This window comes from Brevundimonas diminuta 3F5N (genome assembly GCF_900163625.1).
Lineage (GTDB): Bacteria > Pseudomonadota > Alphaproteobacteria > Caulobacterales > Caulobacteraceae > Brevundimonas > Brevundimonas diminuta_A.
In genome coordinates, this window is record NZ_FUIE01000051.1 from 1 (window position 1) to 51,885 (window position 51,885).

47 protein-coding genes are annotated in these 51,885 nt (G+C 67.3%); 12 read left to right on the forward strand and 35 right to left on the reverse strand.

Annotated features, from left to right (window positions below):
- Positions 1 to 165: 165 nt before the first annotated feature.
- The 3 genes from fusA to rpsL all read right to left on the reverse strand — a co-directional run bounded on the left by fusA (position 166) and on the right by rpsL (position 3,291).
- Positions 166 to 2,244 (reverse strand): elongation factor G, encoded by a 2,079-nt coding sequence (fusA, locus tag FM111_RS09880; RefSeq protein ID WP_087140772.1) that lies wholly within the window; start codon positions 2,242 to 2,244, stop codon positions 166 to 168.
- Between the two features lie 135 nt (positions 2,245 to 2,379).
- Positions 2,380 to 2,853, reverse strand: coding sequence for a 30S ribosomal protein S7 (gene rpsG / locus FM111_RS09885; RefSeq protein WP_087140773.1), 474 nt, complete (start codon positions 2,851 to 2,853; stop codon positions 2,380 to 2,382).
- A gap of 63 nt (positions 2,854 to 2,916) precedes the next feature.
- The gene (gene rpsL, locus FM111_RS09890; RefSeq protein ID WP_003165508.1) at positions 2,917 to 3,291 is read right to left on the reverse strand and encodes a 30S ribosomal protein S12; all 375 of its coding nucleotides are present in this window, start codon (positions 3,289 to 3,291) and stop codon (positions 2,917 to 2,919) included.
- Between the two features lie 385 nt (positions 3,292 to 3,676).
- Between rpsL and FM111_RS09895 the strand changes: the two genes are divergently transcribed.
- Positions 3,677 to 4,717 (forward strand): hypothetical protein, encoded by a 1,041-nt coding sequence (locus FM111_RS09895; protein ID WP_087140774.1) that lies wholly within the window; start codon positions 3,677 to 3,679, stop codon positions 4,715 to 4,717.
- Positions 4,718 to 4,876: 159 nt separating this feature from the next.
- On the opposite strand, the gene rpoC is transcribed toward FM111_RS09895, so the two are convergent.
- Both rpoC and rpoB read right to left on the reverse strand, forming a co-directional pair.
- Complete coding sequence (rpoC, locus tag FM111_RS09900) at positions 4,877 to 9,070, reverse strand: DNA-directed RNA polymerase subunit beta' (RefSeq protein WP_087140775.1); 4,194 nt, start codon at positions 9,068 to 9,070, stop codon at positions 4,877 to 4,879.
- A 98-nt stretch (positions 9,071 to 9,168) separates the two neighbouring features.
- Entirely contained in the window at positions 9,169 to 13,284 is a 4,116-nt protein-coding gene (gene rpoB / locus FM111_RS09905) for a DNA-directed RNA polymerase subunit beta (protein WP_087140776.1), read from the reverse strand.
- Between the two features lie 321 nt (positions 13,285 to 13,605).
- Between rpoB and FM111_RS09910 the strand changes: the two genes are divergently transcribed.
- A complete protein-coding gene (locus FM111_RS09910) occupies positions 13,606 to 14,133 on the forward strand; it encodes an FKBP-type peptidyl-prolyl cis-trans isomerase (protein WP_087140777.1) in 528 nt (175 codons plus the stop codon).
- Here the strand turns inward: FM111_RS09910 and FM111_RS09915 are convergent.
- Positions 14,130 to 15,071 (reverse strand): DUF2268 domain-containing putative Zn-dependent protease, encoded by a 942-nt coding sequence (locus tag FM111_RS09915; RefSeq protein WP_087140778.1) that lies wholly within the window; start codon positions 15,069 to 15,071, stop codon positions 14,130 to 14,132. The genes FM111_RS09910 and FM111_RS09915 overlap by 4 nt on opposite strands.
- A gap of 185 nt (positions 15,072 to 15,256) precedes the next feature.
- On the opposite strand from FM111_RS09915, the gene FM111_RS09920 reads away from it, so the two are divergent.
- From FM111_RS09920 to FM111_RS09930, 3 genes are all read left to right on the forward strand, one after another.
- Positions 15,257 to 17,206, forward strand: coding sequence for a M61 family metallopeptidase (locus FM111_RS09920; RefSeq protein WP_373407972.1), 1,950 nt, complete (start codon positions 15,257 to 15,259; stop codon positions 17,204 to 17,206).
- A 182-nt stretch (positions 17,207 to 17,388) separates the two neighbouring features.
- The gene (locus tag FM111_RS09925) at positions 17,389 to 19,386 is read left to right on the forward strand and encodes a M61 family metallopeptidase (protein ID WP_087140780.1); all 1,998 of its coding nucleotides are present in this window, start codon (positions 17,389 to 17,391) and stop codon (positions 19,384 to 19,386) included.
- Positions 19,387 to 19,494: 108 nt separating this feature from the next.
- A complete protein-coding gene (locus tag FM111_RS09930; protein ID WP_087140781.1) occupies positions 19,495 to 20,607 on the forward strand; it encodes a Ppx/GppA phosphatase family protein in 1,113 nt (370 codons plus the stop codon).
- Between the two features lie 6 nt (positions 20,608 to 20,613).
- Here the strand turns inward: FM111_RS09930 and FM111_RS09935 are convergent, their stop codons facing one another.
- Genes FM111_RS09935 through gyrA form a run of 5 tightly spaced genes read right to left on the reverse strand, consistent with a single transcriptional unit; the run spans position 20,614 to position 26,524 of the window.
- Positions 20,614 to 21,507, reverse strand: coding sequence for a peptidylprolyl isomerase (locus FM111_RS09935; RefSeq protein ID WP_087140782.1), 894 nt, complete (start codon positions 21,505 to 21,507; stop codon positions 20,614 to 20,616).
- A gap of 35 nt (positions 21,508 to 21,542) precedes the next feature.
- Positions 21,543 to 22,376 carry a peptidylprolyl isomerase gene (locus FM111_RS09940; RefSeq protein WP_179205075.1) on the reverse strand — a complete coding sequence of 278 codons (834 nt, stop codon included), beginning with the start codon at positions 22,374 to 22,376 and terminating at the stop codon, positions 21,543 to 21,545.
- A gap of 26 nt (positions 22,377 to 22,402) precedes the next feature.
- Positions 22,403 to 22,888 carry a pantetheine-phosphate adenylyltransferase gene (gene coaD, locus FM111_RS09945; protein WP_087140784.1) on the reverse strand — a complete coding sequence of 162 codons (486 nt, stop codon included), beginning with the start codon at positions 22,886 to 22,888 and terminating at the stop codon, positions 22,403 to 22,405.
- A gap of 54 nt (positions 22,889 to 22,942) precedes the next feature.
- Positions 22,943 to 23,746, reverse strand: a complete 804-nt coding sequence (locus FM111_RS09950) for an aminotransferase class IV (protein WP_087140785.1) — start codon at positions 23,744 to 23,746, stop codon at positions 22,943 to 22,945.
- 6 nt (positions 23,747 to 23,752) lie between these two features.
- Complete coding sequence (gene gyrA, locus FM111_RS09955; protein ID WP_087140786.1) at positions 23,753 to 26,524, reverse strand: DNA gyrase subunit A; 2,772 nt, start codon at positions 26,522 to 26,524, stop codon at positions 23,753 to 23,755.
- Positions 26,525 to 26,773: 249 nt separating this feature from the next.
- On the opposite strand from gyrA, the gene FM111_RS09960 reads away from it, so the two are divergent.
- Positions 26,774 to 27,259, forward strand: coding sequence for a superoxide dismutase family protein (locus tag FM111_RS09960; protein WP_256968190.1), 486 nt, complete (start codon positions 26,774 to 26,776; stop codon positions 27,257 to 27,259).
- A 5-nt stretch (positions 27,260 to 27,264) separates the two neighbouring features.
- On the opposite strand, the gene FM111_RS09965 is transcribed toward FM111_RS09960, so the two are convergent.
- Positions 27,265 to 28,179 (reverse strand): DMT family transporter, encoded by a 915-nt coding sequence (locus tag FM111_RS09965; protein ID WP_373407971.1) that lies wholly within the window; start codon positions 28,177 to 28,179, stop codon positions 27,265 to 27,267.
- Positions 28,180 to 28,291: 112 nt separating this feature from the next.
- Here FM111_RS09965 and FM111_RS09970 point away from each other — a divergent pair, with 112 nt between their 5' ends.
- On the forward strand, positions 28,292 to 28,858 hold the full coding sequence (locus FM111_RS09970; protein ID WP_087140789.1) for a nucleoside 2-deoxyribosyltransferase domain-containing protein: 567 nt from the start codon (positions 28,292 to 28,294) through the stop codon (positions 28,856 to 28,858).
- Here the strand turns inward: FM111_RS09970 and FM111_RS09975 are convergent.
- From FM111_RS09975 to FM111_RS10055, 17 genes are all read right to left on the reverse strand, one after another.
- Entirely contained in the window at positions 28,855 to 29,358 is a 504-nt protein-coding gene (locus tag FM111_RS09975) for a DUF2269 family protein (protein WP_256968184.1), read from the reverse strand. The two genes, FM111_RS09970 and FM111_RS09975, sit on opposite strands and share 4 nt — an antisense overlap.
- The gene (locus FM111_RS09980) at positions 29,322 to 30,623 is read right to left on the reverse strand and encodes an SDR family oxidoreductase (RefSeq protein WP_087140790.1); all 1,302 of its coding nucleotides are present in this window, start codon (positions 30,621 to 30,623) and stop codon (positions 29,322 to 29,324) included. The genes FM111_RS09975 and FM111_RS09980 overlap by 37 nt, the downstream gene beginning before the upstream one ends.
- Before the next feature lie 7 nt (positions 30,624 to 30,630).
- Positions 30,631 to 31,080: a thiol-disulfide oxidoreductase DCC family protein gene (locus FM111_RS09985; RefSeq protein ID WP_087140791.1), complete on the reverse strand. Its 450-nt coding sequence runs from the start codon at positions 31,078 to 31,080 to the stop codon at positions 30,631 to 30,633.
- 22 nt (positions 31,081 to 31,102) lie between these two features.
- Positions 31,103 to 31,600, reverse strand: coding sequence for a single-stranded DNA-binding protein (ssb, locus tag FM111_RS09990; RefSeq protein WP_087140792.1), 498 nt, complete (start codon positions 31,598 to 31,600; stop codon positions 31,103 to 31,105).
- An 87-nt stretch (positions 31,601 to 31,687) separates the two neighbouring features.
- Complete coding sequence (locus FM111_RS09995) at positions 31,688 to 32,116, reverse strand: hypothetical protein (RefSeq protein WP_087140793.1); 429 nt, start codon at positions 32,114 to 32,116, stop codon at positions 31,688 to 31,690.
- Positions 32,113 to 32,781: a hypothetical protein gene (locus tag FM111_RS10000; RefSeq protein WP_087140794.1), complete on the reverse strand. Its 669-nt coding sequence runs from the start codon at positions 32,779 to 32,781 to the stop codon at positions 32,113 to 32,115. The genes FM111_RS09995 and FM111_RS10000 overlap by 4 nt, the downstream gene beginning before the upstream one ends.
- A 79-nt stretch (positions 32,782 to 32,860) precedes the next feature.
- Positions 32,861 to 35,578 carry a transcriptional regulator gene (locus FM111_RS10005; RefSeq protein ID WP_087140795.1) on the reverse strand — a complete coding sequence of 906 codons (2,718 nt, stop codon included), beginning with the start codon at positions 35,576 to 35,578 and terminating at the stop codon, positions 32,861 to 32,863.
- Positions 35,579 to 35,824: 246 nt separating this feature from the next.
- A complete protein-coding gene (locus tag FM111_RS10010; RefSeq protein ID WP_087140796.1) occupies positions 35,825 to 36,763 on the reverse strand; it encodes a flagellin in 939 nt (312 codons plus the stop codon).
- Between the two features lie 133 nt (positions 36,764 to 36,896).
- Entirely contained in the window at positions 36,897 to 37,178 is a 282-nt protein-coding gene (locus FM111_RS10015) for a flagellar protein FlaG (RefSeq protein ID WP_087140797.1), read from the reverse strand.
- 91 nt (positions 37,179 to 37,269) lie between these two features.
- Positions 37,270 to 38,073, reverse strand: coding sequence for a flagellin (locus FM111_RS10020; protein WP_087140798.1), 804 nt, complete (start codon positions 38,071 to 38,073; stop codon positions 37,270 to 37,272).
- A 111-nt stretch (positions 38,074 to 38,184) separates the two neighbouring features.
- On the reverse strand, positions 38,185 to 38,991 hold the full coding sequence (locus tag FM111_RS10025) for a flagellin (RefSeq protein WP_087140799.1): 807 nt from the start codon (positions 38,989 to 38,991) through the stop codon (positions 38,185 to 38,187).
- Positions 38,992 to 39,201: 210 nt separating this feature from the next.
- Complete coding sequence (locus tag FM111_RS10030; RefSeq protein ID WP_256968185.1) at positions 39,202 to 39,426, reverse strand: hypothetical protein; 225 nt, start codon at positions 39,424 to 39,426, stop codon at positions 39,202 to 39,204.
- Positions 39,413 to 39,835, reverse strand: a complete 423-nt coding sequence (locus FM111_RS10035) for a hypothetical protein (RefSeq protein WP_087140801.1) — start codon at positions 39,833 to 39,835, stop codon at positions 39,413 to 39,415. Before FM111_RS10035 ends, FM111_RS10030 begins: the two co-directional genes overlap by 14 nt.
- Positions 39,832 to 40,215 carry a M15 family metallopeptidase gene (locus tag FM111_RS10040; protein ID WP_087140802.1) on the reverse strand — a complete coding sequence of 128 codons (384 nt, stop codon included), beginning with the start codon at positions 40,213 to 40,215 and terminating at the stop codon, positions 39,832 to 39,834. The genes FM111_RS10035 and FM111_RS10040 overlap by 4 nt, the downstream gene beginning before the upstream one ends.
- The gene (locus FM111_RS10045; RefSeq protein WP_087140803.1) at positions 40,212 to 40,484 is read right to left on the reverse strand and encodes a hypothetical protein; all 273 of its coding nucleotides are present in this window, start codon (positions 40,482 to 40,484) and stop codon (positions 40,212 to 40,214) included. The genes FM111_RS10040 and FM111_RS10045 overlap by 4 nt, the downstream gene beginning before the upstream one ends.
- Positions 40,481 to 40,666 (reverse strand): hypothetical protein, encoded by a 186-nt coding sequence (locus tag FM111_RS10050; RefSeq protein ID WP_087140816.1) that lies wholly within the window; start codon positions 40,664 to 40,666, stop codon positions 40,481 to 40,483. The genes FM111_RS10045 and FM111_RS10050 overlap by 4 nt, the downstream gene beginning before the upstream one ends.
- 5 nt (positions 40,667 to 40,671) lie before the next feature.
- Complete coding sequence (locus FM111_RS10055; protein ID WP_087140804.1) at positions 40,672 to 42,150, reverse strand: DUF2793 domain-containing protein; 1,479 nt, start codon at positions 42,148 to 42,150, stop codon at positions 40,672 to 40,674.
- Between the two features lie 226 nt (positions 42,151 to 42,376).
- Here FM111_RS10055 and FM111_RS10060 point away from each other — a divergent pair, with 226 nt between their 5' ends.
- On the forward strand, positions 42,377 to 43,324 hold the full coding sequence (locus FM111_RS10060; RefSeq protein ID WP_087140805.1) for an endonuclease/exonuclease/phosphatase family protein: 948 nt from the start codon (positions 42,377 to 42,379) through the stop codon (positions 43,322 to 43,324).
- Here the strand turns inward: FM111_RS10060 and FM111_RS10065 are convergent.
- The 6 genes from FM111_RS10065 to FM111_RS10090 form a co-directional block, all read right to left on the reverse strand.
- Positions 43,305 to 44,513, reverse strand: coding sequence for a CCA tRNA nucleotidyltransferase (locus FM111_RS10065; RefSeq protein ID WP_087140806.1), 1,209 nt, complete (start codon positions 44,511 to 44,513; stop codon positions 43,305 to 43,307). The genes FM111_RS10060 and FM111_RS10065 overlap by 20 nt on opposite strands.
- A complete protein-coding gene (locus FM111_RS10070; RefSeq protein ID WP_087140807.1) occupies positions 44,510 to 45,184 on the reverse strand; it encodes an NUDIX hydrolase in 675 nt (224 codons plus the stop codon). The genes FM111_RS10065 and FM111_RS10070 overlap by 4 nt, the downstream gene beginning before the upstream one ends.
- A complete protein-coding gene (locus tag FM111_RS10075; protein WP_179205074.1) occupies positions 45,181 to 45,747 on the reverse strand; it encodes a DUF1285 domain-containing protein in 567 nt (188 codons plus the stop codon). The genes FM111_RS10070 and FM111_RS10075 overlap by 4 nt, the downstream gene beginning before the upstream one ends.
- Before the next feature lie 48 nt (positions 45,748 to 45,795).
- Positions 45,796 to 46,308 carry a GNAT family N-acetyltransferase gene (locus FM111_RS10080; protein WP_087140809.1) on the reverse strand — a complete coding sequence of 171 codons (513 nt, stop codon included), beginning with the start codon at positions 46,306 to 46,308 and terminating at the stop codon, positions 45,796 to 45,798.
- A gap of 63 nt (positions 46,309 to 46,371) precedes the next feature.
- Positions 46,372 to 47,145 carry an enoyl-CoA hydratase gene (locus FM111_RS10085; protein ID WP_087140810.1) on the reverse strand — a complete coding sequence of 258 codons (774 nt, stop codon included), beginning with the start codon at positions 47,143 to 47,145 and terminating at the stop codon, positions 46,372 to 46,374.
- Positions 47,142 to 48,128, reverse strand: a complete 987-nt coding sequence (locus FM111_RS10090) for an MBL fold metallo-hydrolase (RefSeq protein WP_256968187.1) — start codon at positions 48,126 to 48,128, stop codon at positions 47,142 to 47,144. Before FM111_RS10090 ends, FM111_RS10085 begins: the two co-directional genes overlap by 4 nt.
- Before the next feature lie 224 nt (positions 48,129 to 48,352).
- Here FM111_RS10090 and FM111_RS10095 point away from each other — a divergent pair, with 224 nt between their 5' ends.
- From FM111_RS10095 to FM111_RS10110, 4 genes are all read left to right on the forward strand, one after another.
- A complete protein-coding gene (locus FM111_RS10095; RefSeq protein WP_256968188.1) occupies positions 48,353 to 49,348 on the forward strand; it encodes a hypothetical protein in 996 nt (331 codons plus the stop codon).
- A gap of 109 nt (positions 49,349 to 49,457) precedes the next feature.
- Positions 49,458 to 50,243 (forward strand): exodeoxyribonuclease III, encoded by a 786-nt coding sequence (xth, locus tag FM111_RS10100; protein WP_087140812.1) that lies wholly within the window; start codon positions 49,458 to 49,460, stop codon positions 50,241 to 50,243.
- A gap of 3 nt (positions 50,244 to 50,246) precedes the next feature.
- The gene (locus FM111_RS10105) at positions 50,247 to 50,789 is read left to right on the forward strand and encodes a hypothetical protein (protein ID WP_087140813.1); all 543 of its coding nucleotides are present in this window, start codon (positions 50,247 to 50,249) and stop codon (positions 50,787 to 50,789) included.
- Between the two features lie 75 nt (positions 50,790 to 50,864).
- The gene (locus FM111_RS10110; RefSeq protein WP_087140814.1) at positions 50,865 to 51,785 is read left to right on the forward strand and encodes a cobalamin biosynthesis protein CbiG; all 921 of its coding nucleotides are present in this window, start codon (positions 50,865 to 50,867) and stop codon (positions 51,783 to 51,785) included.
- Positions 51,786 to 51,885 lie beyond the last annotated feature (100 nt).

The window sequence follows — 51,885 nt, forward strand, 5'->3', positions numbered from 1 at the left end:
CGATCGTGCCGATGTTCACGTGCGGCTTCGTGCGTTCGAACTTTTCCTTGGCCATTCTCTAGCTCCTGGTGTCCCCAAACTGGGGTCCAAATGGGTTTGGGGATAGGTGGGGCGATTTGTGGTCAAACCGCCCCGTTTTCAAGTGCGTCCGTCAGAAAGACGGATTTAGGCGTACTTCTTGATCACTTCGTCGGCGACGTGTTGCGGCACCGATTCATAGTGGTCGTACTGCATGGTGAACTGGGCGCGGCCCTGCGACATGCCGCGCAGCGTGTTCACGTAGCCGAACATGTTGGCCAGCGGCACGAAGGCGTTCACGACGACGGCGTTGCCGCGCATGTCCTGCCCCTGGATCATGCCGCGACGGCCGTTCAGGTCGCCGATGATCGAACCCAGGTACTCTTCCGGGGTCACGACCTCGACCGCCATGATCGGCTCGAGCAGCTTCGGTCCACCCTTTTCCTTCAGCTCGCGGAACGCAGCGCGCGACGCGATTTCGAAGGCCAGAACCGAGGAGTCGACGTCGTGGAAGGCGCCGTCGATCAGCGTCGCCTTGACGTCGATCACCGGGAAGCCGGCCAGCAGGCCGTTGTCCTTGGCCGACTTCAGGCCCTTTTCGACGCCCGGAATGTATTCCTTGGGCACCGCACCGCCGACGATGGCCGACTCGAAGACGAAGTCCGAACCCGGCTCGCCCGGCTCGAACACCAGCTTGACGCGGGCGAACTGGCCCGTACCGCCGGTCTGCTTCTTGTGCGTGTAGTCGATCTCGACCTTGCGGCTGATCGATTCACGATAGGCCACCTGCGGCGCGCCGATGGTCGCTTCGACCTTGTAGGTGCGCTTCAGGATGTCGATCTTGATGTCCAGGTGCAGCTCGCCCATGCCCTTCAGGATCGTCTGGCCCGACTCGTGGTCGGTCGAGACGGTGAAGGACGGATCTTCCGAAGCCAGCTTGGCCAGGGCGACGCCCAGCTTCTCCTGGTCGGCCTTGGTCTTGGGCTCGACGGCGATCTCGATGACCGGCGCCGGGAATTCCATCTTCTCGAGGATGACCGGCGACTTCAGCGGGTCGCACAGGGTGTCGCCCGTGCGGGTTTCCTTCAGGCCGGCCAGGGCGACGATGTCGCCTGCGTAGGCTTCCTTGATGTCCTCACGGTTGTTGGAGTGCATCAGCAGCATGCGGCCGACGCGCTCGCGCTTGTCGCGCGACGAGTTCAGCAGCGACTGACCGGTCTCCATCTTGCCCGAGTACAGGCGGCAGAAGGTGATCGAACCGACGAAGGGGTCGTCCATGATCTTGAACGCCAGAACCGACAGGGGCTCTTCGTCCGAAGCCTTACGGACGATCGGCTCTTCGGTCTTGAAGTCGATGCCCGGCGTCGGCGGGATGTCCACCGGCGACGGCAAGTAGTCGACGACGGCGTCCAGCAGGGGCTGCACGCCCTTGTTCTTAAAAGCCGAGCCAGCGAGGATCGGGTAGAAGTGACCTTCGATCACGGCCTTGCGGATGCAGCGCTTCAGCACTTCAACCGAGGGCTCGTTGCCTTCCAGGTAGGCTTCCATGGCCTCGTCGTCGATCTCGACGGCGTTGTCGACCAGGTACTGGCGAGCGGCGGCCACAGCGTCAGCCATGTCAGCCGGGATGTCGCGCACGTCGGCCGAGGCGCCGACTTGGTCGGTTTCCCAGACCAGGGCCTTCATCTCGACCAGGTCGACCACGCCCTTCAGGTTCGATTCCGAACCGATCGGCAGTTGGATCGGCACAGCCTTGGCGCCCAGACGATCGCGGATCGACTCGACGGACTTCTCGAAGTCGGCGCCGATCTTGTCCATCTTGTTGACGAAGACGATACGCGGAACGTTGTACTTGTCAGCCTGGCGCCAGACGGTTTCCGTCTGCGGCTCAACGCCGGCGTTGCCGTCCAGCACCGTCACGGCGCCGTCGAGCACGCGCAGCGAACGCTCGACTTCAATGGTGAAGTCCACGTGGCCGGGGGTGTCGATGATGTTCAGGCGCTTTTCGCGCCAGAAAGCGGTCGTCGCGGCCGACGTGATGGTGATGCCGCGTTCCTGCTCCTGGTCCATCCAGTCCATGGTGGACGCGCCATCGTGCGTCTCGCCCATTTTGTGGTTCTTGCCGGTGTAGAACAGGATCCGCTCGGTCGTCGTCGTCTTGCCCGCGTCGATGTGGGCCATGATGCCGAAGTTGCGGTAGTCTTCGATGTTGTGTGTGCGGGGCATTGAAGTTGCCTTCCGGGAGCTTCGCGGACGCGGCGAGCGCCCTGGGGTGTCGGATATGACGGCGCGGGCGATTCCGAAAAAACGCCCGCGCCAGATCGTCTTAAATAGTCGCCGCCATTGGCGGTTTTAAGACGCTTACCAGCGGTAGTGGCTGAAGGCGCGGTTGGCTTCGGCCATCTTGTGGGTGTCTTCGCGCTTCTTGACTGCGGTGCCGCGGTTGTTCGAGGCGTCCAGCAGCTCAGCGGCCAGCTTTTCCGTCATGGTGTTTTCGCCGCGGTTGCGGGCGGCGTTGACCAGCCAACGGATGGCCAGGGCGCGACGACGGTCCGGACGGACTTCGACCGGCACCTGATAGGTGGCGCCGCCGACGCGACGCGAACGGACTTCGACCGACGGGGCGACGTTTTCCAGGGCGGCGTGGAAGGTCTCGACCGCAGTCTGCTCCTTCTTCTTGTCCGCCAGGATGTCGAAGGCGCCGTAAACGATGTTTTCGGCGACGGCCTTCTTACCTTCGTACATGACGTAGTTCATGAACTTGGTGACGATCAGATCGCCGAACTTGGGATCCGGCAGAACTTCACGCTTCTGGGCGCGGTGACGACGCGACATGGGTTATTCCTTCTCGGGCCCGACTGACGTCGGGAAAATCTCTGAAACGTAGGCCGGGGCCGATTACTTCGGACGCTTGGCGCCGTAGTGCGAACGACGCTGCTTGCGGTCCTTGACGCCTTGCGTATCGAGCACGCCGCGCAGGATGTGGTAACGCACGCCGGGCAAGTCCTTCACGCGGCCGCCGCGGATCAGCACAACCGAGTGCTCCTGCAGGTTGTGGCCTTCGCCGGGGATGTAGCACACGGCTTCGACGCCGTTCTTGGCCAGACGGACCTTGGCGACCTTACGCAGAGCCGAGTTCGGCTTCTTCGGGGTCGTCGTGTACACGCGGGTGCAGACGCCGCGACGCTGGGGCGAACCCTCCAGGGCCGGGACCTTGTTGCGAACCGGCTTCGGCTTGCGGGGCTTGCGGATCAGTTGGTTGATCGTGGGCATTCGAATTCGTCTCTTTTCGATGTGGAGGCGTGTGTCTTTCGACCGGAGCGCCTCATGAGCCTTCTTTTGAACGGGACCGAAGCCCCGTCCGGGTGCTATCGAGCCGAGGTCACGACGCCCAAACAGAAAAACCGGAACGCGCGCTTCGGGCGTTCCGGCGGGACACAGCCCGTCCGTTCAATTGTCACGATCTCAACGGACGGCGAACCGCCCACGTCTCGAAAGTGCGCGGCTTCTACGCTCGATCCGTTAACAGGTCAAGGGATTCGCACAGGCCGACGCCCGAGGCCCCGCATTCGCACCCTGTTCAGGGATCGATGATATTGCGCCTATACATCGCCATGCTTGACTAGGCATCATTCGTTCGGACGATGGGGGAGCCTTCATGAGCATCGCCGTTCTGCCCGACGGCGCCGCAAAACGGGCGCGGCCGGGTCTCAAGCGAACCCTGACGGCAGGAGCCTCCCTGCTGCTGCATGCGGTCGTCCTGGGCAGCATGGCCCATTACGCCGCGAGCGACCGGCGCGAAGCCCTCCCCTCGCCGCCGGCCCCGCCGATCATCCAGCTTGAACTCGAGCGTCCGTTCGTTCCGCCGCAACCGCTGCCGCCCCTGCCCGCACCGACACGCGTCCCGACGCCCCCGCCGACACCCGTAGAATCGCAGCCGCCTCAGAGCGCCGCAGCCCAACCTTCGCCCGCGCCGGTCGCCGTTCAGGCGACGCCGGCCCCTCGGACTGCGCCGCAAGCCGCGCCCCTGCCGACTCCTGCGCCCAAGACGGCGCCCACGCGCCCCGCCGCAGCGCTGGAGCAGGCGCCCGCAGCCCCCGCCGTGATCGCGCCCATACGCCCACGCAAGAAGGACGAAGAGGATGGCCGCGACGGCCTGCCCGCCCCGCCAGCGCCGCGGCTGGCCAATCCGGCGCCGGGCGCGCCTTCCGCCGCCGCCTCAGGCGTGGACGGCGTGTCCGACGCCTGGCGGGTGACGTCGGAAGGTCAGACCGGGCGCAACGCACGCGCCTTGCGCACCTCGCCCGCCGGATGCCCCGCCGGCCAGTTGTTGCGGCGAGGCGAAGAGATCATCTGCGAGGAAAGGTTCAACGCCCGCGCGGCGCAGGGCGCAGAGAACGGCCGCATCACAGGCTCCGGCAACGCCGGACGCGACGCCCGCTTCGCCCGCGAAGGCGCGCGCGAGATGCAGCGCTACGAGGCCCAGCGACGCCCGCTCAGCGGCGGCGTCGGCGTTCTGGCGCCCCAGGACTGCCCCGGCTCCAACTTCGGCACGGGCTGCGCCGGCGCGCACCTGGATTCCTCGATGCAGATAGACTCCAACCGCAACGTCCAGACCCGCCGCGACGGCGCCCCGGCCTCGGGCCGCCCGATGACGCCCGGCGCCGCCGGACCGCGCGAACCGATGCGTCCTCAGTAAACGTCCGGCGCGCAGCCCCATCGGCCATCGGCTGCCCAACGGCCTCAACGCCGTAGCCCAACAGACGGCCTCAAGCAGCGCGAAGCGCGATAGGCCAACAAAAAAGAGCGGCGCCTTTCGACGCCGCCCTCTTCAGTCTTTGCAGGTCCGAGACCCGGATCAGTCGGTCGACTGCTCCAGCTCCAGGGCCAGATCCGCGGGAAGCGGTTCGACCGCATCTTCGCGGGCCTGGGTCAGCTCAGCGTCACGCTCGTTGGCGATCTTCTGCAGGCTGCGCAGGTAGGAGCCCGTGCCCGCCGGGATCAGACGACCCACGATCACGTTTTCCTTCAGGCCTTCCAGCGTGTCCTTCTTACCGTGGACCGAAGCCTCGGTGAGGACGCGAGTGGTCTCCTGGAACGAGGCCGCCGAGATGAAGCTGCGGGTCTGCAGCGACGCCTTGGTGATGCCCAGCAGGACCGGCTGCACGGTGGCGATACGGCCGCCGCGCTTCTCGACCTTGGCGTTCTCGATGTCGACTTCGACCCGATCGACATGGTCGCCCTTGATGAGCGTCGTCTCGGCGGAATCGAGGACTTCAACCTTCTGCAGCATCTGGCGAACGATCACCTCGATGTGCTTGTCGTTGATCGGCACGCCCTGCAGTCGATAGACCTCCTGCACTTCGTTCACCAGATACTCGGCCAGCGCCTCGACGCCCTGGATGCGCAGCAGGTCGTGCGGATCCGGGTTGCCGTCGATGATGTAGTCGCCCTTCTGGATCAGATCGCCGTCGTGGACGGAGATGTGCTTGCCCTTCGGGATCAGGAACTCGACCGCTTCGCCCTGGTTGCCGTCTGCATCGACTTCCGGGGTGATCTTGATGCGGCGCTTGTTCTTGTAGTCGCGACCGAATTCGACGCGGCCGTCCATCTCGGCGATGACAGCGCAGTCCTTCGGACGACGGGCTTCGAACAGTTCGGCCACGCGCGGCAGACCGCCGGTGATGTCGCGGGTCTTGGCGCCTTCGGTCGGGATACGAGCGACGATGTCGCCCGGCTTGACCTCGTCGCCGTTCGCCACCGACAGGATGGCGCCCACGGGCAGCAGGTAACGCGCGTCAGAACCGCTCGACAGCTTGGCGTAGCTGTCGCCCTGGGTGACGCCGACGGCCGGACGCAGGTCCGAACCGCGCGGGCTGGCGCGCCAGTCCGACACGACGCGCTGGGCGATGCCGGTGGCTTCGTCGGTCTCTTCCTTGACCGACAGGCCTTCGACCAGGTCCTCGAAGCGCACCACGCCGCCGACTTCCGTCAGGATCGGGGTGGTGTAGGGGTCCCACTCGGCCAGGCGCTGGTTCTTGACCACCTCGCCGCCGTCCTTGACGCGCAGGCGCGCGCCGTAAGGCACCTTGTAGGATTCGCGGTCCTTGCCGTCGACGGTCACGGTGACCACGACGTTGCGGCTCATGGACACCGGATCGCCGTGGGCGGCGATAACGGTCGGGCCGACCACCTTGATGATACCGGCGTTGGTCGCCTCGAAGAACGAGGTTTCCGCCACCTGGGCCGTACCGCCGATGTGGAAGGTACGCATCGTCAGCTGGGTGCCCGGCTCGCCGATCGACTGGGCGGCGATGACGCCGACCGCTTCGCCGATGTTGACGTTGGTGCCACGCGCCAGGTCACGGCCGTAGCACATGCCGCAGATGCCGGCGTCGGCTTCACACGTCAGGGCCGAGCGGACCTTGATGGACTGGACGCCGACCTTGTCGATCAGCTCGACTTCCTCTTCCTGCAGATAGGTGTCCGCAGGGAACAGGAGTTCGCCGCCCGGCTCCTTGATGTCCTCGGCCGCATAGCGACCCAGGACGCGTTGGCCCAGCGAGACCAGCACGTCGCCGCCTTCGACCACGGCGCGCAGGGTGATGCCGCGCGTCGAGCCGCAGTCTTCCTCGGTGACGATGGAGTCCTGCGCCACGTCCACCAGACGACGGGTCAGGTAACCCGAGTTGGCGGTCTTCAGCGCGGTGTCGGCCAGACCCTTACGGGCGCCGTGGGTGGAGTTGAAGTATTCAAGGACGGTCAGGCCTTCCTTGAAGTTCGAGATAATCGGCGTCTCGATGATCTCGCCCGAAGGCTTGGCCATCAGGCCGCGCATCCCGCCCAGTTGCTTCATCTGGGCCTGCGAGCCACGAGCGCCCGAGTTGGCCATCATGAAGACCGAGTTGATGTCGGGCTCCTGGCCCTTGATCAGGACGCGAGGCTGAGCGATTTCGCCCATCATCTCGTCGGCGATCTTGTCCGTGGCCTTAGCCCAGGCGTCGACGACCTTGTTGTACTTCTCGCCCTTGGTGATGAGGCCGTCAGCATATTGCTGCTCGTACTCTTCGACCTGGGTGCGGGTTTCGTTGACCAGCTGTTCCTTCTTGGCCGGGATGACGATGTCGTCCTTGCCCACCGAGATGCCGGCCTTGGCCGCTTCGCGGAAGCCCATCTGCATCATCTGGTCGGCGAAGATGACCGTCGCCTTCTGACCACAGTGACGGTAGACCTGATCGATCAGGTTGCCGATTTCCTTCTTGGTCAGGTTCTTCTCGAGAAGACGGTAGCCGATGTTCCGGTTCAGCGGCAGCAGAGCGCCCAGCTTCATCCGGCCCGGCGTCGTGTCGATCACCTTGGTCACGACTTCGCCGTCCGAGTTCATCTCGGTCCAGCGCGCCTTGATCTTGGTGTGCAGCTTGACGACCTGGGCGTCCAGCGCGGCGTCGATTTCACCCATGTTGGCGAACAGCTTGCCTTCGCCCGGCTGGTTCTCCTTGACCAGCGACAGGTAGTACAGGCCCAGGACGATGTCCTGCGACGGCACGATGATCGGCTTGCCGTTGGCGGGCGACAGGATGTTGTTCGTCGACATCATCAGGACGCGCGCTTCCAGCTGGGCCTCGAGGCTCAGCGGGACGTGCACGGCCATCTGGTCGCCGTCGAAGTCAGCGTTGAACGCCGTACAGACCAGCGGGTGCAGGCGGATGGCCTTGCCCTCGATCAGCTTGGGCTCGAACGCCTGGATGCCCAGACGGTGAAGCGTCGGCGCGCGGTTCAGCAGGACCGGGTGCTCGCGGATGACCTCGTCCAGGATGTCCCAGACAGCGGGCTGTTCGCGCTCGACCATGCGCTTGGACTGCTTGACGGTGCCCGACAGACCCTTGGCGTCCAGACGCGCGTAGATGAACGGCTTGAACAGCTCCAGCGCCATCTTCTTCGGCAGGCCGCACTCGTGCAGCTTCAGCTCGGGACCCACGGTGATGACCGAACGGCCCGAGTAGTCGACGCGCTTGCCCAGCAGGTTCTGACGGAAGCGGCCCTGCTTGCCCTTCAGCATGTCGGCCAGCGACTTCAGCGGACGCTTGTTCGCGCCGGTGATGACGCGACCGCGGCGGCCGTTGTCGAACAGGGCGTCGACGGATTCCTGCAGCATCCGCTTTTCGTTGCGGATGATGATGTCTGGCGCGCGCAGCTCGATCAGGCGCTTCAGGCGGTTGTTACGGTTGATGACCCGGCGATACAGGTCGTTCAGGTCCGACGTCGCGAAACGGCCGCCGTCCAGCGGCACCAGCGGGCGCAGTTCCGGCGGGATGACCGGCACGATGGTCAGGATCATCCACTCGGGCTTGTTGCCCGACTCGATGAAGGCTTCCATCAGCTTCAGACGCTTGGAGGCCTTCTTGGCCTTCAGCTCCGACGGGCTGTCGGCCAGTTCGGCGCGGTGCTTTTCAGCCTCGGCGTTCAGGTCGATCGCCATCAGCAGGTTGCGCACCGCCTCGGCGCCGATCTCGGCGGTGAAGCCGTCGTCGCCGAACTCTTCCTGATAGTGATAGAACTCGTCTTCCGTCAGCAGTTGGTTCTGCTTCAGCGGGGTCAGGCCCGGCTCGGTGACGATGTAGTTCTCGAAGTACAGGACGCGCTCGACGTCCTTCAGCGCCATGTCCAGCATCAGCGAGATGCGCGACGGCAGCGACTTCAGGAACCAGATGTGGGCGACCGGAGCGGCCAGGTCGATGTGACCCATGCGCTCGCGGCGAACGCGAGCCAGCGTGACTTCAACGCCGCACTTCTCGCAGATGATGCCCTTGTACTTCATGCGCTTGTACTTGCCGCACAGGCATTCGTAGTCCTTGGTCGGGCCAAAGATACGGGCGCAGAACAGGCCGTCACGCTCAGGCTTGAACGTGCGGTAGTTGATGGTTTCCGGCTTTTTGATCTCGCCGAACGACCACGACCGGATCTTCTCCGGCGAGGCCAGGGCGATCTTGATCTGGTCGAAGGTCGGGGTGACCGGGACCGGGTTGAAGATGTTCAGGACTTCCTGGTTCATCTTTATTCCTTCTGCGGGAATGCCCCGCGAAAATCATTCAGAGAGGAGAACAGGCGGACCGCCCTCCCCCGCCGTGCGGGAGAGGGCTTTGTTTCCGGTCAGCTGTTTTCCAGCTCCACGTTCAGGCCCAGCGAGCGCATTTCCTTCACCAGCACGTTGAAGGACTCGGGGATGCCAGCCTCGAAGCTGTCGTCGCCGCGGACGATGGCCTCGTAGACCTTGGTCCGGCCGGCCACGTCGTCCGACTTCACCGTCAGCATTTCCTGCAGGGTGTAGGCGGCGCCGTAAGCTTCCAGAGCCCAGACCTCCATTTCCCCGAAGCGCTGACCGCCGAACTGCGCCTTACCGCCCAGCGGCTGCTGGGTGACGAGCGAGTACGGGCCGATCGAGCGGGCGTGGATCTTGTCGTCGACCAGGTGGTGCAGCTTCAGCATGTACACATAGCCGACCGTGACCGGACGCTTGAACTGCTCGCCCGTCTGACCGTCGAACAGGATCGACTGACCCGAACGATCCAGATCCGCCGATTCCAGCAGGTCCTCGATGTCCGAGATGTGCGCGCCGTCGAAGACCGGAGTCGCGAACGGAACGCCCTTGGACAGGTTCTGAGCCAGCTCGATCAGCTCTTCGTCGCTCTGCGGCAGCGGGGTGTCGGCGCCGTAGATCTCGGTCAGACGCGACACCAGGGCGTCGCGCATGCCGCCGTCCATCCACTGCTCGAGCAAGCCCTTGATCTGCTTGCCGAGGCCAGCGGCGGCCCAACCCAGGTGGGTCTCGAAGATCTGGCCGATGTTCATGCGCGACGGCACGCCCAGCGGGTTCAGAACGATGTCGACGTGCGTGCCGTCGTCCAGGTGCGGCATGTCCTCGATCGGCAGGATCTTGGAGATGACGCCCTTGTTCCCGTGACGGCCGGCCATCTTGTCGCCCGGCTGCAGCTTGCGCTTCACGGCCACGAAGACCTTGACCATCTTCATGACGCCAGGCGGCATCTCGTCGCCGCGCTGCAGCTTCTCGACCTTGTCTTCGAAGCGACGGTCGAGGGCCTTACGGGCGTCCTCGAACTGCTTCTTCATGGCCTCCAGCTCGCCCATCGCCTTCTCGTCGTCGAGGGCGACCTGCCACCACAGACCCTTGGACACTTCGGCCAGCTTCTCTTCGGTCACGTCGCCGCGGCCCATGCCCTTCGGGCCGGACACGGCAGTCTTGCCGAGCAGCAGCGGCTTCACGCGGCCGTAGACGTTACGCTCAAGGATCTTGAGCTCGTCGTCGCGGTCCTTGCCCAGACGCTCGATCTCGGCGCGCTCGATCGCCATGGCGCGCTCGTCCTTGTCGATGCCGTGGCGGTTGAACACGCGCACGTCGACGATGGTGCCGGCGACGCCCGGCGGCAGACGCAGCGAGGTGTCGCGCACGTCCGAAGCCTTCTCGCCGAAGATGGCGCGCAGCAGCTTCTCTTCCGGCGTCATCGGGCTTTCGCCCTTCGGCGTCACCTTGCCGACCAGGATGTCGCCCGGCTGGACTTCGGCGCCGATGGCCACGATGCCCGCTTCGTCGAGGTTGCGCAGGGCTTCCTCGCCGACGTTCGGGATGTCGCGGGTGATTTCTTCCGGACCCAGCTTGGTGTCGCGGGCCATGACCTCGAACTCTTCCAGGTGGATCGAGGTGAAGATGTCGTCGCGCACGATGCGCTCAGAGATCAGGATGGAGTCTTCGAAGTTGTAGCCGTTCCAGGGCATGTAGGCGACTAGGACGTTGCGGCCCAGAGCCAGTTCGCCCAGGTCCGTCGACGGACCGTCGGCGATGACGTCGCCGGTCTTCACTTCATCGCCCACGCGCACGATCGGGCGCTGGTTGATGCAGGTCGACTGGTTGGAGCGCTGGAACTTCGACAGGCGATAGATGTCGACGCCCGAACGGCCGGCGTCCACGTCGCCCGTCGCGCGGACGACGATGCGGGTGCCGTCGATCTGCTCGACCACGCCGTCACGACGGGCGATCACCACAGCGCCCGAGTCCACGGCCACGACCGCTTCCATGCCGGTGCCGACCAGCGGCGCGTCCGACTGCACCAGAGGCACGGCCTGACGTTGCATGTTGGCGCCCATCAGCGCGCGGTTGGCGTCATCGTTTTCCAGGAAGGGGATCAGGGCGGCGGCGACCGAAACGACCTGTTTCGGCGACACGTCCATCATGTCGACCGTTTCCTTGGTCAGCAGCTGGGAGTCGCCGTTGATACGGCCCGGCACCAGCTCCTCGACGATCTCGCCGTCCTTCAGCTCGATGTTGGCCTGGGCGATGACGTGCTTCGCCTCTTCCATGGCCGAGATGTAGACCACCTCGTCCGTCGCCTTGCCTTCGACCACGCGACGGTACGGGCTTTCGATGAAGCCGTACTTGTTGACGCGGGCGTGAGTGGCCAGCGAGTTGATCAGACCGATGTTCGGGCCTTCCGGCGTTTCAATCGGGCAGATGCGGCCGTAGTGGGTCGGGTGAACGTCGCGGACTTCAAAGCCGGCGCGCTCGCGCGTCAGACCGCCCGGGCCAAGCGCCGAAAGGCGACGCTTGTGGGTGATTTCCGACAGCGGGTTCGTTTGGTCCATGAACTGCGACAGCTGCGACGAGCCGAAGAATTCACGCACCGCGGCGGCGGCCGGTTTGGCGTTGATCAGGTCGTGCGGCATGACCGTGTCGATATCGACGCTGCTCATGCGCTCCTTGATGGCGCGCTCCATGCGCAGCAGGCCGACGCGGTACTGGTTTTCCAGCAGCTCGCCCACCGAACGAACCCGGCGGTTGCCCAGGTTGTCGATGTCGTCGATCTCGCCGCGGCCGTCCTTCAGGCCGACCAGGATCTGCAGCACCTTCAGCACATCGTCCTTTTGCAGGACGCGGATTTCGTCCGAAACCTCGGGGGTTTCCAGACGCATGTTCATCTTCACGCGGCCCACGGCCGACAGGTCGTAGCGCTCTGCGTCGAAGAACAGCGAGTTGAACATGGCCTCGGCCGCTTCCGGCGTCGGCGGCTCGCCCGGGCGCATGACGCGATAGACGTCAAACAGCGCGTCCTCGCGGCCCGTGTTCTTGTCCACGCGCAGGGTGTTGCGCATGTAGGCGCCGACCGTAACGTGGTCGATGTCCAGCACGTCGATGGTGGTGAAGCCGTTGGCTTCCAGCAGTTCGATCGCGGCGGCGTCCAGCTCGTCGCCCGCCTCGGCGTAGATTTCGCCGGTCTGGAAGTTGACGGCGTCCGAAGCCAGATACTTGGTCAGCAGGGCGTCAGCCGCCAGCGACAGCGACTTCAGGCCGCCGTCAGCCAGCTTCTTGGCGGCGCGGGCGCTGATCTTCTGGCCAGCGGGAGCGACCACTTCGCCGGTGTCGGCGTCGACCAGGTCGAACTCCGGCTTCACGCCGCGCCAGCGTTCCGGCTTGTAGGGGGTGACCCAGCCTTCGCCGCGCTTCTCGTAGGGGACGGTTTCGTAGAAGGTCTTGAGAATCTCCTCGCCGTCCATGCCGAGGGCCAGCAGGAAGGTCGAGGCCGGCAGCTTACGGCGACGGTCGATACGGACGAAGACGATGTCCTTGGCGTCGAACTCGAAGTCCAGCCACGAGCCGCGATACGGGATCACGCGGGCGGCGAACAGCAGCTTGCCCGACGAGTGGGTCTTGCCCTTGTCGTGGTCGAAGAAGACGCCCGGCGAACGGTGCATCTGCGAGACGATCACGCGCTCGGTGCCGTTGACGATGAAGGTGCCCTTGTCCGTCATGAGCGGGATATCGCCCATGTAGACGTCCTGCTCCTTGATGTCCTTGACCGAACGGGCGCCCGTTTCTTCCTCGGTCTCAAAGACGATCAGGCGCAGCTTGACCTTCAGCGGCGCGGCATAGGTCATGTCGCGCTGGATGCATTCCTCGACGTCGTACTTCGGCTCCTCGAACTCGTAGGAGACGTATTCCAGGACGGCGCGCTCGTTGAAGTCCTTGATCGGGAAGACCGACTTGAAGACCGCTTCGATGCCCTCGTCCCGGCGCAGACCCGGACGCGACTCGCGCTGCAGGAACTGCTCGTAGGAAGCGCGCTGAACCTCGATCAGGTTCGGCATCTGCACGGCTTCGGGGATGCGCCCGAAGCTGTAGCGAATGCGCTTCTTGCCGGTAAACGACGTGGCGGCAGCGATCTTACCCAAGGCGAGACCGTCGGTGGACTTGGCCATTCTGTTTTCCCAATCGCGGCCCCTTGCGAGGCCCGCTCTCAATGCAGCAGCCACGGCGCGCCGATCGGCGATCCGTGACCGTTAAATGTCTCTCGGCGCCCACCCTCGATCCGCTAAGAGATCAGGACGCCTGGATGTATCCGCCCCCTTGGGGAGGGGCGACGCCTTCGCACCGGTCGGAGGGCGACAAACCGGGCCTCGGCGCTTTCGCGCGGGATTCAGGGAATCTGCGAACGCGCATATATACGCCCTTCTTGGGCGAAATAAAGACCCCTCACGCGACTAGGTGACAGTTTCGATCAGCGTGATAAGCCTAGCCTTATGAAGCACATCGCCCTGCCCGCTCTCGCCGCCCTGTCGGGCGCACTGTCGCTGACCGCGTGCGCCTCGACGTCCGACGTCGACTTCGCCGAGCCGCGCACCCCGGTCGGCCCCGCGACCCAGGAGAATTGGGAGGTCGGCCAGGCCGCCTATCTGATGTGGAACAGCCAGCGTCGCGGCTGGACATCGACCCCGTCGGGCCTGCAGTACCGCCTTGTCGGCAAGGCCAATCCCAAGGGCGAGCAGCCGACGGCGACCGACACGGTCAAGGTCCACTATCGCGGCACATTCATCGACGGGCGCGAGTTCGACAGCTCCTATTCCCGCAACGAACCGGCCAGCTTCCCGCTCAATCGCGTCATCAAGGGCTGGACCGAGGGCGTCGCCCTGATGCGCGAGGGCGAAACCTATGAGTTCGTCATCCCCGCCGACCTGGCCTACGGCCCGCGCTGGATGGGGACCGAGATTCCCGCCAACTCGGCCCTGCGCTTCACGGTCGAGCTGTTGGACGTGAATCCGGCGGACTAGCTCAGGTCCATGCCGGGCCGCCAACCGCTCGCCGCCACGAAGGCCTTGACGTCCGTGAGCTGCAGGATCTGCCGCAAGGCCTCGCGCTTGTCTGGGGCGTTCCTATAATAGGCCTTGGCGATGCGGTAACCAACCCAATAGCCGAGGTCGCCAGGCTTCTCGGGCGTTGAATTATAGACCCAGGCTGACAGGTCGGTCTTGTTCTGATCAGCGACAAAGGCGGTCTCGATCTCGAGTTCACGCCCTCGGGTCTGCGGCGCGAGATAGGCATAGGCCGGCGCGCCAATCATCAGCTCGGTCACGAACTCCGCGACGCCTTCGGCCAACGACACCTCGAGAACCGTGTACTGCTCCTTTTCGGTGAGCTCCGGCGCCTGCTGAGTATGGACATACTCGTGGATCAGAACCCCCACGAACCGGTCCTCGATATCGGGATTGATGAAGTCGGTGGCGCAGAGCGCTTCCAGCCCCACCTGGATGCCGTCCAACGGACTGCCGACCGCGACCGGACGGCCGCGACCAATCACAAAGGTCGCCGAGGGAAACCGCGCCTCGGGATACTGATCGATGAAACGGGCCAGCCCCTCCGCGACTCGCGCACGGACGCGCGGCAGATGGCCGGCGCAGGCGCGCGCCTCGACATAAATCTCGGGCCGGGCGGCCATGGCGTCCGCCATCCTCGCGCCCGTCACCCTGCGGACCTTCGCCAGGTGCGTCAGACCGGTGGAGCCCTCATCCAGATAGGCCTGAAGCTGCTCGGCGGTCGGCTGCCCGGCGGTGCTGTCGTAAAGCGCATAGAAGCGGTCAACGTCGCCGGTCTCGATCACGGGTTCGTGGCTGGCGCGATCCGGCGCGGCCATCTGAGCCGCACTGGCCGGAAACGACGCTGAAATCGCCATCGCCGCGGCGACGCTCGCCAGAATCCGCTTCCCGTCCATGTGATCCCCTTCGCCTTGTGATGCCGCTGTCAGGCTAGTACGCAACCGTAGCCGATGAAATGCGCGTCAGCGCAGACGACCCAAACATGACGGCGAATTCATCCGCCCACGTCGGGCTTGACCATAGCCGCGACGCACAGTGATCTGCGGCGTCCTCGCCGCCTTGCCGGAAAGTCCCCCTGATGATGCGTCCTGCCACACGCCTGCTTGTCACCGCCTGCGCGTCCGCCTTGCTGTTCAGCGCCGGCGCCGCTCTGGCCCAGGTGGGCACGCCCGCCCTGCCCGTCGCCCTGGCGCCGATCCCGGCGGCCAAGGACGAAGCCTATCCCGGCGTCATCAAGCTGGATGTCGACGCGACCGATATCGACCGCCGCCTGATCCAGGTGCGCCAGACCATTCCGGTCAGCGGCCCCGGCCCTCTGATCCTCTTCTATCCGCAGTGGATTCCCGGCAACCACGGCCCGGTCGGCCCCGTCGCCAACGTCGGCGGCCTGACCTTCACCGCCGAGGGCCGGCGCCTGGAGTGGGTGCGCAACACCGTCCAGCCCTGGGCCTATCAGATCGAGGTTCCGGCCGGCGTCACCGAGGTCGAGGCCGCCTTCCAGTGGCTGACGCCCATCGAAGGCAATCAGGGCCGCGTCGTCGTCACGCCCGAGATGCTGAACATCCAGTGGGAGAAGGCCCTGCTCTATCCGGCGGGCTATTATTCGCGCCAGATCACCTTCCAGCCGACGCTGAAGCTGCCCCAGGGCTGGAATTACGGCGTCGCCCTGGACACTGTCAGCTTCGAGAACGGCTTGGCGACCTTCGCCCCCATCACGCTGGAGCATCTGGCCGACAGCCCCGTCTTCGCCGGCGCCCACTATCGCCAGATCGACCTCGATCCGGGCGGCCGCTCGCCGGTGCGCCTGAACGTCGTGGCCGATGACGCCAAGATGCTGGGAGCGACGGACGAGCACGTCCAGCTGCACCGCAACCTGGTGCAGCAGGCCGACCGCCTGTTCGGCGCGCGCCACTTCAACCACTACGACTTCCTGCTGGCCGTGACGGACAAGCTGGGCGGCATCGGCCTGGAGCATCACCGCTCGTCCGAGAACAGCGTCGATGTGAAGTACTTCACCGACCGCGAGGCGACCCTGGCCGACCGCGACCTGCTGGGTCACGAGTACACCCACAGCTGGAACGGCAAATGGCGCCGTCCGGCCGACCAGCTGACGCCCAATCTGAACGAACCGCTGCAGAACTCCCTGATGTGGGTCTATGAGGGCCAGACGCAGTATTGGGGCCTGGTCCTGACCGCCCGCGCCGGGCTGATGTCCAAGCAGCAGGCCCTGGACGTCCTGGCCATGAGCGCCGCCAGCTTCCAGCACATCCCCGGCCGCCAGTGGCGCGCCATGCAGGACACCACCAACGACCCGATCATCAGCCAGCGCCGCCCACAGCCCTGGAGCAGCTATCAGCGCAGCGAGGATTACTACCGCGAAGGCGCGCTGGTCTGGCTGGACGCCGACACCCTGATCCGCGAGCGCACAGGCGGGAAGAAGTCGCTGGATGACTTCGCCAAGGCCTTCTTCGGCGTCGAGGACGGGAACTGGGACCCGGCCCCCTATACCTTCGCCGATGTGGCCTCGACCCTGAACGGGGTGCAGGCGAACGACTGGGCCGCCTTCCTGCGCGAGCGACTGGACGCGGTCGGCCCCGACTCGCGTGGGCCGCTCGACGGGTTCGAACGCGGCGGCTACCGCCTGGTCTTCAAGGAAGAACCGTCCGGCTATATGGGCGCCCTCTATAAAGAGCTGGGCCGCAACGACTTCACCTATTCGCTCGGCTTCATGATGAACGGGTCGAACAAGATCACCTCCGTTCTGTGGGGCGGTCCGGCGTTCGAGCAGGGGCTGACCTCAGGCTGGGAAGTCGTCGCCGTCGGCGGCCGCGCCACCTCGGCCGATGTGCTGAAGGAGGCCGTGTCCGCCGCCAAGGGGACGTCGGAGCCGATCGAGCTGATCCTCAAGAACGGCGACCGCTTCAAGACAGTGCGTTTCGATTACCACGACGGCCTGCGCTATCCGCATCTTGAGCGGATCGAGGGAACGCCCGACCGCCTGGGCGACATCCTGTCGCCACGACGGCGCTAGGAAATTCCACCTGAACACCCTTCTCCCCTTGGGGGAGAAGGTAGCTCGCGGAGCGAGACGGATGAGGGGGCCGTCGGCTACGCATACGCCGCCGCCCGCCTTGCCTGTGGAAGCCGCCCCCTCATCCGAGCGGCTTCGCCGCCCACCTTCTCCCCCAAGGGGAGAAGGGTTACGAGAGTAATATGACCCTGACTCGACGCCTGCCCGCCGCCGCCCTCGCCCTGCTGCTCACCTCGGCCGCCTCGACCGCGCTCGCTCAGCAATGGACCGGCCCGCAGGCGCCGTCGGCGCCGACGCCGCAGAACACGCCGCTGGCCCTGCCCCGCGCCCTGCCGCCGATCCCGGCGCCGACAGCCGAGGCCTATCCCGGCGTCATCCGCTATGAGGTCGACGCCACCGACGTCGAGAAGAAGATCGTCCGCGTGCGCCAGACCATCCCGGTCACCCCCGGCCCCCTGGTCCTGCTCTATCCGAAATTCCTGCCCGGCAACCATGCGGCGACCGGCCCGATCCAGCTGGTATCGGGCGTGAGCGTCCAGGGCGGCGGGCAGCGCATCGACTGGCTGCGCGACACCATCGATCCCTACGCCTTCCACATCGAGGTGCCGCAGGGCGTCAGCGAGATCACCGTCGACTTCCAGTGGCTGACCCAGCCGGACAGCTCGACCTGGCGCGTGGTCATGACGCCCGAGATGGTCAACCTCCAGTGGGAGAAAGCCCTGCTCTATCCCGCGGGCTATCGCTCGACCGGCATCACCTTCGCCCCGTCGATCCGCCTGCCGCAGGGCTGGAAATACGGCGTGGCGCTGGATACCGAAAGCTTCGTCGACGGCCTGGCTACCTTCAAGCCGACCGACCTCTACACCCTGATCGACAGCCCCCTGTTCGGCGGCGCCAACTTCCAGCGCATAGCCATCGACCCGCGCCGAGGCGACGGCGAAGGCGCGGTCCACCTGAACATCGTCGCCGATGCGGCCAAGGATCTGGCCCCCACGGCCGAGCAACTGGGCTGGTTCGAGAACCTGGTCACGCAGTCCGACCGCCTGTTCGGCGCCCGCCCCTATGACCGTTACGACTTCCTGGTGGCCGCCACGGCGAAAATGGGCGGCATCGGGCTGGAGCATCACCGCTCGTCCGAGAACTCGGTCCCGACCGATTTCTTCACCAGCTGGGGCAAGAACCTGGGCGCCGTCGGCCTGCTGCCGCACGAGTTCGTCCACGCCTGGAACGGCAAGCGCCAGCGCCCGGTCGATGAACTGACCGCCAACCACAACATCCCGACCCAGAACACGCTTCTGTGGGTCTATGAGGGCCAGACGGAATACTGGGGCGACGTGCTGACGGCGCGCTCTGGCCTGGCGTCCAAGGCCGACATCCTGACCAGCTTCGCCGAGGTCGCGGCCTTCTACGACAACCAGCCGGGCCGCGAATGGCGCCCGCTGCAGGATACGAACAACCACAACCTGCTCGGCTACCGCACCTCGAACCCCTATTCGTCGTGGATGCGCGGCACCGGCGACTACTACCGCGAGGCCCTGCTGATCTGGCTGGACGCCGACACCCTGATCCGCGAGGCGACGGGCGGCAAGAACTCGCTGGACGACTTCGCCAAGGGCTTCTTCGGCGGCGACAACGGCTCCTGGGCGCCGCGCGGCTATACGTTCGACGACGTGGTCGCGGCGCTGAACGCCGTCCATCCGCACGACTGGGCGACCTTCCTGCGCACGCGCCTGGACGCTGCCGGCCCAGACGCCAGGGCCCCGCTGGACGGTCTGGCGCGCGGCGGCTACCGCCTGACCTACACGGACAGCCTGACGGCGGACGAGAAACGCATCCAGTCGGGCTGGGCCAACGACTTCCAGTATTCCCTGGGCTTCACCCTGTCCTCGTCGAACAAGCTGACCGGCGTCCGCTGGGGCGGCCGCGCCTTCGAGGCCGACATCGGGCCGGGCTGGGAGCTGGTGGCCGTCAACGACATCGCCGCCTCAGCCGAGAAACTGCGCGACGCCGTCACCGCCGCCAAGGGAACCGACGCCCCGATCCGTCTGCTGCTCAAGAACGGCGACCGCTACCGCACCGTCGATTTCGACTATCACGACGGCCTACGCTACCCGCGCCTGGAACGGATTCCCAGCACGCCGGATCGGCTGGGCGACATTCTCAGCCCGCGCCGCCGCTAAGGGTCTCGAGGCGCGCCGAGCAGATGACGGCTTGGCGCGATGGGCCGGGGCGGTTTAACCTGTCGGAGACGGGCGCCGCTTCGGACCGCCCACATGAGAACTCGGCCCATGCCGGAGACCCCTGGCGCGCCCGGACGGCGCGACACGCGGTCCCTGCCTCGGAGGCCCCGCAACAGCGGAGCTTTCGATCGAGACGCGCCCCTCTACGGCGCGCTCGACCTGGGGACCAATAATTGCCGCCTGCTGATCGCGCGTCCGGCGCGTGACGGCTTTCGCGTGGTGGATTCGTTCAGCCGCATTGTGCGCCTGGGCGAGAGCCTGTCGCGCACTGGCCGCCTGGATGATCGGGCGATGGACCGGGCCTATGACGCCCTGGCCCTGTGCGCCGAGCGCCTGGTGCGCAAAGGCGTCGACCCCAATCGCCTGACCGCCGTCGCCACCCAGGCCTGCCGCATGGCCGAAAACGGCCCCGCCTTCGTCGAGCGGGTGCGGCGCGGGACCGGCCTGCGGCTCAGAATCATCGATCCGTCCGAGGAAGCCGCCCTGTCGGTTGCGGGCTGCCTGAACCTGTTCGATCCGCGCGCCGAGGCGGTGCTGGTGATCGACGTAGGCGGCGGCTCGACCGAACTGTCCTGGCTGATGAAGGGGCCGCGCGGTTTCGAGACCGCAGCCTGGATGTCGGCGCCCCTGGGCGTGGTCAGCCTGGCCGAACGCCACCCCGAACCGGATGGCAGCCCGCCCGAGTGGTATGAAGCCATGGTCGCCGACTTCGGCGCCGCCATCGCCACGGGCGGTCCCGAAGGCTCCGACTTCCTGGCGCGCGTCGACGCAGGACGCGGCCACCTGGTCGGCACCTCCGGCGCCATCACCAGCCTGGCGGGCATTCACCTGGAGCTGAAACGCTATCAGCGCGATCTGGTCGACGGCCTCTGGATGACGCGCGGCGACTGCGAAAGAGCGGCCGACCGCCTGATCGCCCTCGGTCCCGCCGGGCGCGCGGCAGAGAACTGCATCGGGCCGGACCGCGCCGATCTGGTGCTGGCGGGCGCGGCGATTCTGGAAGCGGTTCAGCGCGCCTGGCCGTGCGAACGGGTGCGCGTGGCCGACCGCGGCCTGCGCGAAGGCCTGCTGCTGCAGAAGATGCGCGAAGACCGGCAACCGAAACCGCGTCGGCGCCGGCGTCGCAAACGCAGCGGCGGGAACGGCGCTTCAAGCGAATAGGCGGGGTCAGTCCACCTCGACCGGCAGGTCGATGTCGCACACCGAAAAGTCCGCGCCCCTGGCCGCCCGCGTGGTCTCCACCAGGGCGCGGAACGGCGCGCTCGAGGCGCTCAACACCCGCACGGACGGCCGCTCGCCCTCGGCCATGTCGCCCGCCACGCGCACGCGCGTCATGCGGTCAGGCTCGGTCACGATGCCGTCCGGATTGGGGCTGAACTTCAGGGCGCGCACGACGTCCAGACCAGACACGACCCGTCCCCAGACCGTGTAGCGTTTGTCGAGCGCCGGATAGGGCTGGCGCATCAGGAAGAACTGGCTGTTGGCGCTGTCGGGCGCATCGTCGCGCGCCATGCCCGCGACGCCGGGACAATACAGGCCCCAGGCGTGGACCTTGCCGTCCGCCGTCGTCCTCATCACGGCGTCAGGCTGGGTCTGCACCGGCAAGGACTGGACGAAGCCGACCAGAGCGCCCGCAGGGGCCGCCACGGCGACGAACGGCGTCTGCGCGTCACGGCGGAAGGTGAACTCGGCCTTCAGGTCCGGATGCCAGCTCTGGCCCTCGCCCGTGCCCAGCGGATCGCCGGTCTGGGCCATGAAGGCGTCGATGACCCGGTGCCACGGCACGCCGTCATAGAAACCCGCCTTGGCCAGCAGGCGGATACGGGCGACATGGCCGGGCGCGGCTTCTGGCGTCATCTCCACCAGGATGCGGCCCTTGCTGGTGTCGATAACCAGCAGATTGTCCGGCGCGACCGTCCGCCAATCGTCAGCGGCGATCGCCGGGGCCGCCTCACTCGGCGCAGCGTCGCTGGGCGCCGGCGCCGCGTCCTGGGCCGACGCCGCGCTGGCCAGCAGGCAGGCCAGCAGCGCCGCCGCGATGGTCCGAAGTTCGTGCCTCATGTTCCGCGCCCCTCCCCTGGCGTGGATGATCGCCGTCAGCCGCCTTGAACCGGCAGTTGGACGTCGCAGATGCCGAAGGACGCGCCCTTCTCGGCCCGCGCCGCCTCGACGGCGGCGTTGAACGGCGCCGAACCGGGCACAGCGACACGGATCGTCGGCCGCTCGGCCTCCGGCATGGCCGAGGCCAGCCGCGCCCGCGTCATGACATCCGCGTCGGCGCCGACAGCGCCGTCGTTGGCGTCATTGCCCGCCTTGAGCGCCTTCACCACGTCCAAGCCCTGCACCACCCGGCCGAAGACCGTGTAGGCGCCGTTCAGATTATCGTTCTGGCCCATCATCAGGTAGAATTGGCTGTTGGCGCTGTCGGGCGAACCGGCGCGCGCCATGCCCGCCACGCCGGGGCAGAACAGCCCCTGGGCCGAGGTCTTGAAGTCCGCCGTGACGAACATCTGGGCGTCGGGCTGGGTCACCACCGGGATTGAGCCCATGATGCCGCGCAGGCCCGGCCCGCTGTTCTCGACCGGGGCGAAGCCGCTGTCGCGGCCGCGACGGAAGGTGAACTCGCCCTTCAGGTCCGGCAGTTCGCTGCCGCCCGCGCCGGTGCCCTGGGGGTCGCCGGTCTGGGCCATGAAGTTCGGGATGACGCGGTGGAATTTCAGCCCGTCATAAAAGCCCTGATTGGTCAGGGTGCGGATGCGCTCGATGTGGTTCGGCGCCGCGCGCGGCTCCAGCTCCACCAGGATGCGGCCCTTGGCCGTGTCGATCACCCACAGGTTCTCAGGCGACACCGTGCGCCAATCACTCGACATGGCGCTCGACTGAGCCATTGCTCCGCCGGCCAGCAGGGCCATGCCCGCCGCCAGCGCCATCACAGACTTGATCTTCAAACCCGACCTCAACCCTTCTTGACCTTGGCCAACACGCTCGCGGCGACCGCCGGGCTGACGAAGCTGTCGATCCGGCCGTCCAGCCGGGCGATTTCCTTCACCAGTCGCGAGGCGATGGCCTGATGCCGCGGATCGGCCATCAGGAACACCGTCTCTATGTCGCTGTTGAGGCGCTGATTCATCGCCGTCATCTGGAACTCATACTCGAAATCGGCGACGGCGCGCAGACCGCGTATGATGACGCTGGCGTCCAGTTCCTCGGCGAAGTGCATCAGCAGGCTGGAAAAGGGCCGCACCTCGATGTCGGCGTTGAAACGCGCCACCTCGGCCTTGAGCATCTCAACCCGCTCGGCGGTGGTGAACAGCGGGCCCTTGTCGTCGTTCTGGGCGACGCCGATGACCAGTCGGTCCACCAGCTTGACCGCCCGCCCGATGATATCGAGATGACCGTTGGTGACCGGATCGAAGGTGCCCGGATAAAGTCCGATACGCATGGCCAGCGGCCTCCCCATCGTTTGGGTCCGTTTAGCAGGTGCGAAATGAACGGCCTAGATTTTCTGACGCGGCTGTGATCGCCAAAGGGCGCCTATCTGCTGCACCGCATCCGTCGCGCCGATGAAGACATGGCCCTCGACGGCCGCGATTTCCGCCGCGGGCGTGGCGCTGTTGCACAGGAAGGCCCCGTCAAACCGGGGCAGGTCCGACAGGCGCACGACCTCGGTCCGCTGCGGCGATCCGGCGCGGTCCAACGCCTCGCGGATCAGGGCCTGCGCCACGCCGTCCAGCATGGGCGCGTCCGGCCAGACCACCGTCTCGCCCTGAATGAAGCCGACATTCCACAGCGAGCCTTCGGAAATTCGGCCCTCGTCGTCGGTGAACAGGGCGTCGTCATAGCCCGCCAGTCGCGCCAGTCGCCGCGCTCGCAACAAGCCCATCGCAGCGACATGCTTCAGATGCGGCGTCTCGCGCACATGAACCTGGCTTTGCAGGCGCACCCCGTGCGGCAGGGGCGACGGCGGCGCCGAGACGCTGATCATCACCTGCGGCGCGCCGATCCAGTCCGGCCGACGCAGGGAAAGCTCGTTTGAAAACAGGCTGATGCGCAGCCACGCGTCCATCCGCCCCGCCAGGGCCGCACGCATCAGATCGCGCAGGCGTTCTTCGGCGACCGCCTCGCCGAACAGCTCGATCGCCGAGCGGTTAAGGCGATCCAGATGGCGGTCCAGCCCGCGAACTTCGCCCCCTTCCACGCGGAAAGAGGTCAGGGCGCCGTAGTTGATCAGGGCCTGATGGCCCAGATCCTCAACCCCGGCAGGACGGCCGTCGATCCAGAGTTCAGGAGCGACGGCCATGCAGGATCAGGCCTCGCCGCCCTCGTCGGTCGACGCCTCGCTGACGTCGCCGTCGTCGTCGCCGCCCGTATCCGCCAGACGCTCGACCGAGACGACCTTCTCGTCCTTGCCGGTGCGGAAGATGGTCACGCCCTGGCTGGAGCGGCCGACGATGCGGACCTGGCCGACCGGGGTGCGGATCATCTGGCCGCCGTCGGTGACCAGCATCAGATCGTCGCTCTCCTCGACCGGGAAGGCGGCGGCCAGGCGCGTGCCCGCGCGGCCGCCCAGACCGTGGGCCGTCAGCCCCTGTCCGCCACGCCCCGTGCGACGATACTCATAGGCCGAGGACCGCTTGCCGAAGCCGGTTTCCGTGACCGTCAGAATGAACTGCTCGGCCGCGCCCAAGGCGGCGATACGCTCGGGCGAGATCGGGGCGTCGCCGGCCTCTTCGTCGTCGGCCTCGACCGCGACGACATCCTCTTCCGCATCGGCCCCAGCCAGCGCCTTACGCATGGCGTTGGCGTGTTTGACATAGGCGGCGCGCTCTTCCGGCGTCGCGTCCACACGGCCCAGGATGGCCATGGAGATGACCGTATCCCCGTCCTGCAGACGAATGCCCCGCACGCCGGTGGAGTCGCGGCCCTTGAACACGCGCACATCGTCGGCCTTGAAGCGAATGGCCCGGCCCAGAGCGGTCGTCAGCAGCACGTCGTCTTCGGCCGTGCACAGGCCGACGCCGACCATGCCGTCGCCGTCTTCCAGCTTCATGGCGATCTTGCCCGCGCGGTTCACCGTGGCGAAGTCGCTGAGCTTGTTACGGCGCACGTCGCCCGACTGGGTGGCGAACATGATGTCGTAATCGCCCCAGGTCGCCTCATCCTCAGGCAGGGGCAGCACGTTCATGATGCTGTCGCCCGGCTCGATCGGCAGCAGGTTGACGAAGGCCTTGCCGCGCGACTGCGGATTGCCCAGCGGCAGCCGCCAGGTCTTGAGCTTATAGGCCTTGCCGTTGGTGGCGAAGAACAGGACCGGCGTGTGGGTCGAGGCGCTGAAGACGCTGGTGACGGCGTCCTCATCCTTCATCGACATGCCGCTGCGGCCCTTGCCGCCGCGATGCTGGGTCCGATAGGCGTTCAGCGCCACCCGCTTGACGTAGCCCGAATGGGTCACGGTCACGACCATGTCCTCACGCGGGATCAGGTCTTCATCCTCCATCTCGGCGTCGCCTTCGCCGATGAGGGTGCGGCGCTCGACGCCGAACTGATCCTTCACCAGCAACAGGTCTTCGCGGATGATGGCCAGGACGTTCTTGCGATCCGACAGGATGGTCAGGTGGCCCTGAATGGTGTCGGCCAGGCCACGCGCCTCGCCGAAGATGTCGTCACGACCCAGACCCGTCAGACGCGACAGCGTCAGGGCCAGGATGGCGCGGGCCTGTTCATCGGTCAGGCGTATCTTGTCGCCCTCGACCAGCACGGTGCGCGGGTCGGCGATCAGTTCAACCAGGGCCATCATGTCCCCGACCGGCCAGGCCTTGGCCTGCAGCCGCTCGCGCGCCTCGGCCGGGTCAGCCGAGCTGCGGATGATGTGGATCACCTCGTCGATGTTGGCGACCGCGACCGCCAGACCGACCAGGACGTGGCCGCGATCGCGGGCCTTGGCCAGTTCGAACTTGATCCGGCGGACGACCACTTCCTCGCGGAACTCGAGGAACAGCTCCAGCAGCTTGCGCAGGCCCATCTGCTCGGGACGGCCGTGGTTCAGCGCCAGCATGTTGACGCCGAACGAGCTTTGCAGCGCCGTGTAGCGATACAGCTGGTTCAGGATCACGTCGCCCGAAGCGTCGCGCTTCAGCTCGATGACGATGCGCATGCCCAGACGGTCGGACTCGTCGCGGACGTCGGAAATGCCTTCCAGACGCTTCTCACGCACCATTTCGGCGATGCGTTCGATCAGGGTCTGCTTGTTCACCTGGAACGGCAGTTCGGTGATGACGATGGCGTCGCGATCCTTGCGGATCTCCTCAACCGAAGCGCGCCCGCGCACGATGACCGAGCCGCGTCCGTCGCGCAGGGCGTTCCGCGGGGCCGTGCGGCCCATGATCTCGCCGCCCGTGGGGAAATCCGGTCCCGGCACGATGTCCAGCAAGGCGTCGTCCGACACGTCCGGGTCGTCCAGCAGGGCGACCGCGGCGTCGATCACTTCGCGCAGGTTGTGCGGCGGGATGTTGGTCGCCATGCCGACGGCGATGCCGCCCGCGCCGTTGACCAGCAGGTTCGGAATCCGCGCCGGCAGGACGACGGGCTCCAGCTCCTTCTCGTCGTAGTTAGGCTGGAAATCGACGGTGTCTTTTTCGATGTCGGTCAGCAAGGCCACCGCCGCCGGGGCCATCTTGGCCTCGGTGTAACGCATGGAGGCCGGCATATCGCCGTCGACCGAGCCGAAGTTGCCCTGACCGTCGACCAGCATCAGCCCCATCGAGAAGGGCTGCGCCATCCGCACCAACGCCATGTAGACCGAGGCGTCGCCGTGCGGGTGGAACCGGCCCAGCACGTCGCCGACCACGCGGGCGCACTTCGAATACGACCGCTCGGGCGTCATGTTCAGGTCGTGCATCGAGTACAGGATGCGGCGGTGAACAGGCTTCAGACCGTCGCGCGCGTCAGGCAGGGCGCGGCTGACGATCACGCTCATGGCGTAGTCGAGGTAGGAGCGTTTCAGCTCATCCTCGATGGTGATGGTCGAAATATCGCCCGGCGCCGAAGGGGCGGCGTTTTGGTAGCTGTCGTCGGTCAAGGAAATCAGGCTTTAGATGGCCGGAATCGGAACGTGATCCGCTATTCAGGTTTCTATCATCAGGGGGCCGTGGTGGCAAAGAAACGCCGCTGAAATCCCCGCGTATAAAAGGACAGGAAATTCATGCGTTTGACCCCAGCCGTTTTCATCGCTCCCAGCGTTCTGGCGATCGCTCTCGTCGCCGGCGCCGCCTCGGCGCAACAGCATGCGGGCCATGCAGGCCATACGCCGGATCAACACGCCTCGCACATGGCCATGATGCGCGCTGCGCCCGGCCAGACCTCGCAGGTCGCCATCATCAACGGCCAGGGCGCCGACATCGGCAAGGCCACCCTGACGCAAGGCTCGACCGGCCTGCTGATCAAGGTCGAGGCTGCGGGCCTGACGCCCGGCTGGCACGGCATCCACATCCACGCCACGGGCGAGTGCGAGGCGCCCTTCACCTCGGCCGGCGCCCATATCAATCACGGCGATCCCAAGAAGCCCCACGGCCTGCTGAACGCCGAGGGCCCCGATGACGGCGACCTGCCCAACGTCTTCGCCGACGCCGCCGGCGCCGTGAACGCCGAGGTCTTCACCAGCCACGCCCGCCTGTCGCAGAACGGCCCCGGCCAGTGGCTGCTGGACGCCGACGGCTCGGCCCTGGTGATCCACGCCAACGCCGACGACCATTCCAGCCAGCCGATCGGCGGCGCGGGCGACCGCGTGGCCTGCGCGGTCATCAAGGCGCAGTAAGCAACCTAAACCTTGGCGGGAGCGCCGGCGCGCAAGCCGCGCTCCCCCAGGGCCACCGTGACCACGCCCGCCAGGGCGATCGCCACGCCGGTCAGAATCTGCGGCGTCAGCACATCGCCCATGAACAGCCCGCCGATCATGATCGACACCAGAGGCGAGCCCAGCAGATAGGGCGTCACCCGCCCGGCCTCGCGCCGCTGCACCAGCCAGAACATCAGACTGGTCGCGAACACGGACGAGATCACCCCCGCCCAGACCAGGGTGCCCCACACCAGCGGCGTCGCCGCCTTGGCCGCCTCCCACTGCCCCGTCTCGAACAAGGCCGAGCCCAGAGTCAGGGCCGGAAAGGCCATCAGCGCCAGCAGGCCCTGCATCTTCAGCGGCGGGATCGAGGTCGTGCGCCGCGCGATCACCGTCGTCAGCGCCCAGGCCGAGGCGCCAAGCGCCCCCACCAGGATGGCCTTCCAGTCCTGCAGGGCATGGGGGTCCAGCGTCATCCAGGCCACGCCCAGGAAGGCGATCACCAGGCCGACTGTCGCCATCCGTGAAATCCGCTCGCCCAGCAGCAGGAAGGCGAACAGCGACGTCAGTGGAATCCAAAGCTGGGTCGCCACCGTCACCGGGCTGACGTCATTGGCCAACCAGAAGGCCAGGTAGATCAGGCCGTAGTGGATCGGCCCGCCCACCACGGCGATGATCAGCAGGCTCTTCCAGTTCGGAAACGGCGGCCGCACGAACCAGACCAGGCAGGCCGCGGCGATGGCGAAACGCAGCGCCCCCGTCATCAGCGGCGGCAACACCTCGGTCGCGACCTTGGCGGCGGCGTTATTCACCCCCCAGATGACCAGAACGGCCACGATGGCGGCGATCTCGAGCGGCGTCAGCGCGTGCGGTGCGGAGGAAGAGGAGGAACTGGACACGCCTCCATGCTTGCCACAGGGCGCGACGATTGGCCTCTCACGAAGCATGACCGCAGGTTACCCCCGCGACCACCTCTGCCCTGACGCCATGAACCAGCTTATAGAGGCCGCCATGAAGACCCCTGCCCTGCTGTCCGCCCTCGCCGTCCTGACCGCCTGCGTCGTCGCCGCGCCCGCCATGGCCGAGCCTACGCTCGTCGTCTCGCCTCAACCCCTGCCGATCGACGACGCCCGACCGCGCGTCTTCCTGGGCGGCAGCATCGACATGGGCGGCGCGCCGGACTGGCAGGCGGCGCTGACGCGGGCTCTGGGCGACATGGACGTGACCGTCCTGAACCCCCGCCGTCCCGACTGGAACCCCGCCTGGCGGCCCGAGGCGGACGAGCCCGAGTTCCGTCGTCAGGTCGAATGGGAATTGGCCGCTCTGGAAAACGCCGACGTCATCGTCATGTATTTCGCGCCGGGCACGCAAAGCCCGATCAGCCTGCTTGAAATGGGCCTGCATGCGCGCGGCGGAAAGCTGATCGTCCTGGCCCCCGAAGGCTTCTGGCGCAAGGGCAACGTCGACATCACCGCCCGCGCCTACGGCGTGCGCCAGGTGCAGACGATGGACGAACTGACCGCCGCCGTCCGCCAGGCCCTGACCGAGGTCGCCGACAAGGGCCGCTTCGCGCGCTAGAAGACGGGCTTCGCCACCATCAGCCAATAGATGCCGATCACGCCTACAAAGGCGGGCCAACCCAGAATGAACCAGCCCTTGAACAGGCGGTCATAGACTGGCGGCAACGCCTCGCCCTTATCCGTCGCCGCCTGCGCCAGACGCGCCATCTTCATCTGCATCCACACCACCGGCAGCCAGCAGACCCCGATCAACACATAGAGGGCGTAGGCCGCCAGCAGCCACGGCTCGGTCAAGGCGTATCCCTGAAGGTGGATCAGGCCCAGCCCGCTGATCGGCTGAACCACCACGGCGCTGGCCGTGAAGACGAAGTCGGCCAGAACGACGATCTTGCCCACCGCCGCGATGGTCGCGACGTTCCGGGTCATATGCGCGCGCAGCATGAAGAACGCGATGCCCGCTCCCGTACCGAACAGCACCGCTCCCGACAGGATGTGGATGATCTTCAAGGCCAGATACAGCATCAGCGCCTCGCGTCCGTCGCCGCCACGAACAGGCACAAGGCCATCATCGGCAGAACCTTGAGCCACGGCCCCAGCGGATCGATCCAGTAGTGCGGCAGGCTGAGCGTTCCGGCGATCAGATAGCCGATGGTGGCCAGGAACATCACGATGGCCACGCGCGCCGTCCACGGCCGCACGAACAGCGCCAGTCCCAGGACCACGTCCAGCAGCGCGCCCCACCAGGCGATCCGCTCGCCTTCACGCGCAAAGCCGCCTTCGTACAAGATGGCGATCGCCCGATCCCAGCCCGGCCCGAAACTGATCAGGCCGGTGATCAGCCAGAACAGGCCCAGCGTCAGGATCGAGACTGGCCGCACGAACCACAGCCGCGCGTGCCACACGTCCTGAACCGAGGCGGGCGTTTCGGCCAGGAAACGGCGGAAACCCCGCGCGCGGACGCCCAGACGCTCGCCCCAGCCGCTGTCGACGCCGGACACGTCGTGGTCCATCTGGCGCATCGCCGTGCTGCGGATCGGCGAGGACCAGCCCAACCGCCCCAGTATATCGCCGACCATCAGTGCAGGCGCGGCCAGGGCGCGCGGAACTCGCACGACCGGCGCTGGCGAAAGGCCGAGCCAGCCGCGATACAGCCGCACCGTCTCGGCCATGCTGACCGGTTCCGGCCCCGGCATGTCGAAGGTCTCACGCACCGGCGCGCCGGGCTTCAACGCCGCCACGACCGCCGCGCCCAGATCGGACAGGGCGATAGGACGGAAGACCTGATCGCCGCCGACCACCGGGATGAACAAGGGAAAGGCCGCCAGCGCCCGGATCAGGCCGGTCCCGCCGAACGCCGCCCGATCCACCACTAGCGACGGGCGCAGGATCAGCCAGTCCAGATCAGCGGCGCGGACCAACCGTTCGGTCTCAGCCTTGGTGCGGGCATAGGCCGTGCTCGCCGCATCGTCGGCGCCCACAGCGGAGATATGGATCAGGCGACGCACCCCCGCCCGCTCGCAGGCCTGGATCAGGGCGCGCGGCCCCTCGACATGGGCCAGCGTCGTGCTGTCGCCCGCCCCGTCCTGCAACACCCCGACGCAGTTCACCACGGTGTCCACGCCATCCAGCAGCGGCGCCCAGGCGTCTGTGGTCGTCAGACGAGCGAAGTCCGCCTGAACCCACTCGAAAGCCGGCGCTCGACGCGCGGCCTCGGACGGCTTGCGCGCGCCGGCCCGCACCGCCCAACCATCGACCGACAAGGCCGCCGCCAGATGCGAGCCGATGAAGCCGTTGGCCCCCAGGACCAGAACACGCCCGCTCATGATGACCTCACCCCAGCACTCGATCCGACATGTCCACGCCTTCAGGCGGCAGGGCGCACCAGGCCTGACCGGGAAAGCGCCGCCGATGCCGCGCGACCCAACCATAGAGGGCGTCCCGCACAGGCCTTGGGACCAAGCGTCCCGCCACCGCCAGGCGATAGGGAAACGGCAGGGACGCTGCCAGATGCAGCACCCCGTCAGAACGGCCGATGGCGCGCCCGTCCTCTATCACCAGCATGGTCGAAGGATCGTCTGGCGACAGGCCGTAGTGCCGCAGCAGAGCCTGCCCCAGATCCGACTGCGTCGGCGTCAGGCGGAAGCGAGCCCCATGCTTCAGCAGGGTGCGCGCCGAATGGGAGCACAGGGCGCAATCGCCGTCGAACAACACCAATGGCCGGTCGTCCGGAAAGGACGGTACGGCCGGGTCGTCGCGATAGCTGTAGGCCCCCTGCCCCACGCCGCGCCCTTTCGCGTCGGGCTTAGAACGGAATGTCGTCGTTCAGGTCGTAGCTTTCCTTGGGACCCGAGGGCTTGTTGGCGCCGCCGGTCGAGAAGCCCGAGGAATAGTCGTCGTCGCGACCGCCGCCATAGCCGCCGCGATCACCGCCGCCGCCCTGGCTGTCGCTACGGCCGCCCAGCATGGTCAGCTGGCCGTTGAAACGTTGGATGACGATCTCGGTCGAATACTTTTCGACGCCCTGCTGATCGGTCCATTTGCGGGTCTGCAGCGAGCCTTCAACGTAAACGGTCGAGCCCTTCTTCAGATAGTTCTCGGCCACCTTGACGATGTTGTCGTTGAAGATGACGACCGAGTGCCACTCGGTCTTTTCCTTGCGCTCGCCCGTGGCCTTGTCGCGCCAGGTTTCCGAGGTGGCGATACGCAGGTTGGCGACGCGGTCGCCGTTGTTCAGCGAGCGGATTTCCGGGTCGCGACCCAGGTTGCCGACCAGAATGACCTTGTTGACGCTGCCCGCCATGACCGATGTCCTTTATTCGTCTTGTCGTCCGTTCCTTAACCGAAACGGACGCGATGTTCTAGTTTCGTTCGCCCGCGCGAAGGCGGATTAGTTGGGCGCCACGGCGACCGGGCGGCCGTCGATCTGGCGCTGGATGGCGCCGGGAATGGCCAGACGGCCGTCGCCGGTCCGCGCCAGGGCGAAGAACCGCGCGCCGTCCAGGCTCTTGCTGAATTTGACGCCCGCGCGATCGATGAAGATGAACTGCCCCTGATAGGCGCCGACCATCTCATTGTTGCTGCCGCCCAGGCTCAGGAACTTCAGGCGCATCTCTTCCAGTCGCGCGGCGCAGAACTCGATCTGCGGCTGATCGCGCGCCACCACGTTGAAGCGCGGCGCCTCGCTGGCCAGTTCGCCGACGTGATAGCAGACGCCCTTGTCGGTGGGCGCCTTGAGCTGAGGCGCGCCACAAGCCGCCAAGGCGGCCGAGCCAAGCACGACGGCCAATCCAGAAGTCAGAACACGCACCTTCGTCACAGCTCCGGGAACTGACAGTTGCGGTCCTGCTGGGCCAGGGTGCGGAAGCGGTTGTTGTCGCTGGACTGCTCGACGCGGCGCGGCACCAGACGCAGGGTGGTGTCGCCCCAGCGCCCATACTGGGCGTCGCCCGGTCGCACGCAGGTTCCGGCGTAGAGGGCCTGAACGCAGGCGCCCAGGCTCATATTGCCCGACACCTGCCGCCATTCCGAACCCGTGTGGCGCAGACAGGCCGTGCCCGATGCGGCGGTCGCAGGGCGCGCGGCGTCGGCGGCGCTGGGCTGGCCGATAGGCGCGGCGTCGGCCATCGCCACGGCGGGAACCTCGGGCGGGGGCGCGAAGGAGGCCGTCGGCGCTGCGACCAGGGAGCCAGTCGAATCCAGGCCGACGTCCAGGGCGCTGGTGGCCACGCCGTTCTTCTGGGCGCAGTCGGCCAGGGTGGCCAGGCCGACGAACTGTCCGTCGACGAAGCAACGCAGTTCGCGCGTCGGCTCCAGGGTCGGGGCCTCGGCGACGTCGATGGTCAGCCCCCCCTTGGACGCCGGCGGCGCCTCGACAGGTCCGTCGCGCCCGCCGCTGAACACCAGGGCGGCCGCCACCGCGCCGACGACGGCCAGGCCGGCGCCGACGATCAGGACCGTGCGATTGTCTTTGGAAAGGGCCATGCAGCTCTCAACGCTAACGAAGGCCCCACTAACCCCGTCCGCCCCACGGCCGTCAACCGAAAGCGCCGTTCATCCCGGCTTAGCCTGTGAGTCGCGCCAGTGCGGCCTGATAGTTGGCCAGTTGCGCCTGCAGATAGGCCGGCGCCTGCCCCGTGACCGGCGGCTTGGACGCTTCGGGCGACAGGGCGCGATAGGCGTCGCGCATGGCCTTGATCGCCAGTTGCACCTGATCCTTGGACTTGGCGATGGCCTCGGCGCTGGACAGGTTGAGCAGCGGCGACAGGTCGACGCCGAAGGTCTTCTTCTTGTCGTCCGCCGACTTGCCGATGAATCCGGGCGTCAGGCCCAGCCCCGCCAGGGCGTCGCGTCCCCCTTCACCGGGGATCAGCACGGCCCCCGCCCGCCCATCGGCGCTGGTGATCGACAGGCGCTGGACACCGCCGCTGGTCACACGCGTGTCGCCGTCCATGCCCGTCAGATAGTCCCGGTCCGTCTTGATCGTGACCTTGAGATGGCGGCCCGAGGCCAGTTCGATCTTGCGCGCCAGGGACTGCAGCGTGTCCTTGGCCTCGATGGTTACAGCGGTCTGCCGCCCGGTCGTCGGGTTCTGCACATAGAAGCGATCGCCGGCGCGAACGGCGGTGGCGTCCACCAGGGCCTTGGAATCGCTCTGGTCGATCTCGCCTTGCGGCAGCCCCAGACGATCCAGAACGCTGGCGCCGCCGGACGAAACCGTCAGGGCCAGCGGCTTGGCCTGCCCCTCGGCCGCGGTCCAGGTCTGGCTCCATTCCACCTGGCCGGTCTGAGCGTCCAGCCGGGCCAGATAGCCGCGCGTGGCGTCCTCTTTCTTGGCGCCGATAGGGCGATCCGAAACGCCGGTCAGCCAGACCTTGCCGTCATGCACCTTGACGTCAGCGGCCGTGTCGTCGCCCTCGCCGCCGTAATAGGTCAACCGATCCGCGCCCGAAGCGACCAGATCCGTGGAAAGCGTGGCGACGAAGGCGTCCTGGCCTCCCGCGTGCGCGTTGGCGGCCTGACCCGCGTTCAGAGCGCCGTTGCCGGTCGCGCCCGACACGATCAGCCGCCCGTCCGTCACCGCCAGACCGGCGATCTCGCCGCCCGAGGAGGCGCCCAGATCGCGCACGCTCAGCAGTTCAGGCGCGCCCGTCGGACCGACGCGGAAATGGCGCAGCACGAAGGCGCCGTTCTCGACCCCCGCCGTATAAAGGTTGTCGCCGTCGACGGTCATGGCCTGCACGTTGTCGTCGCCCGCCGTGCCGAACTGGGCGGCGCCCGTCGCTGTCGCCTTGATCGGCGCCAGGCTGTGGATCTGGCTTTCGCTGAAGGCCTGAACGTAGCCGTCCCAGCCGCCCACGGCCGAGGTTCCCGGCATGGCCGACTTGGCCCGGCCCGCCACATAGACCCGGCCGTCAGCGCCGAATGAGACGGCCGTCGCCTCGTCCTCGGCCCTGGCGCCGCGCCTCTGGGTCCACTGCTCGCGGCCCTCGGCGTCGAAGACGGTAACGAAACTGTCCGCCGTCGTGGCCGAGGCTCCCGCTTCGCCCGGGACCAGGGCGCCGACCACCGAGCCGGCCACCGCCACCCGCCCGTCCGCATCCACGGCGATGGCGTAGCCGCTGGCCTTGGAGGCCGCGCCCAGAGCCCGGCTGACCACCACATTGCCCGCCGAATCCAGCTTCATCAGGACGACGTCGGCCTGTCCCTTGATCGGTTGCGTCGAGGAACCGGCGTTAACGTCGGCCACGATCCACATGGAGCCGTCCGGCCCTGCGGCGCTGGCGCGCACCGTCTCAACGCCGTCCGGCAGGTTGGAGACGCCGCTACGTCCCTCGACCCAGAAACTCTCGCCGCCCGCTCCGGCGACCGGATTGCCGTCGGGATCGAACTTCAGCACCTCATGAGCGCCCTTGGTTCCGACGCCCTGCACCACCTGGATCGAATCGCGCGCCACGGCGGGAACGAAGCTGATCGTCTCCACCGAGGTTCCGCTGACCGTCAGCCCCCAGCGCGTCGGCCCCGCCGGCAGGGTGATGGTCTTGTCGCCCGCCTTCACGGTTCGCGGCTCGGCCTCAATCATCTGGCGGTGGATGCGGGTCTGCACGCCCGCAGCCTCCAGCTTGCCGTTGATGTGCTCCAGCACCGCGTCCATCGTGCGCGGCGTCGTCCCCATCTCGGCCAGGTCGATGTTGACCGTCTGGGTTCCCGCCATGGTCTTCACCGTGACGCCGAAGCGCACGTCGCCCTGGAAGGCGGCGACCGGGTCGGTCAGGGCGCCGTCATGGATCGGGCCGGTCAGATATTTCGAATTGTCGCGCGCGACGGCCGCCGTGGACTGGCTCTGCGATGCCGAAACGCCCTGCACGATACGCACGCCGTCGAACTGGGCCGAAGCCAGGAAGTCCGTCATCTCGGCCACGCCCGAGGCAAAACGGCGCGACAACTGATCCGCCTCCAACCGTCCCACGCCGCGCTCGCCCGCCCGCGTCGTCAGGGCTTCCAGCATGGTGAGCCCCTGATACATGGCGAAGATCTTGCGATAGTCGCCGGACGAGGCGCCTTTGACATCAAGGACCGCATTCTCTTCGTTGACGAGTTTGCGTCCGCTCAGCGCCGCGCGCAGCAGGTCCGATTGGCTCGGCTTTTCCTTGGGGGTCAGGGTCCAGGGCGCAGTCGGCTGTGTCTTGGGCTTTGGCGCAGGCGCGGCCGAAGGCAGGCCGCCGAGACCCGTCCCCGTGCCGAAAAGACCGAGCAGATAGCTGTTGTTGATCGCCGCCACGCAAACCTCCGCCCGTCAGCATCGCCCACTGCGGTAACGAACTGTTTAACCGTCGCCAGGAACCGGCGTCCGACGGCGTCGTTTTCGCCTCGCCACAGCCGAGGTGAGACCACCCATGTCACGCGTGCGCTGGATATTGTTGAGGCTGATGAGCCTCTATGGCCTGATCCCCCGACCGACCCGCCGTCGGCCGCCTCCCCTGTCGCTAGGACACGGCGCGCACCGGCGACTGGGCTAGGGCCGCGATCAGCCCTTGAACAGCGACAGGATGATCTGCGGCGCCTGGTTGGCGATCGACAGCGCCTGAGCGCCCAGTTGCTGCTGAACCTGCAGAGCCTGCAGGCGCGCGCTTTCGCGGGCCATGTCCGCATCGACCAGATTGCCGACGCCGACCTCCAACGAGTCCATCAGCTTGGTGACGAACAGGGTGTGCTTCTCGATCTGCTTGGACTGAGCGCCCAGTTCGGCGAGCCTGGAGTTGGCCGTCGCAAGCGCGGTCTCGACCGCGGCCAGCACCTCTGTCGCATTCGCTTCCGTCAGCAGGCTGGGCGCAGCCGTTCCGGGCACCGCCGCCACGTCGTCCGCATTACCCGCAATGCCATCCGGACCAGCGTTGCCGGGGGTGCCGCCGAAAACATCATTCAGCCCGAGCCCCTCCAGCGTCATGTCCTGACGGTTCATGGTGATCGTCTCAGACGCATCCGCATTGGCCAGGAAGTTCAGGGGCGTCAGCGGGTTCGGCGTAGGCGTCACGCCGGGGACCTTGCCGTTCAGAATGTTCTCGCCGTCGAAGGCGGCGTTGTCCGCGAACGACTGCAGCGACTTCAGCAGCGACTGGAACTCGTCGTTGTAGGCCTTGCGGGTCGCGTCGGAGGCCGACGGATCAGCCGCCGCCGTGGCCTTCTGACGCAGCTCCACCAGGATGTCGGAGATCTGCTGACCGGCCGCCAGGGCGACATCGGCGATGGAGGTGGCGCGGTTCAGGCTGGTCTTGACCGATTCCAGCGCATTCATGTCGGCGCGCTGGTTCTGGGCGACAGCCCAGGTCGCGGCGTTGTCGCGCGCGCCCTGCACCTTCAGGCCCGTATTCACTCGGCTCTGGGTCGCCGCCAGCTTGGAGTTGGTGGCGTTCAGGTTCTGAAGCGCGACAAGCGCCGACGCATTGGTGATTACGCTGTTGCTCATGGCTGTTCTCGCCTCAGTCCGATTCTGGCGAGCATTAGTGACGCTGATTCCTGAGCGTATGGTTAACGCCGTCGCAACGCCTGTTAACGCCGCCCGGCCATGCCGAGGGGCGCTGCAGTCCTGGACGCGAAGCTCAAGCCTCGGTCTTGATGATCTTCCCGACGTCGTAGGCTGGGCTTTGGCGCAGTTTCAGCACTTCCTCGCGGGGAAACTGGCGGATCACCTCGCCCGTCACGCGGTCCAGGGTCTTATAGACATAGCCCGTCGCCTCACGTTCGATCGTCAGCCGGTAACGGCCGGCGTCATCGGCGGCGTCTTGCTGCGCCTGAACGGCAGGCCTCGGCTCGATCGCTACGCCCTGCGGCTCGCGATCAAGGTAGGTTACGCTGGATACTCCTGCGACATTGTCAGCCATATCCCTCTGCGCGGACCTGCCGCGCCTCCCGTCTCAACGACGCGAGAAAGGGGCGAACCCAGCGGCTCGCCCCTTCCCTAACCGCGTCGGATTAGCGGAACAGGCCCAGCAGGATCGAGCTGGACTGGTTCGCGATCGACAGCGCCTGCACGCCCAGCTGCTGCTTGGTTTGCAGAGCCGTCAGGCGGGCGCTTTCCTTGGCCAGGTCAGCGTCGACCAGGTTGCCGATGCCGACTTCCAGCGAGTCCTGCATCTTGCTGACGAAGGTCAGCTGACGATCCATGGACTTGGACTTGGTGCCCAGGTCGCCCAGCACGGCGGTGAAGGCCGTGATGGCGCCCTCGACCGCAGCGGTCGTGGCGGTGGCCACGGTCGCTGCGCCGCCTGCGGTGGCGACGGCGGTGTCCGCTGCGGCGATCGCCTTCACGGTGAAGGTGTCGGCCGCGCCGGTGCCGGTGCGGACATCCACAGCCGCCGCGTTCGCCTTGAACAGGTTCACGCCGTCGAAGCTCGCGCCGCCCAGGGCCTTGGTGATTTCATTGCCCAGGGCGTTGAAGTCAGCCAGGTAGGCCGTTTGAGCTGCGCCGGTCGACGAAGCGATGGCGACCGCCAGACCCTTCTGTTCTTCCAGAGCCTTGGTGACGATCTCGCCGGCGGCCAGGGCCACGTCGACGATCGACTGTCCGCGCTGGATCGACTGCTTCACCGAGTCCAGAGCGCCCATTTCGGCGCGCTGCGACGTGGCGATGGCGAAGATGGCGCCGTTGTCCTTGGCCGTGGAGACCTTCAGGCCGGTGTTGACGCGGTTCTGCGTGACGTTGAGGTCGCGGTTCGTCGCGTTCAGGTTTTGCAGGGCGATGAGAGCGCCCGCATTGGTGTTGATGCTGTTAGCCATTTTGGCTGTCCTTTGTCTTCAGACGATGGCCGACGCCGTTTTGGCGTCGGTGAGCATTCTGCTCGGTAGCGAGAGGTGGTCAGGCGGCGGCCTCAACCGCCGCCTTCAGCGTTAGCGGAACAGGCCCAGCAGGATCGAGCTGGACTGGTTCGCGATCGACAGCGCCTGCACGCCCAGCTGCTGCTTGGTCTGCAGAGCCGTCAGGCGGGCGCTTTCCTTGGCCAGGTCGGCGTCGACCAGGTTGCCGATGCCGACTTCCAGCGAGTCCTGCATCTTGCTGACGAAGGTCAGCTGACGCTCCATCGACTTCGACTGGGTGCCCAGCTTGCCGAGTTCGGCGGTGAAGCCGCTGATGGCCGTGTTCACCGCAGTGATGGCGGCCTGAGCGGCCGTGGCGTCGGCCGGCGCCGTCAACGTAGCCGTAGTGGCGACGGTGATCGCCGCGCCCGTGCCGATGTTCTGGGTTGCACCCGAGGTGCTGGTCAGAACCGACTGCTGGGTCGTGTTGGAGAACAGGTTCACGCCGTCGAAGGTCGCGCCGGCCAGGGCCTTGGTGATTTCACCGCCCAAGGCGTTGTAGTCAGCCAGGTAAGCCGTCTGGGCAGCGCCGCTCGACGAAGCGATGGCGACCGCCAGGCTCTTCTGTTCTTCCAGGGCCTTGGTGATGGTTTCGCCGGCGGCCAGGGCCACATCGACGATCGACTGACCGCGCTGGATCGACTGCTTCACCGAGTCCAGAGCGCCCATTTCGGCGCGCTGTGCGGTGGCGATGGCGAAGATCGCGCCGTTGTCCTTGGCCGTAGAGACCTTCAGACCCGTGTTCACGCGGTTTTGCGCGACGTTCAGGTCACGATTCGTCGCGTTCAGGTTTTGCAGGGCGATGAGAGCGCCAGCATTGGTGTTGATGCTGTTAGCCATTTTGGCTGTCCTTTGTCTTCAGACGATGTCCGACGCCATTTTGGCTGTCGGGAGCTTTCTGCTCGGACGCTCACGCCGCAAGGAGCGGGCCAGACGCCGACAACCCCGCACGGAGCGTACAGCATTGATTTTTCAACATTAGAGCTTGAAGAGCACGCCGCCGAACCCGGCAATATTTACCGGTCAGGCCGTCAACTCGGCGCTTTTTGCCTAGTCGCCCGGCAATATCGGCCCAGCCGCACCTCGTCCCTGCGCCCAGGCATCTATCAAGTCGCGTTCAGCTCTCAGCGTCTCAACCGCCAGGCGCCGGGCGGCGTCGCACGCCGTCACCTGCGCGCCGCGCCGTACATAGGCCGCCTCCAGGTCCGCCGCCGTCGGACGCTCGGGCAGCACGGCCAGTTCGCAGGGCTGCGTCGCCGCCTCAGCCAGGATCAACCGGGGCGGCGCAACCGGCGATAACGGGCGCGAGGCGGCACAACTCGCGGTCATGATCGCGCAGGCGCTGAGCACGATCAGGGTCCAGGGGCGTATCAGTATCATCAGCGGTCCTCGCTCGAATTTCAGCCGCGACAGTCGCCTGCGTCACGGCCTTGGCGTTGCGGTGAAAGGCGTCGAGACTCTCGACCTGGCGACCGCGTGCGGCGGCCTCCAGACTGCGGGCGGACGCCTCGGCTTCCGCCCGGCTGAGGCGCTGCTGGATCGCCTCCATCCGGCGCGCCTGAAGGTGCAGAGGATCCCAGCTCAAACCCAGTCCCCGCCCGACGATCAGCAACAATACGCCGACCGCCAGCATCGTCGCCCACCAGCCCAGCGGCGTCAGAACCCGCAGGAAGCGCCCCGTCATGGATAGGCCCTCCGATCCAGTTCGAAGTGCGGGCCGTCGCGCAGGCGCGGCCAGTCCCCGCCCCAGATCAGCGGCGCGCCCGACGCCGCAGCCGCCGCCTTGAACGCCCCGGCGATGCGCGGATACAGCGGCCAGTCCCAGCGCACCTGACCATCGACCCAGGCGGCCACGTCCACCGCATGGCCTGTCAGGTGACGCGAGTTCAACGTCCGACTGGCTCCGGCCTGCACCAGTTCCGCCTGACGCGCGGGCGTGCGCAGCCCTTCCGTGACCATGAAGTCCACCGGCGTCAGGCGGATCGCCGCCTCCACCACGGCGACCAGATCGGGGTGGACGCCCTTCAGCCGCTCGCGTGAGCGTTGCGACAGGTGAAAGCTCATGGCCGCCCTCCCGCACGCAACCGCGCCAGATTGACGATCTGCTGCGCGCTGGGCGCCACCAGATAGAGCAGCAGCATCAGGGCGATCAGCCCCATCAGCCCCTCGGCGATGCGCGGCAGGTCCGCCGCCGTCGCCCGCGTCACCGCCAGCCGCAACAGCAGCCACAGCGCCAGGCTGGCGGCATAGACATAGAGGCGCCGCCACAGCCAGCGGCCCTCGGCCAGTTCCACGGGCTCCGCCGCCGGTTGATCTTGATGCTCAAGGGTCATTGCCCGTCCTCCGGGTCATGGGGCGCGGCCGAGCTTCGCCAGTCGCTGCCCAGATGGTCGAAACAGTCATCCGCCGAGAGGCGCTCGGGCGCAGCCCAAGCCTCTGCGTCCAACAGCGGGTCCAACTCGCCCAGCGACAGGGCGTCCTCCGCGTCGATGATGCGATGCAGGCGTCGGATCATGGCGTTCACCCCACCGCCGTCAGCCAGACCACGCCGGCCGCGCCCGCGCCGCCCGCGCCCGCCGCCGTCACGCCCGCGCCGCCGCCGCCTCCGCCGCCGCCATGAAGGCCGCCGGGTCCGCCCGCATGGCCGGAGCCGGACGCCACCGCACCGCCGCCTGCGCCGCCTCCTCCAGCCCAGTGCAGGTCCGGCCAGGGCGCCGCCTGCCCCATCGCCCCATCGGCCGCTCCCCCCGCCGCCTTCAAAAGCAGAAGAGCGCCGTCGCCGCCTGCGCCTCCGGCCTGCGCCGCATTGGCCGCGCTAAGGCCGCCGCCCGCGCCGCCTGCGCCAGGGCCATCGGGACGCGCCGTCGCCTGCCCGGCTTCACCCGCCGCCGAAATGGAAGAGGCTCCGCCTGCGTTGGAGGGCGGCAGGCCGCCGCCGCCCTCGCCACCGATTCCCGACGCCGCAGAGCCGCCGGCGCCGCCGCGTCCGCCCTCGCCGGTCAGCAGGATCTGGGCGCCGGTCTTCACCAGACTCGCCGCGCCCTGGCCGCCCGCCGCGCCCGATACGGCGCCGCCTGCGCCGCCCGCGCCCACAGTGACGTCCAGCCCCCCCGACAGGTTCACAGCCGGCCACCAGGTCGTCATGACGCCGCCTGCGCCGCCGCCGCCGCCGCCATGCCGAACGGCGCCAGACGCTCCCGCCAGACCGGCCCCGCCTCCGCCCCCGCCGCCCACGCAAACCGCCTCGATCCAGCGCGCCCAGACCGGCGGCGCCCAGCTTCCAGAGGCGGTCAGCACCTTCGTCTCGCGCCGCGTCGCGCCCTGTCCGAACCAGGCGCGGCCCGTGCTGCGGTCGATCCGCAGCGCCTCATGCCAGGCGCCGCCGTCGGGGCTGACCTTCAGCCGCAGGTCGTCGTCGCCGACTAGCCCCAGTTCGGCCCGCCCGCCCCAGCCGCTCTGGAACAGTAGGGACAGGACATCGCCCGCCGTCTGCTTGTTGAAGGTGAAGCGCAGATCGCCGTCGCCGCCGCTCTCGCTCTCCAGCGCGGTCCACAGCGCCTTGTTGGCCCGCACGGCGACGACGTTCGTCGCATCCGCCATCGTGTTCACGCCGAGGCGCGTGATCTGCTGAATCTCTTCCGGCAGGCCGAAGGACAGAGGCGTCCAGACGCCTGCGCGCCGGACCAGAATCTCCTCGCTGTCCAGCACCACCGCCAGCAGGCCGTCGGGCGCCGGGACAGAAATCCAGCCATCCCGCTCATGCCGCATCAGGCTGCCTGCCGGATGCTGCGCCCAGTCCGCGCCCGTCGCCGCCTCCGGCAGGATGTAGAGCGCGCCCTCGGGCGGATCGGCGGGCTGCTGTATCGTGGTGCGGCTGACCACCGCCGTCTGGATCAGGGCGTCCAGGCGGGTCAGGGCCTCGTTCAGGGTCACATGTTTCTGCAGCTGTCCGGCCGCCAGATAAGGCAGGCCCAGCCGCGCGCTGGCGTCATCGCTCATGAGCGGTCTCCAAAGGTTGAGACCGCAGTCTGCTCAGGCGCCGAACCCCGGCGCGCCGATCCGCCCCGGCGTGCGTCAAAGCCGGGAAATTTCAGGGATTGGCCGCGCCAGGCGCGCTATCGCCTCACGCTCCGCCCGCGCATTCAGCCGCATGAGGCCACGCTCGACAGGTCTGGCGCCGACGCGCTAACCGACGCCTCCACACGTTTTCACCAAAGGTCGCAGCATGACCCTGACCCAGGCCCTGATGCGGCTGACCGCCCTGGCCCTGCTGGCGCCGCCCGGCCTGGTCGCCATTTCGGCGCTCAGCCGCATCGGCCACCGCCTGCCCGACCTGCTGACCCAGTTCACCGCGCCAGCCCTGATCGCGACCGTCGTGCTGTGCGGCCTCTTCGTGCTGCTCCGCCTGTGGGACATGGCGGCGCTGGGCGCGGGCGTGGCGGGGCTGCTGCTTCTAGCCGTCTGGCCGCAGTGGGCGCCTGAGAAAGGCCGCGCCGCCGGACCGGAAACCCTGACCATCTATTCCGCCAATCTGTGGGCCCGAAATCAGGATGTGGCGGCCATCGCCCGCTCCATCGAACGAGCCGACGCCGACGTGGTCATGCTGATCGAGCTGGGCGACGCCCCGGCAGCGCAGTTGGACACGATCCTGAGCGCCTATCCGCACCGCGTCAGCACCCCGCGCAAGGACCGGCCCAGCGGCGCTGCGCGCTCGGTGATCGCCTCCCGCCTGCCTCTACGCCGTGTGCGTGACGCCGATGGTCAGGGTCTGGCCGCCTTGGTCGCCCAGGCCGAAACGCCGCTGGGGCCGGTCAGCCTGATCGCCGTCCACATGACGCGCCCTTGGCCGTTCCAGCATCCCTACGGCCAGATCAGTCAGGCGCAGCGCCTCGCCGGACTGCGCGCCGGGCTGGAGGGGCCGGTCATCATCGCCGGGGACTTCAACAGCGTCTCCAGCGGCCGCATCGGTCGTCAGATCAAGGCCGAGACAGGCCTGATCCCCGCCCCCGCCCGACCCGGCACCTGGCCCTCGGCCCTGCCCGCCTTCCTCGGCATCACCATAGATCACGTCTGGCGCACGCCCGACCTGGCCTTGGTCGAGCGGCGGTTGGGCCAGAAGACGGGTTCGGACCACCGCCCGGTGATCGTGCGTCTCAGCCGGGCCGCGTCATAAGAGCCTTCAGCCGCGCCTCATGCCCGTGGTCGGGAAAGTCGTCGGCGATCCAGCCCTCTTCAAAGGCCTTCAGCACCCGCCCCGTCTGCGACCCCGGCGACAGGCCCAGCCGCGCCAGATCCTTGCCGCCGACCGGCAGCTTCGGCGGCGTCCAGTCCGCCGCCAGCATCAATAGACGCTGCACCGCCCCGACTTCTGCGCCCGATGCCCATGCACGATAGAGCCGATCCTCGACCGCCTGACGCCCGACGCGCCAGATGGCGGCGCGCGCCTGAGCCTCGCTCATTGTCGTGTCGATGCGTTCGGCGACAGCCTCGACCAATCGGTCTCTCTGGGCGTTCGACAACCGCAGCTTCAGCGCCGCCTCGCGCACGGCCTCAGCCTCATCCGGCAACAGCGCCGACAGACGCAACACCGGGTCCGGACTGATCCCGACCATCGCCTCGAACAGAGACAGGCTTTTGGGTTGCGGCATGACGCGGCCCAGCACGCCCGCATGATCCATCAGCCGCACCGCCGCGCGCGGATCGGGGGCGGCCAGCAGCTTGAGCAACTCCTTCGACACCCGTTCAGCCGACAGCCGTTCTACGCCCTCGGCCAAGGCGGCGCAGGCCGCGACCGCCGCCGCATCCGGTGCCCCGCGCCCATACCAGGCGAAAAAGCGATAGAAGCGCAGGATCCGCAGATAATCCTCGCGGATGCGCTGTTCCGGCTCCCCGACAAAGACGATCCGCCCGGCCAGCGCGTCCTCATACCCCGCGCCCGTCGGGTCCAGGATCAGCCCGTCCGCATCGGCATAGAGGGCGTTCAGCCGGAAATCCCGCCGCGCCGCGTCTTCGGCCCAGTCGTCGGTAAAGGCGACCGTGGCGCGCCGCCCGTCGGTCGATACATCCCGGCGCAGGGTAGTGATCTCGAACGGCTGACGCTCCGATATGGCCGTCACCGTGCCGTGCTCCATGCCGGTCGGCACGCTCTTCAGCCCTGCCGCCTTCAACGCCCTGACCACCGCATCGGGCGTCAGGACGGTGGCGATGTCCACATCATCGATCGGCGCGCCCAGCACGGCGTTGCGCACACAGCCGCCGACGAACCGGGCGCAGTCCGCCCCGCCCGCCGCCGCCAGCGCGGCCATCACCGCCTGCGTCGCGCTGGCCGTCAGCCAATCCTGGCCCTCAAGCACGCGGTTCATTCCACATGCTCGGTCGCGTCGGCCTCTGCGGCCTGCAACGGCGCGACTTCTTCGCCGTACAGACGGTTGAACAGCCCCTTCAGAATACCCGCCGTCGCGCCCCAGATGTAGCGCTCGCGATAGGGCATGGCCCAGAACCACCGGCGCGGCCCGTTCTCCTGATCGTAGTAGTCGCGGCGATGGTTCACCGGGTCCATCAGGAAGTCCCACGGCGCCTCGAACAGCTCGGCCACCTCGGCGGGCGAGGCGGTGACGTCCGGCGGCGCCGTCAGCCAGCCCACCACCGGCGTCACCAGAAAGCCCGTGCCCGTCTCATAGGGATCGCCCAGCCCCAAAGGCTCCACCACGGCGGGGTCCAGCGCGATCTCCTCCCACGCCTCACGCAGGGCCGCGTCCAGCGCCGTCTCGCCCGGCTCGAGCCGCCCGCCCGCAAAGGCGATCTGCCCCGTATGACTGGCCAGACTGTCGGATCGGCGGGTCAGCAGGACGCTGGGCCCATCCTCACGCGCGATGATGGGGATCAGCACCGCCGCAGGCCTCAGCTTGACCTTCGGACGGCTGAAATCGGGGTTCAGGTCATAGTCGGACCGCACCGCCACACGCTGCGGCGACCAGTCGGACACCGGGTCCAGCCTCTGTTGCAGCCGGGCCTTCAAGCCGGAACAGGTCAAAGCCCCGCCCCTTCCGGTCCCAGCGGAAACGTCACCCCGCCCGACCGCACGGCCAGCCGCCCGTCCGTCTCCCGCGCTCGCTCGACCAGGTCATAGAAGACGGGCCGCGCGATCCGCGCCCACAGATCGCCTCGCACATGAACGCGCGGCGCAGGTTCGCCGGTCGTCGCGTCCGTTTCGACGACGATGGCGTGGTCAGGCCCGGCGACAGCCTCATCGCCCTGATCCGTGGTGAAGACCAGCGCCGCGCCGTCTTGGCGCACAGCCACGGCGCGGAACGGCAGGTCCTCGACCGCGATCTTCAGCTTCTCGACCGGCGTGACCAGATGATAGCCGTCCGGGTCCTTCCTCAGCACCGTCGAGAACAGCCGCACCAGTTCGGCCCGGCCGATGGGCGAGCCTTCATGCATCCACACGCCGTCGGCGCGGATCAGGATGTCGATCTCACCGCAATGTTCGGGATGCCACAGATGCACGGGCGGCAGACCCCGCCCCGACGCCTGACGCGCGGCCTCGGCCACGCTGGCCAGACCGGAGCCGGACGATGTCGGTGGGTTCGTCATATCCGAACTATGGGATGCGTCGCCCTGCAAAGGAAGGCCGCGCCCGGCTCAGGCGTCGGGTCGAACCGTCCCGACCGGCGCCGCTGCGGTGAAGGGCAGCCACATGACACGGCGCTGATCCACCGGCCCCGGCAGCACGGCGTCCGGCGCAGGCACGAATCCGAAGCGCGAGAAATAGGGCGGATCGCCGACCAGCAGGACGCCGTCCAGCCCCCGCGCCTTGGCCTCTTCGATGCAGGCCCGCACCAGTTCGCCGCCCAGTCCGGTGCTGCGGCTGGCCTTGTCTACGGCGATGGGCCCCAGAAAGACCGACTTCGCCTCGCCCGTCAGGATCGCCCACAGCCGCACCGAGCCGATCAGGCGGCCGTCTTCAAGCAGGCAGAACCCCGCCGCCAACGGCGCACGCTCGCGCAGACGCTCGGCGGTCTTGGCGAAGCGGCCGGGACCGAAAGCCGCGATGACCAGGGCGTCGATCGCCGCGGAATCCTTTGGCGTTTCACGCACGATTCCGCCCGCGAAATGCGGTTCGGCGGAGACGGCGGAGGCGGGCGCGGCGTTCATGCGCGGCCCCTAATCCCCCGCGCCCCTCGAATCAATCGCGATCTTCGGCGAAACGGCGGGAAATCAGCCCAGTTTGGAGAAGTCCGGCGCCCGCTTCTGGCTGAAGGCCATGAACGCCTCCATCGCCTCGGGGCTGCGCATCTGCGAGCCGAAGGCCTGGGCCTCGCGCTGCATGACCGCCCACAGCACCTCGGCGTCGCGCATCAGGGCCTTGGTCTTGCGGATGGAGTTGGGCGCCCGCGCCGCCAGCTTGCCCGCCAGATCGGCCGCCGTCGCCTCGACCTGATCGGCCGGAACCGCGCGGTTGGCCAGGCCCCACGCCAGCGCTGTCCTGCCGTCGATCGCTTCGCCCAGGGCGAACAGCTCAAAGGCGCGCTGATGGCCGATATTGGCGCCCAGCAGCAGTGAAGACGCCGCCTCCGGCGCCAGCGCCAGGTTGACGAAGGGCACGGACAGCAGGGCGTCTTCAGCCACCACCACCATGTCGCAATGCAGCAGCAGCGTCAGGCCGATGCCTACCGCCCGGCCGCGCACCGCCGACACCGCAGGCTTGTCCAGATCGGCCAAGGCCTTCAGGAAACGGAATACCCCCATCTCGACCAGATCGCCCTCGGTTTGCCCCAGGGAGATGAAGTCGGCGATGTCGTTGCCCGCCGAGAAGGAATCCCCTTCGCTGCGGAACAGGATGACGCGCACGGCGTCGTCCGCTTTCGCCTTCTCGGTCGCGTCGGCCAGCGCCGTATACATGGCCTGGGTGATGGCGTTCTTCTTGTCCGCGCGGTCGAAGACGACCGTCAGGACGCCGCCGTCCAGTTGGGTCCGGATATGTTCGCTCATTGGCCTGTCTCCAAAAGGCTCCACCAGTCGACGCCGTCCTCGTCCCGCGCGCGGCGGACCCGTCCCTGGCGTTCAAGATAATTCAGATGCGCCAGCGCCTCGCCGGTCGCCATGCCCAGAACGGCGTCGCCCACCGGGCGGGCGAACAGGGCGCCGAACACATCGACGGCGCGACAAGGCGTCCGCAGCGTCTTCTCCAGCCGTTTCAGCGCCACCTCATGCCCGCGCATCAGCGCCTCCAGCCGCAGAGTCACGCCATAGAACGGCTCCCCGTGCGACGGCAGCACCAACAGGTCGCCCGGCAGCCGGTCCTTCAGCGCCGCCAGCGACCGCAGCCAGTCGCCCAGCGGATCCGCGTTCGGCTCCGTCGGCCAGATCGAGATGTTGGACGAAATGCGCGGCAGGATCTGATCGCCCGCGATGAAGACGTTATCCTTCTCGCGCCACAGACAGACATGTTCGGGGCTGTGCCCTTCTCCGACCACCACCCGCCAGCCATCGCCGCCGATGCTCAGCAGCTCGCCGTCCTGCACCCGGCGGTAATCGCGCGGAAAATCCTGAACCATACGGCCGAAGCCGCCATAGCCGTCGCGCCAGCGCGCCACCTGCTCGTCCGACCAGCCCGCCGCGCGATAGAAGGCCTCAGCCCCCGCCGGCGGTCCCAGAGCCTCGTCGCCGATCAGCATCCGTCCCGTCACATACTCCGTCCGCGACATCAGCAGCGGCGCGTCGAACCGCGCGCACAGCCAGCCCGCCAGGCCGATGTGATCCGGGTGCATGTGGGTGCAGATCACGCGCGTGACCGGCCGCCCGCCCAGCACGCCCGCCAACGCCGTCGTCCAACCCTCACGCGAAACATCTGTCGCCAGTCCCGCGTCGATGACGGCCCAGCCCTCTCCGTCCTCGATGGCGTAGAGGTTGATGTGATTCAGCGCCATCGGCAGCGGCAGACGCAGCCACAACACGCCGGGCGCGACCGCCACGGCTTCCCCCGCGAGAGGTTCCGCCGGAAACGGGTACGTCAGGCCGCGCTCCGAGCGAGACAAGGAGTCTCCGTCCGCCAAGGTCCGTCTCCAATCAAAACTGTCGTGCAGATTAAGCGGATCGCGATGCGATCGTCCAGCGCCAAGGGCGCAGTTGCGCTTGACCAAGGCGAAAGACGCCGCCAAGGCTTCATCTTCCTAAATATGAGGCCAGGAGCAGTTTTGTGACCTTCCCCCCCCGCAGCCGCAAGGTCGGCGTGGCCGCCGCCCTGGCGCTCATGACCCTCACGCCTTCTCTCGCTCACGCGCAAACCTTTACCCAGACCACACCCGGCGAAGCCGCGCCGCTTGGCCCTGGCGGCAACGAACAGGATCGGATGAATGAGCAGCGTGCGGGCGAACGTTCCGCTACCGGTCGCCTGGCCCGTCGTCAGCAACAGCAGCAACGCCAACGCGCGCCTCAGCCGCCCAGCGCCGAAGAAGTCCAGGCCGCCGCCCAGGGCGTGCTGACCGCCACTAGCACCAACTGCCAGATCACCGAGTCCAAACTGTTGGGCCAGTCGCCCAACAAGGAGTCGTTGTATGAAGTCGCCTGCGCGACCGGCCCCGGCTACCTGCTGCTGACCTCGACCCCGCCGCAAGCGACCGACTGCATGGTGCTGGCCTATTCGGCCGAACAGGCGCGCGCTCGCGACCCGGAAGCCGATGTCGGTTCGCAGTGCAGCCTGCCCGCTAATAACAACGCCATGGCCGTCATCACCGCTTTCGCCAAGGAAGCGGGCTTGGCCTGCACCGTCGACGAAGGCTCCATCATCGGCGCCAAGCCCGGCGGCGCCGTCGTCTATGAAGTCGGTTGCGCCGGCGTCGAAGGCGCCCAGATCAACAAAGCCGCCGCAGGTTGGGAAATCTCCTCCTGCATGGAGCTGGTCTCGGCCAACGCCTCGTGCCGCTTCACCACCCCGGCCGAACAAGTCGCCACGCTGAAGGGCTGGCTGACCGGCTCCGAAGCCGCCGCCTGCGACGTCAGCCAGGCCCGCTACATGGGCAAGAACGCCAACGGCTCCTTCTATGAAGCCGCCTGCAACGGCGCCGACGGCGTCATCGTCCGCTTCGATACGGCCAAGGCCGTGCAGCAGGTCTACCCCTGCGCCACCGCCCAGCAGATCGGCGGCGGCTGCAAGCTGACGACCACGGCTCCGGCCGCTGCGCCGAACAGCTGATCCCGATTTCAGCCTGAGCTTTTAAGACGCCGCCGGAGCGATCCGGCGGCGTCTTTGTTTTGGGCGCCCCTCTTCCCGAACGAAGCGGCTCACCTTAGCCTTGCGTCCCATGCGCATCGCCACCTGGAACGTGAACTCGGTCAACGCCCGCCTGCCGACGGTGCTGGAGTGGATTCAGGCCGCCAACCCCGACGTCGCCTGCTTCCAGGAGATCAAATGCGTGGACGAAAAGTTCCCGCGCGAGGCCTTTGAAGACCTGGGCTACAACGTCGAGACGCACGGCCAGAAGAGCTACAACGGCGTCGCCCTGCTGTCGAAATACCCGATGTCGGACGTGCGGCGCGGTCTGCCCGGCGACGATAGCGACGAACAGGCCCGCTATCTGGAGGCCCTGATCGAGGCGCCCCGCCCGATCCGCGTCGCCTCCATCTACCTGCCCAACGGCAACCCGCTGGGAACCGAGAAATTCGCCTACAAGCTGGCCTGGTTCCAACGGCTTCAGAACCATGCACGCGACCTGCTGGCGCTGGAAGAACCGCTGGCCCTGTGCGGCGACTACAACGTCATCCCCGAGGCCGAAGACGCCAAGAACCCCGCCGCCTGGGCCGAGGACGCCCTGTTCCAGCCGGAAAGCCGCGAGGCCTTCCGCGCGCTGAAGTGGCTGGGCCTGGCCGATTCCCACGAACTGGGCCGCGAACCGGCCGGAACCTTCACCTTCTGGGACTATCAGGCGGGCGCCTGGCAGCGGAACCACGGCATCCGCATCGACTTCGCCATGCTGTCGCCCCAGGCCGCCGACCGCTTCCGCGCCATCGAGACGCACCGCGAGGCCCGCGACATGGAAAAGCCCAGCGATCACGTCCCCGTCGTGGTCGATCTGGACCTGGAGGTCTGATCCATGGGCGAGACGTTCAGGGCCATTCTGCTGGTCGCCCTGATCGCCGCCTTCCTGACCACCGGCGTGTTGCTGTTTTCCTGGTGGATGGAGTCCGAGCGGCGACTGCGGCGAGCGATGAAGAAGGCGCTGGGCGCGCCGGCCGACACCCTGGCCCTGTCGGCCCATGAAGGCCGCGCGGCCGGGTTGGATCTAGAGGGCGGCCAGTTGGCGGTCCTGTGGAATCGCGGCGCGATGGGGCTGGTCTACGCCTTCGAGGAAGTGCTCGGCGCCGAGATCATCGTCGATGGGCATGTGATCGCCCGCGTCCTGCGCGGGCAACTTCGCAAGGAGATCGACCTGGACGCGCCCGATGCCGAACTGGTCGTGCTGCGCCTGATCTTCAGCGATCCGCACAATGCGGAATTCGAGCTGGCCCTGTGGAATGGATCGCGCACCGCCCCCGCCTCCGAGGCCGAAAAGACCAGCGGCGCCCGCTCTCCCGGCGAAGGTCTGCGGCTGGGGCGCCGCTGGTTGTCGCACGTCGAAGCCCTGATGCAACGCTGATCGCCCTTCACGGCTTGAGTCTGGGCGGCTAGAAGCCCCCGTTCCTGTTCCTCGCCTCTTTCTTCAGGAGCCCCCGTGGCCCGCCTCTTCGACGCCTACATCATCGCCAACTGGACCGCCGCCGAAGGCAAGAAGCTGGGCGAACAGACCCTGTGGATCGGCGTCGCCAAGCGCGACGTGCGCTTCCGCCTCTATGCCGAGACGCACAACGTCGCCACGCGCGCCGAAGGCGAGAAGCTGATCGCCGACCTCCTGGCGGAACACCGCAAGCGCGGCGACCGCGTCCTGGTGGGCTTCGACTTCGACTTCGGCTTCCCGGCCGGAACGGGTGCGCGCCTGAAACTGGACGGCCGCCCGTGGGACGCCATGGGCAAGTTCCTGGCCGCCAACATCGTCGACAAAGCCGACAATTCTAACAACCGCTATCAGGTCGCGGCCAAGATGAACCGCCTGATGACGGACGAGCCCTGGCCGTTCTGGGGCGCGCCCGCCAGCCAGGCCCAGCGCTGGCTGACCACGACCAAGCCGCCGGAAGGCGCCGGCGCCGACATCCCCGAGTTCCGCGCCACCGAACTGGCCGCGCGCAAGGACAAACTGCCGCCCAAGAGCGTCTGGCAGATGCACGGCGCGGGCGCCATCGGCGGCCTGACCCTGGTCGGCGTGCCTATGCTGCGCCGCCTGCTGGACACGCTGGGCGCCTCGGCGGCCGTCTGGCCCTTCGGCACCGGCTGGCGTGAACTGACCGAGGCCGACATCGAGCCCCTGTCGGCCGTCGTCGTCGAAGTCTGGCCGCTGATGTTCGAGGCCAAGCGCGGCGTGAACGCCGACGGCGTCAAGGAATACAAGACCCAGGCCCAGGTCCGCGCCGCCGCCGAAGCCTTCGCCCTCATGGACGATGCCGGCGACCTGCAGAAGGCGTTTGCACCGCCGGCCGGTGCGGACGAAGCCCTGATCGCCCAGGTGGAGGGCGAAGAAGGCTGGATCCTGGGGGTCTGAGTCTTCCTTCTCCCCTTGAGGGAGAAGGTGGGCGCCGGAGGCGCTCGGATGAGGGGTGCTGACTCCGTCTACTCTAAGTTTGGTGAGCGGGCGTCGGCGC

Excerpts from the sequence above, each read along its gene's own strand:
- FM111_RS10065 (WP_087140806.1), bottom strand. The coding sequence starts at position 44,513 with ATGAACCGCGTGCTTGAGGGCCAGGATTGGCTGACGGCCAGCGCGACG.
- coaD (WP_087140784.1), bottom strand. The coding sequence starts at position 22,888 with ATGCGTATCGGACTTTATCCGGGCACCTTCGATCCGGTCACCAACGGT.
- FM111_RS10050 (WP_087140816.1), bottom strand. The coding sequence starts at position 40,666 with ATGATCCGACGCCTGCATCGCATCATCGACGCGGAGGACGCCCTGTCG.
- FM111_RS09920 (WP_373407972.1), top strand. The coding sequence starts at position 15,257 with ATGCGTCCTGCCACACGCCTGCTTGTCACCGCCTGCGCGTCCGCCTTG.
- FM111_RS09940 (WP_179205075.1), bottom strand. The coding sequence starts at position 22,376 with ATGGCGCTGGCGGCGGGCATGGCCCTGCTGGCCGGCGGAGCAATGGCT.
- FM111_RS10045 (WP_087140803.1), bottom strand. The coding sequence starts at position 40,484 with ATGACCCTTGAGCATCAAGATCAACCGGCGGCGGAGCCCGTGGAACTG.
- FM111_RS10040 (WP_087140802.1), bottom strand. The coding sequence starts at position 40,215 with ATGAGCTTTCACCTGTCGCAACGCTCACGCGAGCGGCTGAAGGGCGTC.
- FM111_RS09960 (WP_256968190.1), top strand. The coding sequence starts at position 26,774 with ATGGCCATGATGCGCGCTGCGCCCGGCCAGACCTCGCAGGTCGCCATC.
- FM111_RS09980 (WP_087140790.1), bottom strand. The coding sequence starts at position 30,623 with ATGAGCGGGCGTGTTCTGGTCCTGGGGGCCAACGGCTTCATCGGCTCG.
- fusA (WP_087140772.1), bottom strand. The coding sequence starts at position 2,244 with ATGCCCCGCACACACAACATCGAAGACTACCGCAACTTCGGCATCATG.
- rpsL (WP_003165508.1), bottom strand. The coding sequence starts at position 3,291 with ATGCCCACGATCAACCAACTGATCCGCAAGCCCCGCAAGCCGAAGCCG.
- FM111_RS09915 (WP_087140778.1), bottom strand. The coding sequence starts at position 15,071 with ATGGACGGGAAGCGGATTCTGGCGAGCGTCGCCGCGGCGATGGCGATT.
- FM111_RS09910 (WP_087140777.1), top strand. The coding sequence starts at position 13,606 with ATGAAGCACATCGCCCTGCCCGCTCTCGCCGCCCTGTCGGGCGCACTG.
- rpoB (WP_087140776.1), bottom strand. The coding sequence starts at position 13,284 with ATGGCCAAGTCCACCGACGGTCTCGCCTTGGGTAAGATCGCTGCCGCC.
- ssb (WP_087140792.1), bottom strand. The coding sequence starts at position 31,600 with ATGGCGGGCAGCGTCAACAAGGTCATTCTGGTCGGCAACCTGGGTCGC.
- FM111_RS10035 (WP_087140801.1), bottom strand. The coding sequence starts at position 39,835 with ATGACGGGGCGCTTCCTGCGGGTTCTGACGCCGCTGGGCTGGTGGGCG.
- FM111_RS10075 (WP_179205074.1), bottom strand. The coding sequence starts at position 45,747 with ATGACGAACCCACCGACATCGTCCGGCTCCGGTCTGGCCAGCGTGGCC.
- FM111_RS09950 (WP_087140785.1), bottom strand. The coding sequence starts at position 23,746 with ATGGCCGTCGCTCCTGAACTCTGGATCGACGGCCGTCCTGCCGGGGTT.
- FM111_RS10020 (WP_087140798.1), bottom strand. The coding sequence starts at position 38,073 with ATGGCTAACAGCATCAACACCAATGCGGGCGCTCTCATCGCCCTGCAA.
- FM111_RS10015 (WP_087140797.1), bottom strand. The coding sequence starts at position 37,178 with ATGGCTGACAATGTCGCAGGAGTATCCAGCGTAACCTACCTTGATCGC.
- FM111_RS10055 (WP_087140804.1), bottom strand. The coding sequence starts at position 42,150 with ATGAGCGATGACGCCAGCGCGCGGCTGGGCCTGCCTTATCTGGCGGCC.
- FM111_RS10060 (WP_087140805.1), top strand. The coding sequence starts at position 42,377 with ATGACCCTGACCCAGGCCCTGATGCGGCTGACCGCCCTGGCCCTGCTG.
- FM111_RS10105 (WP_087140813.1), top strand. The coding sequence starts at position 50,247 with ATGGGCGAGACGTTCAGGGCCATTCTGCTGGTCGCCCTGATCGCCGCC.
- rpoC (WP_087140775.1), bottom strand. The coding sequence starts at position 9,070 with ATGAACCAGGAAGTCCTGAACATCTTCAACCCGGTCCCGGTCACCCCG.
- FM111_RS09925 (WP_087140780.1), top strand. The coding sequence starts at position 17,389 with ATGACCCTGACTCGACGCCTGCCCGCCGCCGCCCTCGCCCTGCTGCTC.
- FM111_RS10025 (WP_087140799.1), bottom strand. The coding sequence starts at position 38,991 with ATGGCTAACAGCATCAACACCAATGCTGGCGCTCTCATCGCCCTGCAA.
- FM111_RS10000 (WP_087140794.1), bottom strand. The coding sequence starts at position 32,781 with ATGGCCCTTTCCAAAGACAATCGCACGGTCCTGATCGTCGGCGCCGGC.
- FM111_RS09935 (WP_087140782.1), bottom strand. The coding sequence starts at position 21,507 with ATGAGGCACGAACTTCGGACCATCGCGGCGGCGCTGCTGGCCTGCCTG.
- FM111_RS10080 (WP_087140809.1), bottom strand. The coding sequence starts at position 46,308 with ATGAACGCCGCGCCCGCCTCCGCCGTCTCCGCCGAACCGCATTTCGCG.
- FM111_RS09970 (WP_087140789.1), top strand. The coding sequence starts at position 28,292 with ATGAAGACCCCTGCCCTGCTGTCCGCCCTCGCCGTCCTGACCGCCTGC.
- xth (WP_087140812.1), top strand. The coding sequence starts at position 49,458 with ATGCGCATCGCCACCTGGAACGTGAACTCGGTCAACGCCCGCCTGCCG.
- FM111_RS09895 (WP_087140774.1), top strand. The coding sequence starts at position 3,677 with ATGAGCATCGCCGTTCTGCCCGACGGCGCCGCAAAACGGGCGCGGCCG.
- FM111_RS09930 (WP_087140781.1), top strand. The coding sequence starts at position 19,495 with ATGCCGGAGACCCCTGGCGCGCCCGGACGGCGCGACACGCGGTCCCTG.
- rpsG (WP_087140773.1), bottom strand. The coding sequence starts at position 2,853 with ATGTCGCGTCGTCACCGCGCCCAGAAGCGTGAAGTTCTGCCGGATCCC.
- FM111_RS10010 (WP_087140796.1), bottom strand. The coding sequence starts at position 36,763 with ATGAGCAACAGCGTAATCACCAATGCGTCGGCGCTTGTCGCGCTTCAG.
- FM111_RS10085 (WP_087140810.1), bottom strand. The coding sequence starts at position 47,145 with ATGAGCGAACATATCCGGACCCAACTGGACGGCGGCGTCCTGACGGTC.